Below are 57,671 nucleotides of genomic sequence, written 5' to 3'. Positions count from 1 at the left end.
TTCTCTCCCGGGCAATCGGGGCTTTCTGGAAGCTTATTGATGCGCGTGGCCTCTACACATGTGGTTGACTTCATATCGGCATGAGCCATATAAATACCTTGTCAACCAAGGAGCCGCTCCATGGCCCGCCACGCATCCACTCCCGTCACAGAACAGGAAGAGCCGAATTCCATCAGAGCCGCGTTTCTGCGACGCGCGACTTCGGCGCTCGAGCGCATTTCTGCAAACGTGCCGGCAAAGGATCTGGCCGATGCGCTTTCAGCCCCGACCGACGCCGGATCGTTGGCGCAGCTTCTCAGCCGCTCGGATATGGTGGGCGCGGCGATAAACGATCTCGATCCGCTGGTTCCGGCGTTGGCTCGCAACGTCGAGCATCGGCAAAATCTCGTCGAACGGGCCGGCGGGACGATGTCAGCCGAGGACGCCGGACGGATCCTCGGCATCAGCAGACAGGCCGTCGACAAAAGGCGGCGAGCCGGCACGCTGCTTGCCATGCGCGAAGGCAGCGACTGGCGCTATCCGCTCTGCCAGTTGGATCAAGGTGAGGTGATCGCAGGGATTTCCGATGTCGTGCGTGGTTTTGCCGCCGCCGGTCCCTGGATCGCATTGGATTTTCTGCTTGCTTCCGATACGGTTCTCGGTGGTCGGACAGCTCTGCAGGCGCTGCGCGACGGCGATCGTGAAGCAGTCCGGCGTCTGATCCGGATCGAAACCTCCGACGGCTTTGCCTGATGCCGGCAAATGCAGGCAGAGGGCCGTCGGGAGCTGCACTGCCCCCGCCCGCTTGGCTCGCCCATTCGTCATTGCCGATCGACCTCATTCCGGTCGGGCAGGTTCTCCATAGGGTCCATCGGACGCATCTCGACCCCATCTTCTTTGGACCCGGCCCCGGGATTCCCGCCACCAATCGTTTCGACAGCGCCAGCGGACGTTTCGGAATTCTCTATGTCGGGATGAGCCGCAGGGGAGCGCTTGCGGAAACGATCCTGCGCAATCCCCAGCGGTTGATGGTGTCCATGACCGAAATCACCACACGCGCCATCAGTGAACTCAGCTGTATCAGACCACTGAGGATCGTCCGCATGCACGGAACCGGCCTGCAGACCCTCGGCACTGATAATGCCATCTCCACCGGCCCCTACGGACCATGCGGCCTTTGGACCGACGCGCTTTGGGACCATGCCGACCGGCCGGATGGCCTTGCCTACCAATCGCGCCATGATACGAGCGAGATCTGCCTCGCCCTTTTCGAACGCAGCGACATGGCGTTCGACAGAAAAGGCACGCTTCCGCTCTCCGGCATCCTCAAGGAGATTGCGGCGATCCTCGAGGTCTACGGCAAGTCGCTGTCACCGGTCGGCCCCGTTTAGACGGCGAACGCGGCTGCCGTTCGACAGGCGGTGGCACGTTGTTCCCGCAGCAATGCCTTGTCAATTTTGCGATAAGTTGATTTATTTGGTCTTGTTTTCTGGCCGTTTCTGAGGCTATACGGCCGCATATACTCACGCACCGGGAATTTCTTCGTGACCAGCCTCAAATCGCTTCTGGCCGCCTGCGGCCTCTCAACCATGATCGGCCTTGCCGCAAATCCGTCTTTGGCCGCTTCGACGACCTACCCGCTGACCCTGGAAAACTGCGGCGCGCAGGTGACTTTCCAGAAGGCGCCCGAACGGGCGATCGGCCTCGGCCAGAACAGCGCTGAAATCCTGCTGCTGCTCGGCCTTCAGGACAAGATGGCCGGCACGGCCTTCTGGCCGAGCAAGGTTCTGCCGCAGCTCGCAGAAGCCAATGCCAAGGTCAAGCTTCTGACCGTCGAGATGCCGACCTTCGAATCGATCCTCGCCGAAAGTCCCGATTTCGTGGCGGCGGCTCTGCCAAGCCTGGTCGGGCCGAACAGCAAGGTCGCCAAGCGCGAGGATTTCGACAAGGTCGGCGTCGCAAGCTATCTTTCTCCCAGCACCTGCCTCAGCACCAAGGACGTCAAGGACCAGTACGGCAGCCGCGCCGAGCTGTGGAACATGGATCTCCTCTACAAGGAGATCGACGAACTCTCTGAGATTTTCGATGTCGCCGATCGCGGCCAGGCGCTGATCGCCGACTTCAAGGCGCGCGAAGCCAAGCTTCGCTCCAGCGTTTCAAAGGACGGCAAGAACCTTTCCTACGTCTTCTGGTTCTCCAGCCCCAGCCCGTCGGCCGACGCCTATCTCGGCGGCAAGAACAGCGCGTCCGGCTTCATCGCCGACCTGCTCGGCGGGCACAACGCAATATCAGCGGAAGCGGAATGGCCGACGCTCGGCTGGGAAGGCATCATCGCCTCCAATCCCGACGTCATCGTCGTCGCCAGTCTTGACCGCAACCGCTGGGAGCTCGATAAGCCGGAGGCCAAGATCAATTTCCTGAACACCGATCCGGCCGTCAGCCAGATCCCCGCCGTCAAGAACAAGGCGATCGTGATCATGGACGGCCAGGCCATGAACCCGACCGTCCGCACGGTCTACGGCGCCGAGCAGGTGGCCGGCCAGCTGAAGGCTCTCGGTCTGTTGCAGTGACCGAAGCGAGCCGTATCTTCCGGCAACTGGGAGCCGTCCTCGCGCTGCTCCTGGCCTCCTTCTGCCTCATCGCTGTCGCCATTGGCATCAGCGTCGGGATCGGCGACCTGCCGATCCCGCTCGCAACCACGTTTTCGGCCGTCACCAACCGGCTGGGATGGACCGCGGTCGAACTGAACCGCATCCACGAGACCGTCATCTGGGATTATCGTCTCAGCCGGGCGCTGGTTGCCGCCTTCTGCGGCGCGGGCCTTGCGCTGTCGGGCGCGATCATGCAGTCGCTGCTGCGCAATCCGCTTGCCGAACCCTATGTTCTCGGCATCTCGGCCGGCGCCTCCACAGGCGCCGTCGCGATCGTCATCTTAGGCGTCGGCGCCGGCGCGGTCTCGCTTTCCGCCGGCGCCTTTGCCGGCGCCTTCGCGGCCTTCTTCTTCGTCGCGCTGCTGTCAAACGGCACACGCGGCGGCGCCGATCGCACCATCCTCGCCGGTGTCGCCGCTTCGCAGCTCTTCAACGCCACGACGTCTTACATCGTCACGACGTCGGCCAACGCCCAGCAGGCCCGCGACGTCATGTTCTGGCTGCTCGGCAGCTTCGGCGGCGTGCGCTGGCCGGAATTTGCGCTGGTCTCGATCGTTGTCGGCGTCGGCCTCGTCGGCTGCCTGTTTTACGCCCGCGTGCTCGACGCCTTCGCTTTCGGCGACGAGGCGGCATCATCACTCGGCGTCAATGTCGGCCGCGCCCGGATGGCGCTCTTTGCGCTGACGGCAATGATGACGGCGACGATCGTCAGCATGGTAGGATCGATCGGCTTCGTCGGCCTTGTCGTGCCGCATGTCGCGCGCTTTGTCGTCGGGCCGCTGCATGTCCGCCTCCTGCCGGCTTGCGCCATAACAGGGGCGATCTTCATGGTGCTCGCCGACATCGCCGCGCGCGCCCTCATTCCAAACCAGATCCTGCCAATCGGCGTCGTCACCGCCCTGGTGGGCGTCCCCTTCTTCTCGATCATCCTCTACCGGTTCCAGCGCGCATCATGAGCATCAAGGCCGACAACCTCATCTGGAAGATTGGCAGGAAGACCATTCTCGACGGCGTTTCCCTGGACGCGCCGCCGGGCAAGATGCTCGGCCTGCTCGGGCCGAACGGCTCGGGCAAGACCTCGCTCCTGCGGCTTCTCGCCGGCCTGAAGCGGCCGCATTCCGGCCGCATCACGCTCGACCGGAGCGACATCGCCACTATCAGCCGCCGCTCGATCGCCCGGCGGATCGCCTTCGTCGAGCAACACGCCACCACAAATGCCAATCTGCGGGTCGTCGACGTCGTCAAGCTCGGCCGGTTCCCGCACCGGTCGATGTTTTCAGGCTGGACGAAGACCGACGACGAGGCGGTCGAAGCCGCGCTGGCGCGCGCCGGCATGGCGGAGAAACGCGACGATCGCTGGCAAAGCCTGTCGGGCGGCGAGAAGCAGCGCACCCATATCGCAAGGGCGCTCGCCCAGTCGCCCCAGGAGCTGATCCTCGACGAACCCACGAACCATCTCGATATCCAGCATCAGATCGGCCTGATGCGGCTCGTCTCCGGCCTGCCGATCACCAGCATCGTCGCCCTGCACGATCTCAATCATGCTGCCATGTTCTGCGACCAGCTGATCATCATGCAGCATGGCAGGATCGTCGCCTCCGGCGCGCCCCAGGACGTGTTGAGCGAGGATCTTCTAAGGAATGTCTTTTCCGTCGAGGCCCGCATCGAAGCCTCTCCCTATCATTCGCGCCCGCATATCCACTATCTCAGGTGACGGTGAAACTGTCACCGAGTTGACCGTTCTACGGTTGTGCCGTCAGGGCGTGGGACCCTGCAGAAAAACCGTCGACAGCGGCGGCAGCGTCAGCGACAGAGAGACGGGCCTGCCGTGGGCGGGCACCGGTTCGGTCGACACCGCGCCATTGACAAGGCCCGAGCCGCCATATTCCCGCGCATCCGTCGTCATCTTCTCGATCCACACACCGTCGCTGGGCACGCCGACCCTGTAGCCGTAACGCGGCACCGGCGTGAAATTCGACATGACCAGGATCGACGAAGCACGATCGGGTGCATAACGGAGCATCCCGAGCACGGAATTGACGGCGTCGTCGGCTGCCGCCCATTCGAAGCCCTCGGGATGAAAGTCGCCGAATTGCAATGCCGGCGCGTCCGCGTAGAGGCCGTTCAGATCCTTCACCAGCCGCTGAATCCCTACATGCTGGGGCCGGTCCAGCACATCCCAGGTCACCGACCCGTCATGGTTCCACTCGCCCGGCTGTGCGACTTCGCTCCCCATGAACAAGAGCTTCTTGCCAGGATGACCCCACATGAAGGCGAGATAGCTGCGCAGATTGGCGAATTTTTGCCATTCGTCGCCCGGCATCTTCGTCAGCAGCGAGCCCTTTCCGTAGACGACCTCGTCATGTGAAATCGGCAGAATGAAGTGTTCGGAATAGGCATAGATCATGCCGAAGGTCATCGTGCCATGGGCGTAGCTCCGGTAAATCGGATCCTTCTCGATGTAGCTCAGGCTGTCATGCATCCAGCCCATGTTCCATTTGATGTCGAACCCCAGCCCTCCCTGCTCCGGCGGCTTCGTCACGCCGGGCCAGGCCGTCGATTCCTCGGCGATCGTCATCGCGTGCGGGCAGCGCTCGTGAATGATGCTGTTCAGGTGCTTGAAGAATTCGACCGCTTCCAGATTCTCGCGGCCGCCATATTGGTTGGGGATCCATTCGCCCTCGTTGCGGCTGTAGTCGCGGTAAAGCATCGAGGCAACGGCGTCGACCCGCAAACCGTCGATATGGTAGCGCTCTAGCCATTCCAGCGCGCTGGCGATCAGGAACCCTTTCACCTCGTTGCGGCCGAGATTGTAGATCAGCGTGTTCCAGTCGCGGTGAAAGCCTTCGCGCGGATCTTCGTGCTCGTAGAGCGCGCTGCCGTCGAAGCGGGCAAGCCCCCAGACGTCTGTGGGAAAATGAGCCGGCACCCAATCGAGGATGACACCGAGCCCGGCGCCATGGCACCGGTCGATGAAATAGGCGAAATCTTCAGGCGTCCCGTATCGGCCGGTGGGCGCGAATAGCCCGAGCGGCTGATAACCCCAGGACCCGCCGAACGGATGCTCCATGATCGGCAGCAGCTCGATATGGGTAAAGCCCATGTCGCTGACATAGGGAACCAGCCGCTGGCTGAGTTCAACCCAGTCGAGCGACCTGTTGCCGTCCTTTAGATCGCGAAGCCAGGAGCCGGCGTGCACCTCATAGACCGAGAACGCGCCCTCCAGCCTGTCTTGGCGGGACCGGCCCTTCATCCAGCCGTCATCGGTCCATCGAAACGGCGTCGACGATGCGACGATGGAGGCGGTGGACGGAGCCGCCTCGCTCGCCCTCGCGACCGGATCGGCCTTCTGCGGCAAGCAGGTCCCCTCAGCATCAATGATCTCGAACTTATATCTTTCACCGGGGGCGAGGCGCGGAACGAACAGCTCCCAGACGCCCGCCGACGGTCTCAGCCGCATCGGATTGCGCCGCCCGTCCCAGGCGTTGAAGTCGCCGACAACCGAGACGCGGCGCGCATTCGGGGCCCAGACGGCGAAACGAACGCCCGATATCCCGTCGACCGCCATATCAACTGCGCCGAGCGTCCGGCTCAGACTGTAGTGGGTGCCCTCCGATATCAGATGGAGGTCGAGCTCTCCGAGCAGCAGACCGAAACTGTAGGGGTCCTCGGTGATTTGAACTGCATCCGGCCATGTGATCCGCAGCCGGTATCCCGTCCTCGAGGCCGCCACCGCCGCAAACAGGCCGGACGAGTGGGCGATGCTGAACGGCGCCACCACCCGGCCGCTCGTCGCATCGATGAGATCGACCGCTTCCGCACCGGGCAGATACACCCGCACGATCGTCATGCCGCCGCTTTGGTGGGGACCGAGGATCGAAAAGGGATCGCCATGGCGCCCCTCGATCAGGGCCCATAGCGCATCCTGTCCGATGCCCGCCAGAAGTTCCGAGCGCTCAACATTCATGCCTTGACTCCCGTCAGACGCGCTACGATTTCGGTAAGGCCGGATAGCGGGATCGGAAGCCATTTCGGCCTGTTGCGGGCTTCATAGGCGATCTCGTAGGCGGCCTTTTCGAGTAGAAAGGCATCGAGAACCCGGCGTCTTTGGTGGGGTGGCATGTCAAGCTCCTTCGATACGGAAACCGCCTGCGAATAGGCATCGAGAAAGGCCTCCTCGGCATGGCGCCCGAAGCGGGCGATCGCCTCGCGGCGGACCTCGTTGTCGTGTTCGATGACCGCGTCGTTGTCGAGCTGGGCGGTGGCCACGAGGTAGCTCAGCGATCTCAAAAGCCCGGCGACATCGCGCAGCGGGTTCGTCTTGGCGCGGCGCTCGGCCAGGTTTTTCGCGGGCTCGCCCTCGAAGTCGATGATGACGGCATCACCCTCGCTGACGAGGATCTGGCCAAGATGGAAGTCGCCATGCGTGCGTGTCATTAGCGTATGGCGGGCGCTCTGCGCCAGTGTCCCGGCGAGCTCTGCGAGTTCGGAACGACGCTCGAGAAGCGGCCTTGCGAGCAGGTCGATTGCGGGGTCGGCATTCTCGTCGCGTTCCTCGAGCTTCGACATCGCATAGGCGAGCTCCCCGGCAACGGCCTTCCTCATCGCCTCGACCTCGCTGTCGCCTGATACCACCGGGCTGAAGGCCTCGTCCCCAGTCTTCGCAGCGAGCACGACATGCAATTCGCCGAGCCTGAGACCCACCATCGCGACGAAACTGATCAGCGACCGGAAGACGTCATCGTCTGGTTGGACCGCCGGATCGTTCAGCACGAGTTCGTCGGCCCCGCGGCGCAGATTGTTCAGCATCCAGTTCCAGGCGTCGCCCTGATTGCGGATCGCGCCCTGGACGATGATCAAGGTGGAACGGCGTCCGCTGGAATCGGTATGCGCGACCTCTCCGAGCAGGGGCGCCGTGTGGTCATAGCCGGCGCGGGTGAGATAGCGCGTCATCTCGACTTCCGGATGGATGCCCGGGAAGATGTGTCTGATCAGTTTGATCATCGCTACGTCGCCGACGAGCAGCGAGCTGTTGGACTGTTCAGCCGATAGCCAATGCACCGGCAGCTCGTCTGAAATATCGAGACTGTCGAGCCGTTCTGTCCCAATGAATTCGAGCGTGCCGGCCCGGCCGGTGGTGCGCGAGCGGTCGCGAAGTCCGTGCAGAATGCCGCGCGCCATTGCCTCCACGGCAAATCCGTCTGTGAGGAAACCGACGCGTCTACCTTGGCGAATCCTCCCAAGCGCAAGCTGCTGGGCAAGCGCGGAAGGATGCGCATCGTCCCAGGCGACCGTGAGCGGCAGTTGGTAGGATTCGCTGTGGTTCGGCAGCTCGACCTCCAATTCGCCGAGGACGACGCCATCGGCGAATGGGATTGGTGTCGCGGAGATCAGTCGAGCGGCCTGAACCGCCTGGTCCTTTGCCCCGAACCATCGCCGCTTAGAGAGATAGGCGGGCAGGATTTCGCCGCTCAGAATGCGCGCATGACCCGGTTCATCCACGAGGTCGAGCAGGCTACGCCGGATGACCATCGTCAACAGATCGGGAAGCTGTTCCGGCGGTGCGGTGCGCCACGCCGGCGGGTCGGCATCAGCCATCAGCTGGAACCAGAAGAAACCGTAGGGCGGCAAGGTCAGCAGATAGGTCAACTGGCCGATCGGCGGAAACGGCGACATCCCGGTCAGTTCAATGGGCACGCGCCCCTCGAAGCTCGACAGGTCGAGTTCGACGGCCTGGGGCAGCCGCGAGAGACTTGCAACACAGAGCAGAACCTCGCCTTCATACTCCCTGAGATAGGCAAGGATCTTGCGATTTTCCGGTGAAAGGAACCGCAGCGTGCCACGCCCGAAGGCGGGATGCCTGCCGCGCAACGCCAACATTCTGCGCGTCCAGTTGAGCAGCGAATGCGCGTCCGTACTCTGCGCCTCGACGTTGACGGCCTCGAAACCGTAGAGCGGGTCGGCGACGGGCGGCAGGACGAGACGCGCCGGATCTGCCCTGGAGAAACCGCCATTGCGGTCCGGAGACCATTGCATCGGCGTCCTCACTCCATCCCGGTCGCCGAGATAGATATTGTCGCCCATGCCGATCTCGTCACCGTAATAGATCACCGGCGTTCCCGGCATCGAGAGAAGAAGCGCGTTCATCAGCTCGATCCGCCGGCGGTCGCGCTCCATCAATGGCGCCAGGCGCCGTCTGATGCCGAGATTGATGCGGGCACGTTTGTCGGATGCATAGGTCTCCCAGAGATAATCCCGCTCGGCGTCGGTCACCATTTCGAGCGTGAGCTCGTCGTGGTTGCGAAGGAAGATCGCCCATTGGCAGTTGTCTGGAATCTCCGGCGTCTGGCGCAGGATGTCGGTGATCGGAAACCGATCCTCCTTGGCGATCGCCATATACATGCGCGGCATTAGCGGGAAGTGGAAGGCCATGTGGCATTCGTCGCCCTCTCCGAAATATTCGCGCGTGTCCTCCGGCCATTGATTGGCCTCGGCAAGCAGCATCACGCCGGGATGAGTGGCATCGAGCGCGGCGCGTATGCGTTTGAGGATCGCATGGGTTTCCGGCAGGTTTTCGTTGATCGTCCCCTCGCGCTCGACGAGGTAGGGAATCGCATCGAGACGAAAACCGTCGATGCCGGTTTCCAGCCAGAAGCGCATCACCCTCAGCAACTCCTCCATGACAAGAGGGCTGTCGAAATTCAGGTCGGGTTGATGGGAATAGAAGCGGTGCCAGTAATAGGCGCCGGCCACCGCGTCCCATGTCCAGTTGGATTTTTCCGTATCGATGAAAATGATGCGCGTTTCCGGAAATTTCTGATCGGTATCCGACCAGACGTAAAAGTCGCGCTCCGGCGATCCCGCCGGCGCCTGGCGGGCGCGCTGGAACCAGGGATGCTGGTCGGAGGTGTGGTTGATGACGAGTTCGATGATGACGCGAATATTGCGCTGGTGGGCGGCGTCGACGAAGGCTCGGAAATCCTCCATCGTCCCGTAATCGGGGCTGACATTGCCATAGTCGGCGATGTCGTAGCCGTCGTCGCGGCGCGGAGAGGGAAAGAAAGGCAGGAGCCAGATGGCATTGACGCCGAGCGCTGCGATATGATCGAGCTTCTGGTGCAGGCCGGCGAAGTCGCCGACCCCGTCGCCATTGCCATCGTAGAACGACTTGATGTGCAGCTGGTAGATGATCGCATCCTTGTACCAGAGCGGCTGCGGCGCGCTATCTGCGTTCATCGTGTCCATTCATGCCTCCCTTGAGCGAATGCGCCAGATCGCATAGGGCAGGATCTCAGGATTGAGCCCGATGCTCTGCCATTTGCCGGTCCACTTGAAACGATGGCCGCCGATCAGATCTTCCGCATCCAGCGTGCCGTCGTCTCCGAGCGACCAGTGCCAGAGCGGCAGCTCGACGTCGCTTTGCTGGAAATTATGGGGGTCGAGGCTGATGGCGATCAGCAGGACGTTGTCGCGGGCGCGGCTTGCCTTCTCGAAGAACAAGATATTGTCATTTCGCGCATTCAGCAGCGTCAGCCCGAGATGCGAATGCAGCGCGGTGTTTTCGGTCCGGATGCGGTTGAGCGTCCTGATTTCGGCAATGATATTGCCCGGCCGGTCATAGTCCCAGGCCCGGATTTCGTACTTTTCGCTGTCGGCATATTCCTTGCGCTTGGCGTCCGGTCGCCCCTCGCAAAGTTCGAAACCATTATAGACGCCCCACAATCCCGAAAGAGTGGCGGCAAGTGCTGCGCGGATTAGGAAGGCCGGGCGCGGTGCGTTCTGCAGGAAATCCGGATTGATATCATGGGTGTTGACGAAGAAATGCGGGCGGAAGAATTCTTTCGGCGCGGTCTCGGTCAGCTCCCACATATATTGCTCGAGTTCCCATTTGGCATTGCGCCAGGTGAAGTAGGTATAGGACTGGGAGAAGCCGACCTTTGCCAGCCGGTACATGACCTTCGGCTTGGTGAAGGCTTCCGACAGGAAGACGACATCGGGATGACGGGCCCTGATATCGCCGATCAGCCATTCCCAGAACGGAAAGGGCTTCGTGTGCGGATTGTCGACGCGAAACAGCTTGACGCCCTGGTCCACCCAAAGCTGGACGACATCCCTGAGCTCCACCCAAAGCGAAGGCAGGGCATCTTTCGTGTAGAAATCGACGTTGACGATGTCCTCGTATTTCTTCGGCGGGTTTTCGGCATATTTGATCGTGCCGTCGGGACGCCAGTCGAACCAGCCGGGATGCTCCTTCAACCAAGGGTGATCCGGCGACGCCTGGATCGCAAGGTCGAGAGCGATCTCCAGGCCATACCGCCCTGCCGCCTCGACCAACCGGCGGAAATCCTCGAACTCGCCGAGCTCGGGATGGATGGCGTCATGGCCGCCATCCTCGGAGCCGATGGCATAGGGGCTTCCGGGGTCGCCCGGCCCGGCTTTCAGGCTGTTGTTGCGGCCTTTCCGGTTGGTCGAACCGATCGGATGAATCGGCGGGAAATAGAGCACGTCGAAACCCATGTCGCGGATCGCGGGCAGTCGCGGGATGACGTCGTCGAAGGTGCCGTGCCGGTCCGGATCGCCGCTCTGCGAACGCGGAAAGATCTGGTACCAGCTGGCAAAGGCAGCCTCCTTGCGTTCGGCATCGACGGCGCTTGCCGTCGAGCGAAGCCGAAACGGCCGCCTGTCGGCCTTGTTCATCAATTCGGATGTTCCGGCATCGAGCAGGATCGCCGTGCGCTCGGCATCGGACGCCCTTTCGAGATTGTCGCCGAGGGCCTTCAATTCGGCATTGAGCGTTGGGCCGGCATGCATCTCCGCCGAGCGGACGAGGTTTAACCCCTCCTGGAGTTCGAGCTTCAGATCCAGCCTGGCATCGTTCTTCTTCGTCAGTTCGTAGCGGAAAATCGCAAACGGGTTCTTCCATGCCTCGACGGCAAATTCATAGCGTCCGATGCGTTCCAGCAGGAATTCGGCGTGCCAGCGGTCGTTTTCGACCAATTGCATCTCCGTCTCATTCCAGTCCGCCGCATCGAGCGGCCGCCAGAGCAGGACCGCGGCGATCGGGTCGTGGCCGTCGGCGAATATATCCGCCTCGACGGTGACGATGTCGCCGACCACCCGCTTGACGGGAAAGCGCCCTTCATCGACCCGCGGCATGATGTTTTCGATGGCGAGCCGCGGTGATGCTATCGCCTGTGCGACGTCGAGGATCGGCCGGGATGTGATCGGCGCCGGCGCCTTGCCTTCGACCACCAGGGTCTCCCCTGCCCGCAGCCGCAGAGCTGTGCCGTCGGCTGCGGCGGGAAGAAAACCGGAGGCCGCTTCGCGCAGTGCGGTCACCGGAGCGGGCGCACTTTTCCGAAGGTCCCTGTTGAGCAGGATGAACCGCACATTCTCAGTGCTGCGAAGGTCTTCCGCCTCAGCCTGCAGCAGCGCTGAGACCGGTCCGTTGGCGTTGCGGATGAGCCGGAGCGACGAGGTCGGCGCATGGGGTTTCTTGCCGATCTCGGTGTTCGCAAGGCGAATTTCGGAGGAGATATCGAAGGCAAGGTCATGGCGCATCCTCCGCAAGCCCGCTCCATTCCCATGGGTCGGATCGAGCGGCGTGACTGCGCCATATTCGAAGCCCATCGGAACCATCAGGCCGCCGCCGAGTGAAGCAGCCAGCCGGAGCGCCCTTATAGCGCGCCGTTCGAGGATTTCGCGGCTTTCGGTTCCGTAGGCGATCCGCCTGGCGAAGGGCGGCTCCGGAAAAGCGACCTGCCAGCCAAGCTCCTTCTGGACGCGGTGTTCTTCGATGAACCATCTCTCATCGAAATCCCACCAGGCCATCGATGAAAAACATCCGTCGAAGCCTGTATCCTTGACCGCGGCCCTGGCGCCAAAATCAGTGCCGGGCGTCCAGGCGAGGAATTGCGCGTCCGCCTTCTCGCGCACCGCCGAAATCAGTGATCTGAAAACCGCCGGCGCAATGCGATCGATCCCGAGCGCCCGGTAGCCGGAGAGGCCGAGACCAGTCAGTCCTCGTAGCCGTTCGGTCCATTCTTCCAACAGCCGGGATTGAGACTCCGCCCCCATCGCAGTCATCGGTTCCGCCGGGTCCAATGGCGAGCGCCTCGGATCGACAGGGTGAAAGCCCGCCTTGGGATCCCGGGCCTTACCGTCGAGCATCAGGTCCATCATCAAGGCGACGCCGCTCTTGCGGGCGGCCTCCGTCAAGCGTCCCACCCCCTCCTCGACTGCGCTTCCGAGCGACAGTTGAGGATCGAGGCGGCCTAGGTCCCGGGAGGCAAAGACGCTGCGCTCCCCGCCCCGGTCGAAAAGAGGCGCCGTCAGCACACGGTCGAAACCCGTATCCGCTGCATGGTCGAAAACTTCGCGCCACGCATCGATACCCTGAAGAAGGAGTGGATTGACATAATAGATCCGGGGTGGGGTGCTCAACACACCCTGTTTTGGAGAGGATAACATCGGCCGCCGCTCGAGTTGCTTTACAGGCAAACTTCTGTTGGCGGCGGTTGTTCCACCGAAACTGCCAATTCGCGACGCGCTGGACATCGTGGGCCGCATTGAAGCGGGATCGATCGGACGCGTTTCGTTCGAGCATCAAAGGCGCTTGTTTCTGACGAGAACCCTTGAAGGCGTAACGCATTTCGGTAGTCTTCCCCTCCCCGGGAGGATGACCAATTTGGCCGCTGACGGCTCACTGCTTCGATCGACACTCCTCACCGCCGCCCTGTCGGCCTGCGCGCTGTGCCTAGCCTCCTGGAGCATCGAAACCGATCGCTCCACCGAGCACACGCATGGCCTGTTCGAAATCCGCGAGGAGGCCAGGCGCTTCATCTCACAGGAGAACGCCAAGGGGCATCAGCAGTGGGACGTGCTGGAGCCCAACCTGAAGATTCTGGTTCCCCGATGCGCGGTACCGCTCGAAACACAGTGGACGCCGAAGAGCCTTGGCCGCTCGAAACTGAGCGTGATGGTGATATGCACGGTCGCGGTGCCGAACAGCGTGATGAGACGTTGGGATGTCCATGTTCCGGCAGAGCGCAAGCCAAATCTGACGGGAAGCCCCGCCGCCCCGCACCGTTCGGAAAGAGCAGGCGCCCGAACGGGACTTGATGTATCCGAATGAATCTCTGCGATTTGCAATAAAGGCGACCAGACGTGAATCCATTGGTGGAATTGTGTTCATACCCCGACCTCGATGATCGGATCGTGATCGTCAGGGCGGGGGACGAAGTTGATGCCGTGTTCGTCCAGACCGAGAGGCTCAATGTCCTGATCGATACGCTCGGAACGCCCGAATTATGCCTGGCGGCGCTGGACCTGCTCGAGGAACAGACGAAAGCACGCCCGATGATCGTCATCAATTCGCACATGGATTGGGATCATTTCTGGGGGAATGCCGCCGTTGCGGGGCGCGCTCCGATTATCGCGCATGCCGCAGGGCTCGACCGTTTACGTGACCCTTCCGCACGCGAGGTCCTGAGGGACAAGACAAGTCAGGATTCGAGGTTTCGGAACGTCGACCTCATCGGTCCCGACATTACGTTCTCCGGCTCGATGACCCTCAATGGCGGTGATCTGACGCTGGAACTCATTCATACGCCGGGTCACACGCCCGACCATATCGCCGTATGGATTCCCGAACTTCGCATCTGCCTGGCCGTCGACGCGGTGGAGTATCCCGTTCCCGAAGTCTGGAGCAAAAGTGCTGATGATCTCCGCCTTATCCGTTCCTCGCTGGAGCGAATACGTGACCTGGATGCAAGGCTGATCATCCCTGCGCACGGCCGGACGTACTCCCCTTCGACGGTGGATGCGAACCTCGCCTATTTCCAAGCCCTGGCCGATCGTATCGGCAGTTTGAGCGAGAGCCAGCTAGCGGATCCACAACTCGGCAGCTCAATCGGCCTGCGGCTTGAAGACTTCGTCCCCATCCCCGACGGAATGCCTTCCGACGTGGTGGCGTTCTACCGGAACTGCCATGAGACAAACCTTGGCGCGACGGTTCAGGCCCATATCGAAGAGACCGGAAAATGAAACTGTTGGAGGGCGGCCGAACCGGGCAGATCTGGCGTGATGGCGATACCGTGATCAGGCCTTCCGGCGCGTGGACGCCGACGGTGCACCGGTTTTTGCGCTATCTGAGGAGCAGAGGCTTTTCGGGAGCGCCGGATCCCATTGAAATAACGGGGAACCAGGAGGTCATCAGTTATGTCGCCGGGCGCGTCTGCGAAGATTTGAGCGACCAATTTGTCGGATCGGAGCCCATGCTGCTTTCCGCAGCCAGGCTTCTGCGCGACTTTCATTCGGCATCTCAAGGATTTCTGGAATCGGATCGCGAGGTCCAGACATGGATGTTGCCGCCACAGGAGCCGCGCGAGATCGTATGCCACGGAGATTATGCGCCCTACAATGTCGCCACAGCAGGTCAGGCGGCTGTCGGCATCATCGATTTCGACGCCGCCCATCCCGCGTCGCGCCTTTGGGATTTGGCCTACTCGGTTTACCGCTGGGCGCCCCTATCCGATCCCGCCAACCCACATGTGGCATTCAACCTCGACGAACAGCTGCGGCGAGCGGAACTCTTCTGTGAGGCATATGGGGCGACGGTGGACGAACGGCTCCAGCTCCCAGAGATGATCTGCAGGCGGCTTCAGGCGCTGGTCGATTTCATGCTGGCGAACGCCTCGGCTGGAGAGGCGACATTCGCGGAGGACGTCGCCACAGGAGATGCCCGGCTCTATCTAAGCGATATCGACTATATCAGAAGCCATCGGGATCGACTGCTCGAAGCTCTGTGCTGACGCCTTCGCCAGGCTTCATATCTAGAGCCACTTCCTCCGACGGAAGAAACTGAAGAGAAACAGGCACAAGAAGGCGATAACACCAAGCACGACGAAATAGCCATATTGGAATTTCAGTTCGGGCATATCGCTGAAATTCATCCCGTAGATACCGGCGATCGCGGTGGGAACGGCCAGGATCGCCGCCCATGCGGCGAGTTGGCGGGCGATCGCCGTCTGCTCCGTCTGGCCAATCATCACGCTGGCCTCGAAGGCAAAGGCGAGAACCTCGCGTAGCGCATCGATATCTTCCTGAACCCGGCGCACGTGATCCGTCACATCGCGAAACAGCGACTGGAGCGTCGGATCCATGCCGGGAAGATCGATGTGCTCGTATCGCCGACAGACGTCTACCAGCGGCACCACGGCATTGCGGAGCCGCAGCAGCTTGCGCCGCAACAGGTAAAGGCGCTCGATGTCAGACTTTGCCAGCTGTTCGCGCAGCACCAGATCCTCGAGCTTCTCGACCTCCTCCTGCACGACCTCGATCACCGGCATATAATTGTCGACGATGAAATCAAGGATGGAATAGAGAATATAATTCTCGCCGTGGGCAAGCGCTGTCGGCGTGGCCTCGCATCGCTGCCGCACCGCGAGATACGAGGACGAGTCCCCGTGGCGAACGGAGACGACATAACCGCGACCGACGAACAAATGCGTTTCGCCGAAGATGATTTCGTCATCCTTCATGTGGGCGGTCCGGGCGACGATGAACATCGCGTCCCCATAAATCTCCAGCTTCGGGCGCTGGTGCGGCTGCGCTGCATCCTCGATCGCCAGCGGATGGAGATTGAACTCGGCCTGGACCTGGTGCAGCAGCACTTCATCCGGCTCGTGCAGGCCGATCCAGACGATGGCATTCTCCCTGCTTCGCCATTCGCCGGCCTCTTCTATCCTGATGTCGCGAATGCGTTGCCCATGCTGGTAAACGGCAGCAGCCACGACGCCGGGCCGTTCATACGGAGGCGATGTGGAACCGCCACCTGATTGCGCGGAAATACTGTCCAGATCCTTTAGCCGTTCCAAATCCTGCCGTCCTCCATTCCGCGCGGATCACAAATCCGCGGCCAGCCCCTCCGCCAGTCAGGCGCTCAGCCGATCATAATGCTATTTCGTAAAACATGCATCATCCGCGTCGGTGCGTGGTCTGACCAGGCGCCTTCGTCGTGGCCCGGCGCCGGGCGGCGTCATGTGTCCGTGGAAATATCGTCCCAATCCTGATCCATGTAGCCGGTCAGCCAGTTGAGGGCATAATGCCGTTCGTAAACCACGCCCTTGTCCAATCCGGCAGGTGGCTCCTCTCCCTTCAGCCGCGCGTTCACTGCGGCCCAATCGTAGCGGTAAATGAGATCGGCAGCGTCGAGCAGTTCTTTCTGCGGACGCAGCTTGGCACGACGCATCAGGCCGTCGGTTCCCAGTTCGCGAAGTGTGTTGGCAATGAATGGCACGTCGCAAATATGGTCGGGGCGTTCAAGATCGGAAGTGATCCCGAGCGCCCATAACATGACGTGCACGCCCTCGTAGCGCCAGGCGAAGTTGGTCCGGTCCTGATCCGAGGGATCGGGATCGTCCATGAAGACCCGTTCTTTCGGGGTGAAAAAACTTGCGGCGTCGAACTGCCGGATGAGAGCCTGACCCATTTCGTGGTCGCCGGTCTCGCCTTTCACGGCAACGATCGCTAGCGCAATCGTGCGCTGAACGACAGCCTTTGTATTTCGGCGAGTGCTCTCGCTCTCGGGCTCGATGGTCGGCAGATGATCGATGGTTGGCACGCCTTCCGACTGAAGCTGGGCGATAGACCGGGCTTTGCGTGCCCCCGCCTCGTCAGCGGGTTGCGAAACGGCTGCCTGCACCGGAAGAATCAATGCAAGAAGGGCGGAAAATATGCGCTTCATCATCTCTGGCTCCTGTCATCCGTGCCGCAGCATCGATAGGCATTTTGCTGCTTTAGCGGGAGCCGGAGCGCGAAGGCGGCAGCAGTTTTCCGGAAAACTGGTAAACGGCGTTTTTACATATGGAACAAATCGTTAAATTTTTTTGGATAAAAAAGTCCTTGGCCAATCCGATATGAAACCGGATGTTCGATGGGGGCTTTCAATGCGTCGTCCAAACATAAAATCGAGTTTGCTGTTGATTTTCAGCGGCATAGCTCTTCTTTTCGGGCTTGTCGCGTATCTCGCGGTCGACGGTCTTCGAAATACGAACGGCTCCACCGAAGAAATTGCGACCAACTGGCTACCGAGCGTGCAGGCGTCGCAGGCGATCAATCTCGCCATGGCGAATTTGCGCCTCGCCTATCGTGATCACATCATCGCGCAGTCGGATGCAGAAAAGAAGACGCGCGAAGAGGCCATTAAAGTCGCCGAGGATACAGTTGGCAAAGCGGTGGACGCCTATCTCCCGCTGGCTTCATCCGACCACGAGCGCGAACTGATCAAGACGATCAAGGAGAGCGTTGGTGGCTACATCGCCAGCAGCTCGCAACTGCTCGTCCTCTCCCGGGCCAACAAGACCGAGGAAGCCGGACAATATCTGGGTGGAGAGATGCGCTCGCATTCGGATAAGCTCAAAGAAGCAACTGCGGCCCTGGTCGAACTAAACGTCAGCGGCAGCAACAAGGCCGCCGAACTCAGCAAGGAGACCTTCGCCTCGATAGAATTCGAGCTGTTTGCCGCGATCGGCTTTGCGGGATTGCTCGTTCTCGGCGCCGTCGTCTTCGTTCTGACGGGCATCGCCAATCCGATTACCGGCATCACCGCCTCGATGCGGCGGCTGGCCGAGGGAGACACCGGTTCAGAGATTCCGTTCGCCGACCGCGCCGACGAAATCGGATCGATGGCGGGAGCGGTGGAGATCTTCCGCCAGGCCGCGATCACCAACAAGCGGATGGCAATGGAAGCCGACGAAAACCGCAACAGGGCGGAGGCCGATCGCCTTGCCGCCCAGCAGCAGGCGGAGGCTGACGCCTCGGAACGGCTGCGCATCGCTACCTCGGGTCTCGCCGCCGGTTTGAAGCGGCTGGCCGCAGGCGACCTCGCCTTCCAGCTCAGCGAGACCTTCGCCCCCGACTTCGAGGCGCTACGCCATGACTTCAACCAGTCCGTCAACCAGCTTGGCGCGACGCTGAGAGCAATATCCGACAGCATCGGCACGATCGACGAAGGCACGCGGGAAATTTCTTCCGGGGCGAGCGATCTTGCAAAGCGCACGGAGCAGCAGGCCGCCTCGCTCGAAGAGACGGCGGCCGCGCTGGAAGAGATCACGGCGAACGTGTCGAACTCCAGCAAGCGAACCGAGGAGACGCGCACGGTGGCCACGGAGGCAAATCGCAGCGCCGGGGTCTCGGCGGAAGTCGTTTCCCACGCCGAAGAGGCGATGGGACGCATCGAGACGTCGTCGCAGCAGATCTCCAACATCATCAGCGTCATCGACGAAATTGCATTCCAGACCAACCTTCTCGCATTGAATGCCGGCGTGGAAGCCGCGAGAGCCGGCGAAGCCGGCAAGGGCTTCGCCGTCGTCGCCCAGGAAGTGCGCGAACTCGCCCAGCGCTCGGCAAGTGCGGCCAAGGAAATCAAGGGCCTGATCCAGAACTCCTCGAAGGAGGTGGAAGGCGGGGTCAAGCTGGTGCGCGATACCGGCCAGGCCTTGAAGACCATCGGCGGCTTCATTACCCAGATCAATCACCATATGGATTCGATCGCCACCTCAGCGAAGGAGCAGTCCATCGGCCTCAGCGAAGTCAACGTCGCGGTCAACCGGATGGACCAGACCACGCAACAGAACGCAACCATGGTGCAACAGTCGACGGCGGCATCCGATTCGCTCGCGCAGGAAGCCCAGAAGCTTCGCGAGCTCATCGCCCAGTTCAAGCTCGACGATGTGGCCACTAGCCATTCCTCGGCCCTTCGCTCGACGGCGAGAACGATGGCGCAGCCCGCCGCTCGTTCAGCCGTGCATGCGGTTGCCGCACGCCGCTGAAACAGGCGACAGCAGAAAACCAGATATGAAAAGGCGCCCGGCAATTGCCGGGCGCTTTCATTCGATCATGCCGCGAAGGCCGGATTGCGCCTCGCGCCCATTCTCAACACGAAATAGATCGCCCCGCCGATGGCGACGCCGAAGAACCAGCCGTAGGTTCCCCACCAGTCCGGCAGGATGGTGGTGAAGGTCGGCAGGATCGATGAGAAGAGCACGCCCACCGCAAATGCGATGAAGGCATTGCCATGCCATCCGTTCTGGAACCGGAACTCGCCATTCTCATGATAGAGCGCTTCGACGTTCAGCTGGCTTCTCCGGATGAGATAGTAATCCACCATCATGATGCCGAAGATCGGCCCCATCGTCGATCCGATGAAATTGACGAAATGCGCCGCACCCGTCTCCCAGGGAGCAAACGGGTAAAGCACGAGAGCGATCAGGGCGGCGATATATCCGCCGCGTTTGAAGTTGATCTGGCGCGGGAATACATTGGCGAAGTCGAAGGCCGGCGACACGAAGTTCGCCACGACGTTGATGCCGAGCGTTGCGATCGCGAATGTCAGCGCGGCCAGCAGCGCCAGGAACCAGCTGTCGAATTTCGCCGATATTTGTTCCGGATGCAGCAGCACCTCTCCGTAGACCGTAAAGGCGGCGGTGGTCGTAACACCTGCGACCAGGCAGAACGCCAGAAGGTTGATCGGAAGCCCCCAGAGGTTGCCTTTCCTGAGAGCCTTTTCATTCGTTGCGTAGCGCGAGAAATCGCAGAAATTCAGGTAGAGAGCCGCGAAATAGGTGATCCATGTGGCGGCCACGGCGGCAAGCGCTGCAATCGAACCAGGCTCACCCGGCACGCCTGCATCCTTGGTCTTTTCGATCAGCACGTCGCGCGGGATTTCGGACCCGAAGGAGAAGGTGCCTGATTTGGCGACCAGATAGACTGCGAGCACCAGCATCATGATCCAGACGGCCGGACCGGCCCAATCCTGGAACTTGCGAACCGTTTCCATCCCACGCTGAATGATCAGTAGCTGCAGCGCCCAGACGATGACGTAGCAGATGACCTCGAGGGTCGAGTGGCCGAGGAAGTGGCTGTTCTGGTGAAAGGCGAGCAGGTTGTCGTTGCGGATCAGCAACGCGACGATGGCGCCGGATGCGGCGGCGGTCTGCGCCCCGTACCAGAAGCAGGCGACCACCGCCCGGACCAGTGCCGGAACATTCGCCCCAAACGTGCCGAAGGAGGCGCGCGCCAGGACCGGAAAGGGTACGCCGGTGCGCACGCCGGCATTGCCGACCAGGCTCATCAGAACGAAGATGACCAGAGATCCGATGCCGATGGCGATGACGAAATTGACGAAGCTGCCGCACAGCAGGAACAGGCTCGCCGCCAGATAGTAACCCCACAGGCTGTGGACGTCTGATGTCCAGACGTTAAAGATGCTGAATGCACCCCATTTACGCTCCTCGGCGGGTGCAAGATCCTCGTTGTATAACGAGGGAGACGGATTTCGTACGCTCATGAATGCCCTCCCCTATCCTTGAGGCCAAATCGACCACAGGCGGAAGTCTGCTCTTCATTTGTGCAGCTGACAATTTAATAGTCACATTGTACACATCTCTTGACGATGCCTCAGGATTAGCCATGTGCGCCTGCCTGAGACAGCAGTTCTCATCATTGCGAGCCGACAACACGTCCGGCCAGCCGAAAGGGACTTGCGACTGCTGCGCCGGCGGCATCGAAGACATAGGCGCCAACGTCGCCGGCGCTCGACCGTCTCCCGCTTTCGAAGGAGGCAAGCTGCGCGCCGAACTTGGCAAGCGATGCGTAGCGGTCGTGCCCCAGCCCGTCGGACGCCTGGATCGACGTAATGTCGATGACCCGAAGCCTTTCCTTCAAGGCAGCCTCCCTGATGACGGGATCGTCGATATCGAGACGTCCGACACGCGCCCGCTCTCCCGCTATGAAGCTCGAGGCCACCAGCGCCCGGTCGTCCTTCGAAACGAGAAGAGATATCGGGATCGGCATCCGCCCGATATCCTTCAGCTGGGACCGGAAAACATCGATGTCAATATCAGGGGCGGCCAGGATCACCGCCAGTTTATCGATGACGTCGTCACGATGCTGCAGTTTGAGCTGGCGCACGGTCTCCATGACCAGGAATCCTCCCATGCTATGTCCGAAAAGGATGATGCGTTTCACCTTTCCTGAAGCCGAGAGCGAGGTGACAAGCGAGTCGAGGTCGCTGCGCGAGGACAGCGCCGCATCGCGGTCGGCGACATAGCCTGCGACGGCGGCGGCCGATGGCCAGGAAAACAGAATCGGAGAGCCCGGAATATTGGCGTCCGCGGCGATCTGGGCGGTGCGAAACAACGCCTCTTGATAACTATAATTGTAGCCATGGACGAAGATGCCGACGGTGCCATCGGACTGCGTGGAGCGGAGCGCCTCCTCTACGAATGCGTCCTTTGGAAGCTGCTTGCGCTGGATGACGGCAAATTGGCGTTCGGGATCTGGCCTCGAGGTCGGATATGTGATCGCGGTGTCCTTCCGGTTGGGAGGGACCGAAAACGCATATTGCTCGTAGGTGAGATTGTCAGCCCATGCGCTCCCGAACCCGCCGCGCGCGGTATCGGGGTTCCTGTTTGTCGCAGCGAGCACGTTTACGCGGCTCGAGGCGGCTTCATCGGATTGAAGCGATGCATTGAGATGAACCGGCAGATGGACCGGGTTCAACACATCAGGCGACGGTCGTGTAGCGCAACCGGCAAGCATCGCCAGGCCGATCGCGACCAGCATCATCTTGGCCCCCAACGGAAACTCATTCAACCGCTGGCCCGTCATCGAGTTCTCTCCTTGGAAGCCAGGACCTGCAGCGGCCGCCGCGACGGCCGCATGCGATGGACGTCGATCACGCCTCTGCCACGACATCGGCCTGGACGACGCCTTCATCCCGCCGGATCCTGAACCACGCGACGTAGAGCGCAGGCAGGAACAGCAGGGTGAGCGCCGTTCCGACGACGATGCCGCCCATCATGGCGTAGGCCATCGGGCCCCAGAAGATCTCGCGCGAGATCGGGATCAGCGCCAGCGTGGCCGCCGCGGCCGTCAGCATGATCGGCCGCATGCGGTGTTCGGTGGCCTCGATGACGGCCTGCCAGGGCGCCATTCCCTCACTGCGCAGATGCTCGATCTGGACGACCAGAATGACGGAGTTGCGGATCAGGATGCCGATGAGCGCCAGCACGCCGAGGATCGCGACGAAGCCCATAGGAGCATTGCTCAGCAAGAGCGCCGCGACCACGCCGATCAGCGCCGTCGGCGCGACGGCGAACACCAGGAAGAGGCGGCTGAAGCTTTGCAGCTGGATCATCAGGATCGTCGCCATCGCAAACAGCATCAGCGGAGCAACCGCTGCGATCGGCCCCTGAGCCTCGGCGCTGGATTCGACCGCGCCGCCCACTTCCACCTTGTATCCCACCGGAAGGTTTTTCTGGAACTCTTCCACCTTGGGCTTCAGCTGGTCGACGATCGTGGCCGGTTGCGTCGGACCGACGACGGCTGCCTTGACCGTTATGGTGGGTTGCCTGTCGCGACGCCAGATCGTCGGCTGCTCGAGCTCGTAGCGGAAATTCGCCACGGCGGAGAGAGGCACGACCTTGCCGTTGGAGGTGGAGAGCTGCAGATTCTCAAGCGTCTGGATGGAGTCGCGCTCGGATGCCCTGGCGCGGCCGATGACGTTGACCAGGTAGATGTCGTCTCGAACCTGGGTGGCTGTCGAGCCTTCGACGATGCCGTTGAGGGCGGTGGCGATGTCTTCGGAGGATACGCCGAGCTGGCGCGCCTTGTCCTGCAGGACATCGACCTTCACCACGCGGGACGGCTCGTTCCAGTCCAGGACCAGGTTTGCCAGAAGCGGGTGTGATCCCATGACGCCGGCAAACTGCTGCGAGAGATCGCGGACCTTTTGAATATCGGGGCCGGTGACCCGGTACTGGACCGGCTTGCCCACCGGCGGACCGATGTCGAGAAGCTTGACGAAGGCGTCGGTGCCGGGGAAGGTTTTCGTCAGATAGTCCTGCAGTTCCGCCCGCACCTTGTCGCGCACGTCCAGCCCTTTCGTGACGATGATCGTCTGTCCGAACGACACGTCGGGCGTCTGCACGTCAAAGGACAAGATGAAGCGTGGCGCACCCTGGCCGACATAGGTCGTCCAATGATCGATATCCTTGTTGTCGGCCAGCATCTCCTTTTCGAACGTGGCCATCTGCTTGTTGGTTTCGGCAATCGAGCTGTTGTGGGGGAGGTTCCAGTCGATGACGAGCTCGGTTCTGTCCGAGTTCGGGAAGAACTGCTGCTGCACCAGCCCCATGCCGCCAATGGAAAGCCCGAAGACGCCGACCGTGAGGATGATGGTGACCCAGCGCCAGCGCATCGCCAGCCCCAGAAGCCAGGAGAAGACCGAGGCAAAGCGGCCCTTCTTCTCGTGATGCGATTTCATCGTCTTCGGCAGGATCGTGACGCCGAGAAGCGGCGTGAACAGCACCGCCACGACCCAGGAAACGATCAGCGAAACTGCGATGACCACGAAAAGCGTGAAGGTGAATTCACCGGCAGCACTGTTGTTGAGACCAACCGGAATGAAGCCGGCAACGGTGACGAGCGTTCCCGTCAGCATCGGGAAGGCGGTCGATGTATAAACGTGGGTGGCGGCCTTCCTCAGATCGTCGCCCGCCTCCAGACGGGCCACCATCATCTCAACGGCGATCATGGCGTCGTCGACAAGCAACCCGAGCGCGATGATGAGCGCGCCGAGCGAGATGCGCTGAAGCGAAATGCCGGAATATTCCATCACCACGAAGGTGATCGCCAGGACGAGCGGAATGGAGATCGCCACCACCATGCCGGCGCGAAGACCAAGGCTGATGAAGCTGATGATCAGGACGATGACGATCGCTTCGAACAGCGCGCGGGTAAATCCGGACACAGCTTCGTCGACCACGGCCGGCTGATCGGAAACGCGGTGGACGTCCACGCCGATCGGAAGATCAGCGACGACACGTTTCATCTGTGCGTCGAGCCCCTCGCCGAACTCCAGAAGATTGGCGCCCTGCTTCATGCCGATGGCAAGCCCGATCGCCGGCTGGCCGTCGAAGCGGAATAGCGCCGAGGGCGGATCCACGTAGCCGCGTTTGATCGTGGCGACGTCGCTCAGCGGAAAGAAGCGGTCGTTTATTCGGAGATTGATCGATCTCAGGCTGTCCTCGGAGGTGAATTGTCCGCTGACCCGCAATGCGATGCGCTCCGGCCCGGCGTCAACGAAGCCGGACTGCGTGACGGCATTCTGAGCCTGCAGGGTCTGGATGACCGACTGCTGGTCGATCCCGAGCGCTGCGATCTGGCGTGTGGAGAATTCGAGATAGATCGCCTCGTCCTGAGCGCCGACCACATCGACCTTGCCCACGTTGGGCACTGTCAGAACCTTGGAACGGGCATCTTCCACCAGATCGCGAAGCTGGCGCTGGGTAAGCCCATCGCTGGTGAAGGCGTAGATGTTTCCGAAGACGTCGCCGAAGCGATCGTTGAAGAAAGGACCGACGACCCCGGTGGGGAAATCGCCCTTGATATCGGCGATCATGTTGCGGATGCGCAGCCAGGTCGGCGCGACATCCTTTGCCTTGGTCGTCGGCAGCAGCTCGACGAAGACGGTCGTCTGGCCGGCAACAGTCTCGCTCTTCGTGTAGTCGAGCGATTCCAGTTCCTGGAGCTTTTTCTCGATCCTGTCGGTCACCTGCCGCGTCACCTCATCGGCGGAGGCGCCGGGCCACTGCGCGGTGATCACCATCGTCTTGATCGTGAAGTTCGGATCTTCCTCGCGGCCGAGTTTCACGTAGGAGAAGGCGCCTGCGAGAATGAAGACGATCATGAAGTACCAGACGAGCGAACGGTGTTCGAGCGCCCAGTCGGAAAGATTGAAGGACTTCACTGGCTGATCTCCTGGTCGATCCTGATGGCCTGGCCATCTTCAAGTTTATGCACGCCTGCCACGACTACCCTTTCTCCGGGGGCGAGCCCTTCGGTGACGCGAACGGTGCCGCCGTCTTCGACGTCGCCGTCGATCTTCACGCGGCGGAGCGATACCTTCCTGGCGGGCGCATCGACGATCCAGACGCTCGGGCCGTCGCTGCCGGCAAGGATTGCCGAGGAAGGCAGCACGATCTCAGGATCTGCAGCGATGGTTGCAGAAGCAGTGACGACCGAGCCGAGTCTGAAGGCTTCAGGCGGATCAGCGAGCACGATCTTGGTTCTGCTCGTGCGGGTGGCGGTCTCCGCCTCCGGGGCAATCTCTCGCACGACTCCCGACGTGCGGATCGTCGGGGCGAGCTGCAGCGTCACTTCGAAGGGCGCGCCGATTTTCAGTTTCTGGGCGGCGGCCTGGGGCACGTCGACCACAGCGTCACGCTTGTCCGGCCGGGCGATGGTCACGACCGTTTGGCCGGCCGACACCACCTGGCCGACCTCGGCCGAGGTCGCCGTCACAACGCCATCGAATTCCGCCCGAAGCTGCGCATAGCCGAGCTGCTCCCTGGCCTTGTCGAGATTGGCCTGCGCCTTGGCGACGGCGGCTGCGGCGGTTCGCCTTGCCTGCTCGGCCTCCTCGAGCGAGGCTTCGGTGCCGGAGCGCGACTCCAGCAGCGCGCGCTGGCGCTGCTCCGTCGTCACCGCGTTTCTGAGCTGGGCGTCGCTATTTTCCACGTCCGACTGCGCGTTGCGCACGGCAAGCTCCAGCGCCAGCGGATCGATCGCGGCAACGACATCATCCTTCTTGACGAGATCTCCGACATTGACGTTGCGGGCGATCATCCGTCCGAGAATCCGGAAGCCGAGTTCGGTCTCGATCGTCGGCTCGATCGTACCGGTCAGGCCTAGGCTCGTAGCGGCCGTCTGCTTGACTGTCATCGACAGCACGGGACGGGGCGCTTCGTCCTTGCTTTCCTCCTGCGGTGCGCAAGAGGAGATCAGGGCCGTGCCCACCATCAGTGCGACTATGTTGAAACGAATACTCACTTGGAAGCTTCCTTGACATAAGACACGATTTCACCCGCCCTGAGGAACTTGGTCCCGTCGGTCACCACGACATCTCCTTCCGACACGCCCGACTTCACGATGAAGCTGCCGGTCTCGTAGCCGGCGACATCCACTGCCCTTGCCGAAACCGCAGAGGATGCGGGATCGACGATCCAGACGGCAGGCTTGCCGCCCTTGGACGTCATGGCCGACCAGGGAAGCTGGATGACGTCCTGCGAGACGTAATTGAACCTTCCGACGACGGGAGCGCCGAGAGGGATCGGAGCGTCGCTCGATATCGCGACCTTGACCTTGATGGTTCCGGTGGAGGAATCGATCGTCGGCGAAATCTCGCGAACCTTCGCCGCGATCTTCTGCGTTGGGTTCGACAGAAGGGTCACGGTCCCGTCGGCGTCGATCGGGCGCAGGAACGCGCTTTCGACCACCTCAAAGACGGCATCCCGGTCGCCGTCATGGGCAAGGGTGAAGACGACCTGGGCGGCCTGCGCCACCTGCCCGACCTCGGCGTTGCGCGCGGTGATCACCCCGTCGGCATCCGCCTTCAGCTCCGTATAAGACAGGGTATCCTGGGCGGTTTCGAAAAGCGCCTGCGCCGACTTCGTCGATGCCTGCGCGGTCAGAAGTGCCTCCTGCGCCTGGTCGAGTGCCGCACGCGTCGTCACCTGCGTTCGAAACAGGCTCTGCTGGCGGTCGTATGCGAGCTGCGCCTGGGTCTGTTGCGCCTCAGCCGACTGAAGATTGGCTGCCGCCACATCCAGGTCAGCCTTCTGCTCTTCCGGATCGATGCGCGCGAGGAGTTGCCCCGCCTTCACGGACTGCCCGACCTCCACCAGCCGCTCGATGATCTTGCCGCTGACGCGGAAGGACAGATCGGTCTGGACACGAGCGCGGACATCTCCGGTGATTGCGCCACCTTGGACCAACGGCTCAGGCTTGGCGACGACAACGCCGACCTGCCGTGGGGTTGGCTCAGTCGGTCCGCGCTCATCGCTGCATGATCCGAGACCGATGGCGCATACGATCGCTGTGGCGACCAGAATGGTTCTCATAGTTGACCTCTTGCTCTCAACGGCAGCTCCTATATAATTGACTGACGCATTAGTCAATGAAACTTTGTGCCGCAGGAACGCGGGCGTGCGCAATACGGGAGGCGAGGCAAATGGCAGCTCAGAATCAGAAGAAGATCACGCGCGCGGAACAGAAAGCGCTGCGGCCCATCCAGATCCTGGATGCCGCCTTCGAGGAGTTCGTGAGAAGCGGTTTCACCGGCACGCGCGTCGAAGACATCGCCGACAGGGTCGGCGTCACCAAGGGTACGGTGTACGTCTACTTCGAGACAAAGGAGAAGCTTTTCGAAGCCATGATCAACCACTTCTCCGTGCCGTTTCAGGAGTTGCTGGGGATCACCGCAAGCCTCAGCGGCAGCGCCACCGACCGGCTGCTTTCCATTCTCGGCCTGCTGTACGACCAAATCGCCGAGGATCGCACGACTCGCGAGCTGACGCGCCTCGTCATTGCCGAAGGACACCGGTTCCCCGACCTGATCGACCGCCACCACGATCAGTTCATTGAGCCGATCATCGCCAAGGTCGACGCTCTCATTCTGGAGGGTGTGGCGTCAGGGGAGTTTCGCGAAATTCCGGTGGAATTCTCCGAAATCGTGGTCGCGCCCATCCTGACGACAACAGTTCTGCGGCTGATATTCGACGACCGCCGCGTGCTCACTCCCAATAAGGAGGCCTTCCTGCGGGCCTATTTCGACCTGTTGCTCAACGGCCTGCTTGCCAAGAACTGATCGCCGAATGACGAAAAATACCGCGCAAGGCACGTAGCTTTTCTCAAGTTTTTATGTAAAAACATCGAGTTAGCCATGCCTTCGAAGGTATGACCTCAATTCGTGACGGAAAAAGTGGAACGCAAAGTCAATCTCAAGGATGTCGCGCGCGATGCTGACGTATCGCTGAGCACGGCCTCGCACGCACTCAACGGAACCGCACCGCTGACAATCGAGGTGCGCGAGAGGGTTCTGGATTCGGCAAAACGCCTGGGTTACCTCGACCGCCGGAGGAAGAAGGCAACGATCGCGACCTTACGCGTCCTGCTTCTCGCCATTCCCGACGATGCCGCGCCGGAGAGCGACCTCAACCTGGTGAGCTGGACGATCCTCAACGGCCTTCGCAGGGAGTGCGAGCGCCGCGGCATCAGGATCGTGCCCTTTGTCAGCACCGGCCGTCGCATCGACGGCGCCCAGGTCAGGCAGATCGCCCTCTCCGAGCGCGCCGACGGCATCGTGGTTCTGAACGATGATCAGCCGGAACTCATCCGTAGCCTCGCCTCCCCTGATATGCCCGTCGTCATCGTCAACGGCGAAGACCCGGCCATGCTGGTCGATACGGTCACCCCCGAAAACCGCTTCGGGGCAAGGCTCGGCATCGAGCACCTGCTCGCACTCGGGCATCGCCGCATCCTGCACCTGACTTGGAAGGGCCGCACAACGATCCAGCGCCGATATGACGGCTTTACCGACGCCTATTTCGCCGCCCAGCTTCCCGTACCCGACGACATGATCGTCGAGGCCGAGGGATATGAGCCCAGGCACGGCGAGGCTGCCATCAACACGCTGCTCGACCGCGATCCCACGATGAAAGGGGCGACCGCCGTCTTCTGCGCCGCCGACAACCTGGCGCTTGGCTGCCTGAAGGCATTGGCCGATCGCGACATACGCGTGCCCGAAGCGATCTCCGTCCTGGGCTTCGATGACATCGTCCCCGGCGAATTCAGCCGCCCACCGCTTTCGACAGTCAGCGTTCCCACCGACAGGCTCGGCGCTGCCGCCCTGGCGCTCATCGAACAGCGGCTGATCGCCAACGATCCGCAGCGGCCGGCCCATCGCCTGGAACTCGGATGCCATCTCGTCCTGCGCGGCAGCATCGCGCCGCCGCGCTAGATGTTTGGGTGCCGGGGATTGTGCTCAACTCCCCGGCATTTGCCTGAACAAATTTGGAGCGGTTCAGACGAATAGGTGTGAACTTCACTGCCCAGCAAGGGTGCATGTCACTCAACAATGGACGACCGCTTGAGAGCCATGCCCAAAACAAAGACCGAAGCGCGCCGCATGAAACAAGTTCAATGCGACGCGCTCCAGCCGGGAGGAAGAGGCGATATGGGTTCTTTCGGCGGTTGCGAAGAGATCTTTCTCCCCGCCTCGCCGTTCATTTCATGCCTGTTCCGGCGATGCCCGTGGTGATGTACTTCTGCAGGAACAGGAAGACGACGGTGACAGGCAGCAGGCTGAGGAACGTCATCGCCAGGATATAGTGCCACTGCACCGAGAACTCGCCCTGAAACGCGTTCAAACCGACCTGCAGCGTGAAATTCTCGCGGCTGTTGAGGACGATGAGCGGCCAGAGGAAATCGTTCCACCGCCAGAGCACCGAAAAGATCGCCAGCACCGCGAGAGCCGGTGCCGTCAGCGGCAGGATGATGCGCCAGAAGATGCAGAATTCGCTCGCCGCATCGACGCGCGCCGCCTCTATCAGCTCGTCGGGTATGGTCAGCATATATTGCCGCAGCAGGAAGACGGCGGTCGGAGAGGCGACTGTCGGCAGGATGACGCCCCAGAGATTGTCGGCAAGCCCGACCCCGACGATGACGAGATAGGCCGGCACCATGACGACGGCGAGCGGGATCATCAAAGTCGAAATGATGATGACGAAGACCGTCGTATCACCGGCAAATTTGTATTTCGACAGGGCGAAGGCCGCCATGGCGTTGACGATCAGCGTCAGGAGCGTTGCGACGAAGGTGACGAACACCGAATTCTTGAGGAAGGTCAGGAAGTTGAAGCGCGTCAGCGGATCGGTGTAATTTTGCGTGGCGACCGTCAGCTTCTGCACCGGCGTCATCCCCTTGACGTCGACGCTGACGGGTGGTCCCGGATTTGCAGGGTCGACCATCTGGGCTTTGAGGCCGATGCGGCGGACCATGGCCATTTCACGCTGCTGGCCGTCGACGGTAACCTGCCAGAGGCTGAGCGGTTTGTCGAAGCCGGGCACGGTCTGTTCGACGGCGGCCCGGGGAAGCAGCGTCGGCGGAAACCGGGTGATCTCGGCGGCCGGCTTCAGCGAGGAGAGGCCTGCCCAGAGGACCGGAAGCAACACCACGAAGGTTCCGCCGATCAGCCAGACCCATGACAATATGTCGGTTATATCGATGCGTCCGGCCCGGCGTGTGCGCGTGAAAAAGCTGATCGGGTTCATCTCAGGACTCCATTCGCTTGCCGATGCGCAGCTGTATGAGGGTGAGAACCAGAAGCACCAGCCCCATGAGAACCGATGCCGCGGATGCAAGGCCAAAGAGGCGAAGATCGCTGCCGAACGCCATCTGGTAGATATATTGGACGATGAAGCTGTTGGCCGTGCCAGGCCCCCCGCCATTGGTCAAAACCCAGGCTTCGTCGAAGATCTGGACGGATTTGATCATCAACAGAATGAACACGACCAGCAGGTTCGGCGCCAGCAGGGGAAGCGTGATCCTAAAAAGCGTGCGGCGTGGCGAGGCGGCATCGATGGAAGCAGCCTCGTAGAGCTCCTTCGGAATGGCCTGGAGGCCGGCGAGGAGGATGAGGGTATAAAAGCCCATGTGAAACCAGACCGATACCACGACGACAAAGAAGCGCGACCAGCCGACGTCGAGCAGGAAGATTTCAGGGGGAACGCCGATCATCTGGAAGAAGGCGTTCAGCAGCCCGTTGCGATCGAGGAACCATTTCCAGATGAGGCCGATGACGACGGGAGACAGCAAGACGGGATAGAAGAACATCGCCCTGAAAAAACCACGCGCGACGATCGCCCGATTGAGGATCAGCGCCGTGATCAGCGCCACCAGCAATGTGGCGACAACATTGCACGCCACGAACCAGAGCGTGTTCCACACGGCCGTCCAGAACAGCGATTCCTGGCAGGTTCCCGGCTGCAGATAATTGCCGCAGGAAAGCAGCGTGCGGAAATTGTCCAAGCCGACGAAGGGGCGCTCCGACACGAAAAGATTGGTGCCGCCGGTGAAGGCGTAACCAATCGCGATCGCGATCGGAAGGAACGTGAAGATGGCGAACAGAACGAGGTTCGGCGCCAGGAACAGCCATGGCATGCGCTTGCGGCCGAAGATGCGCTCGATCGCATTCATCGGGGCTTCGACCACCCTCATCGCCGCTTCGCCTGCCTGGGACAGCAATGCACCTGCCTTGAGCGCCGCCATGTTCAGCGCCTCCCCTGTCCGGGCCGCCGGGCAAAAGCCAGGCCGCTTTCGGGATCGAACAGATGAACCCGCCCCGGGGCGGCGTCGATCAGGATATGATCCCCAGGCGCCGGCGCGAAATGCCCGGCCTCATGAATGATGATCTGCTCGTCCTGTCCTGCAAGGTTGCCGTAGACATAGGTCTCGGTGCCGAGGCCCTCGTGATACTGGACGATGAACGGCAGGCCTTGCTCGCTGGAGCGTGAAAAATGCGCGGGCCGGATGCCGGCGAGAACGGCCTGGCCGACCGCAATACCGGCAGGATCGACGTCGCTGACGATCTTGCCGCCATTGCCGACATCGATGGCGACGCCGCTTTCGTCGATGCCTGATACCTTGCCCTTGATGATGTTCATGCGCGGCGAGCCAAGGAAACCTGCGACGAAGAGATTGCGCGGGCTATCGAACAGATCAAGCGGTGCTCCGACCTGCTCGACCCGCCCGGCGCGCAGCACGACGATCTTGTCGGCCATCGTCATCGCCTCGACCTGGTCATGCGTGACATAGATCATCGTCGTCTTGATGTCGCGGTGGAGCTTGGTGATCTCGGCCCGGGTCTGGACGCGCAGCGCCGCGTCGAGATTGGACAGCGGCTCGTCGAAGAGGAAAATATCCGGTTCGCGCACGATGGCCCGGCCGATCGCCACGCGCTGGCGCTGGCCGCCCGAAAGCTGCTTCGGGCGTCGGTCCAGATAGGGTTCGATCGCCAGCATCCTGGCAGCTTCGGCAATCCGCGCCTCGATCTCGGCGCGTTTGAACTTCAGGTTCTCCAGGCCGAAAGCGAGATTCTTGCGAACGCTCATATGCGGATAGAGCGCGTAGGACTGGAAGACCATTGCAATCTTGCGCTCGGCCGGTGAGAGCGCGCTGACGTCGCGCGCCCCGATCGCGATTGCGCCCGACGTCACCTCTTCGAGGCCGGCGATGACGCGCAGCAAGGTCGACTTGCCGCATCCCGACGGACCGACGAAGACGACGAACTCGCCGTCCTTGATATCGAGTTCGACATCATGCAGGACTTTGACCGAACCGTACGACTTGTTGACGTTGGAAAGTTTCAGTTCTGCCATGCCCCACTCCCATCAGGTGCCGCCGTTTCGAAGACGGCGTCGTTTTTGTTCCAGCCTTGCGGCAGCGGTGTCGGCCTTGTGATCCGCACCTCGTTCATCAAGACCCCGGTGACCCCCGCCACGTAGACGGCCGGCATTCCTCCCGGATAGTGCTCAAGACCGATCACCCGGCCGTCCGACCCGCGGGTCCAGGCATTGGCGCGGCCGCCGCCATCGGCTTTCGGGGAAAGGTCCGCGTTTGTCGGACGCAGGTCGTAGGACCGCGCGGTGCCGAGCTGCCCTGGCTGCTGGTCCAAGGCGATGCGTGCCAGCGATGCGTTGCCGATGCCGGCCGACGAGGTCGAAATGACTGTGATCGCCCCCTCCATCCGCCCGGTTATGTCCTCGACGACGAGATTTTCGATGGCGCCCGCCGTGCGTTCCGTGACACGGTCGACAACATTGACGGTCAGCGCCTCCCCCGAGCCCCAGAAACCATCGGGGGTCTCGCGGCACTCTACCGCAATTCTCGAAAACCTGACGTTGGATATCCGGCCGCCGTCGCGCGAAAAGACGCCGAGCGCCCTGTTGGAGGATGAGACGCTGCAATCCTCGAACACGACGTTGGTGACGTCGCCATGCGTTTCGGTGCCGATCTTCAGCGCGCAGCTGAGGCTCTGGACGGAGCAGCGACGGACGAGAATGTTTTCACATCGCCCGATGGCGATACGATCAGGACCGATGCTCGTCTTCAGGCATATGCCGTCGTCGGCCGTCGATATCCGGCAGTCCTCGATGACGGCGCCGCGGCAGGCATCCAGAACGATGCCGTCGGTATTGGGAAGGCGGCGGTCATTGTCGATGGTCACGTTCCTGACGGCGACATCGGTGCAGTTGACGAAGTGCAACGTCCACATCGGCGAGCGGCTGATATGGATGGAGCTGATCTCGACCTCGTCGCAGCCTTCGAACACTACAACGCGGGGCCGAAATTCGGCCGGGATGAAGGTTCCGACGGTCTCGTCGTCCCCCACAATGAAGCTATCGCAACCGGCTTCGATGCGACCCGCCCCGGTCAGGCTGATCCGCCGCGCATCCTTGGCGACGATCATGCCGCGATCCGACTTTTCGGCAATCACCGAAACACTCGTATGCGTGTAGGCGGCATAATCCGGAACGGGACGGAGGATCGCGCCGGCGGCCAGATGAAGGTCGACGCCGGATTTGAGCTGGAGCCCGCGGCAGACATGGATACCGGCCGTGAGCTCCACGCGTCCGCCGCCCGAAGCCGACAAGCCGTCGATGGCCGCCTGCAGGCGGACCGTATCGTCGCCCTTCGCCGGCTCGATCGCGACAAGAGACACCGAGCTCATTGGCGCTCGCCGTTCTCGAGAAAGACTTCCGTCAGGAGCAGCATGGTCAGCGCCTGGCCATAAGGCGTCGGCACGTTGGGGATGCGCCTGTAGAAATCGAGGTCATGGCCCATCGGCGTGCCGTCCGACACGCCGTGGACGACGCCTTCTTCGTCGATCTGCGCCAACACCGCCGCAAGCGCGCGCTCCGCATAGGCCCTGTCGTCTTTGTCGAGAATGCCGGCATCGATGGCCCGCAATATGCCATAGGCAATGCCCGCCGTGGCCGAGGTTTCCAACGGCGAAGACGGATCGTCCAGAAGCGTGGTGAACATGCCATCCGGCCGCTGGTATGCTTTCAAGGAGCGCACTTGGCTGACGAGGACGTTCGACAGAAAACGCCGGTCCTTCTCGCCGAGCGTCGGAACGAGATCGAAGAGCTCGGGGATGGCGACCGTGATCCAGGCGTTGCCGCGCGCCCAGAACGCATTGGCGAAATTGTGCCGCCCGTTGAAGGTCCAGCCATGATACCAGAGCCCGCTGACCGGATCGGAAAGGTAACGGGTGTGGATCACGAACTGATAGACGGCCTCGTCGATCCATTCACTGCGTTCGCAGAGCACGCCGGCCCGGGCGAGAAACAGGCAGGCCATGAACAGCGTATCGTCCCACAATTCGCCGTCGTTGAGGCGCTCCTTGACGACGTGTTGAAAGCCGCCGTCCTCGGTCTTGGGCAGTTCCTTGACGAGCCATTCCGCCCAGTCCTCGACGAGAGCGCGAAAATCCGGACGGTCGACATGCTGGACGAGGATCGCTAGCGGCAGCATCGGCGCCGTGCTGTTGATCTGGCGCGGCGGCAGCCCGCGTTCGATCTGTCCGGCATACCAGGCGACCAGTTCCTGCAGCGCTTTCTGATCATTGGTGGAAATGGCGCGCCGCAGGAAGCCGTAGAGACCGACGCCGACTTCCCAGTCCCATTCGTCGAACTGGATTCCGGAGGCGGAATTTCCCGTCACGAGACCTTCCTTGATGCCCCTGAGCCGGCTGAAAGCCGTTGCCACGCGATCGATCGTCGTCAGGAGCGCGGCGTTATCGACAGATGTTGTGTTCATGCTGGAGACCTATGTTTCAAGAGTAGAAGGGTCCGTCAGTGCCGGCGCCGGAGGCAGCACTGTCGTGTGTGAGGATCGGGTGCGGCTGATCGTGGGTGAAGGGCCTCGCCTCGCCGCCGATCGAAAGACCGTCGGCATAGGACAGGCAGATCGCCGGGCCACCCGGCGGCGTCAGGGAGAGGCGCCGAAGCCCGGGATCGAAGGAAACCGTCGTCCGGCACAGGCGTTCGGTGAATGCCTTGAAAGCGTCGCCATCGCCGCATCCGACGATACCAGCCCAGCCGCAAAGCGGTCCGTGGGAGCGTGCCTCGCGGCCGGCGGTCGGGCCGTCGGTGATCAGCTCCAGCCCGTTCGACGCCCAGAGGGCGGAAAATCCCCTGCCCGATCGCGCGATGAGCCACTTGTCTTCGATGATGAGATCGTCCAGGCCGTCGCGGCCGATATAGGCGTGCGTCCATGCATGGCGTGCGTCGCTTGTGTCCTCGACCAGCAGAGCGACGTCGCGATGCTGGGCAACGCGCGGCAGGATGCCGTTGCCGGCCCAATAGGATGGCCTTTGATTGCCCCAGGGATCGTCCTCGCCGGGATGATTGACCCACAACCTTGCCATCGGGTGGCCGGCCAGCCGGATGTCGAGGACATGCTGCTGGTGCCCCTTCAGGCCGGTCTTGTGATCGACGACGGTCGAAAGCTGCGCCGCTTCGTTCTTGAACAGCACGAGTTTTCCGCTCTCGAGGCCCTGGCTATAGCGCGCCTCGACGCATCTTCCCGGCGCAAGCGCTGCAAGCTCGGCCAGATCGGCGGGCGGCTCGTAGCCGCCGGCGCAGAACATGGTCAATGCCGCAACGCCGTTGTTCAGCCAGCCGGTTCCAAAGGCGACCTGGGCGAAGGGCGCAAGCTCGGTCAGCGGGCCGGCACGCAGCTCCTTGTCGTAAGCGCGCCCCTGCGATCCGGCCGGAACACCTGCGAGCGTATGCAGGGCGATCATGCGGAAGATGAGATCGATCTGGGCGCGGGCGCGCGCTGACATCGCCATCTCGGCCCAGCGCTCCAGTGCCAGCAGGCCAATGAAGTCGATCGGGTAATAGGCCGCCGAGTTCCACTCCGCCAATCCATGGGCTTCGACGCTGTCGAACCAGCGCCCGAGCCGCTCGCCGGCGATTTCCGCCTGCTGCCGCCCCGTCCGGCCCGAGGCTGAAAACACCTCGTCGGGCAGAAGAAGTCCCGCCAGCAGCTGGCTCGTGTGAAAGCAGAGCACATGGTTCTCACTCCAGAACCACATCGCGTCGTTGCCCGGCTCGTCGACCCAGTAACGATAGGAGCGAACGGAATGCCGAATGCGAGCGACCACGGCATCGGGCATCCGGTCGGCATAGGCGCCGAGCAGCCACAAGAGCGGCACCATGATGAAATCCGAGCAATCCTCCCGCGCATCGATGGAGGCGAGCGTCGCGTCGATGATGCGGTCGAAGCTTTCCAGGTCGTGGTGACCGGTTTCCATCATCGCAATGAGGCGCCCGACGCGGTTTGCGCCGAAGCGGGCGCTGTATTCCAGCGCCTGCCGCTTGCGGGCGGCGAGCGATGCCTCTGATGGCAACGGTGAAATGCTGCTCATGAAGGCAGCATCGATGACGCGGGTGACCGAGCCCGTGCCGGAGCCGATCGTCATGTGGACGCCGTGATAACCGTCCGCAATGTTCCAGACATCGTCGGCCGTGAGGCTGCTCTGATGGGCGCGCAGCGTCAATCGGGAGTGCGCGAGAACGGGCCGTTCGTGACCATGGCCGATGACCTTGATCTCGACAGGCAAGTCGCGTTCGGGCGCGGTGCCGAATATGATCTCCAGCGGTTGACTGACGAAGACGTCGCGGGCCGGGCGGACGCCACGGGCAAGGGCCTCCAGCTCGCGGACCTCATTCTGATCCAGCGATACGGGCAACAATACGCAGAGCGGCTCCTCGTCCAGCATCTCGAGCTCGAAAAACCACGTCGTGTCGCGCTCGGCCAGGTCTTCGGTGTGAACGAGAATCTGGTTGTCGCCAGTTTCAAGGGACAGGCTTATGTCGGTCGCGCTCTCGACATTGCGCTTGAAGGGTTCGAAGCGCACCGCCTCCTGCCCGTTGACCCATATGCGAACGCCGCCGCAGGTCTTCAGTCTGAGATTGAGCGTTCGCGCAGTCTCCGTCCTGAACGTGCCCTTCAGCCATCGCCTGAGATGCGTCGGCACATGCCAGAAGCCGGTGAACTCGACGCGGCGGTTCGAGCCGGGAAGATTGAGGCTTTCGGTCGGCCAGGAGGTGTCGCGCGAGAGCGGCCGCCCCACCATGGTGGACCAGAAGGCCTTGCGGCAGGGCAGGTCGCCGACATCGACGAAACCGTTGATGAAACGATAGTTCACGCGGTCTTCGGCCGGCGCGGGCTCGCCGGGAAAATAGCTGGCGATGAGGCCGGAAACGGCCCATGCCGTGATCGTTTGCCCCGCAGCCACGCTGTATGCTGGCGCCATAGCGTCCGGCTGCTTGATACATTCCGTTTTCACAGACCGCCTCCTCCGCAATCCTATGAAAATATTTTCATTAGGTTTTTGTGCGCGCTATTTTTGCAAATTGCTCAAAAACATCGCTATTGCCGCAGAAAATAGCTTGACGGAACGAATGTCAAGTATATGAAATTGATTTATCGATGGCCGAGGCCGCGATTGATGAAAATGTTTTCATGGGAGGATGAAAATGAAAACCTATCTTTCAGGTGCCCTCGCAGTGGCGCTGGCTACCGCTTCTTTCGCATGGTCCGGCGCGGCCATGGCGGAAACCAAGACAATCACCTTTCTGTTCACCGACGACGACCAGGCTTACGTCGAGCGGATGGAAGCGCTCAGCAAGGAATTCGAGACGGCGCATCCAGACATCAAGGTCAATTTCGTCTCTTCGGGCTATGATGCGGTCGCCAAGCAGCTGCCGGTACAGCTTGCCGTCGGCGAAGGCCCTGACATCGCCAAGATCACTGACTGGCAGCTTGCCCCCTATTACCTCGACATGCGTCCCTACATGAAGGACCCGGATGGCTTCGCCAAGCTGCACGGCGACAGCCTGAACACACTTCGCTTCCCCGGCGTCAACGATCCGCAGTCGATCAACGGCTATATCGCGTCGCAGACCTTCAACCTGCCTTTCGTCAACAAGACGCTGTTCGAACAGGCCGGCGAACCGCTTCCGAAGCCCACCGCCACGCTGAAGGACATCGTCGAAGCTTCGGCGCGTGTTGCCAAGGCGACCGGTGCCCAGATCCCCTTCACGATGGATCGCTCGGGCCATCGCTTCTCCGGCGCGGCATTCTCCTACGGCTCGAACTACGTCAAGGACGGCAAGTTCTTCTTCCCCGACGATGCCGCCAAGCGCTATGTCACGGATCTCTACGGCTGGACGAAGGACGGCTCCTTCCCGAAGGAAATGTGGGGTGCTGCCGGCGGAACCCAGTACAAGAACATGGGTGACGAGTTCGTCAACGGCAACGTCGTGACCTATCTCGCCGGCAACTGGATGGTCAATCCGTTCCAGAAGAAGATCGGCGACGCCTTCGACTGGACGGCGATCAGCGCGCCGTGCGGCGATGCCGGCTGCTATGCGATGCCGGGTGGCACCGCGATCGTCGGCTTCAAGCGCACCAAGTCTCCGGAGGCCGTTGCCGCGTTCATCGAATTCCTTGGCTCTGAAAAGGTCCAGCGTGAAATCGCTGAAAACTACGTCATCCTGACGGGCGCCGACATCAAGGACCCGCAATACAAGCTCGAGAGCAAGAATGCCAAGGAGGCGATGGCCGTCTTCCTCGGAAGCCGCAATAGCGTGCCGCAGGCAGCCCGGGACCTGGAACGTCTCAAGGGATCCTCCGCCATCTATCAGCTCATCGTTCAGAGGATGAGCCAGCTGATCGTCGGCGAACTCTCCCTCGACGAGACCTTCAAGGCTATGAGTGCCGACGTCGACAAGGTCAACGAGGCGCTCGCCGCCAAGTAACCGGTCACGCGTTGTCCCGCACAATGCGCGCATGCAGCAGCCACGGCCTCGCAACAGGGCCGTGGCTTTTTCGTTTCGTGCATGGCGCCTCCGCTGGCGAAGGCGTCGTGACATCCGGTTCGGGAGAGGCTATAGGCGTTGTCAGCCTTCGCCGGCTCGCGGGCGCCATGGTCAACTCACACATGCCGGCAACCCGGTTACGTCCGGCGACCCAGCGACTGTCTACCTTATAGAGGTGCATTTCCATGCCGATGGGCTCCGAGCATCCGCTGCGAAGGGAACTTCACAACGAGCTCCACGCGCGGCCGTCGCTTTACTTCGATGGCGACACGGATGTGTGGCACGTCGCTATCGTCGGAGAAAATGCCCCTCCTCAGATACCGAATTCCCTGCCGGGACTGGAGGATGTCTCCACGACCCGCGAGGGCAACCACGGCATCGGCCGCATCGGCGACGGCCGGCTGAAGTGGGAGGCGCATACCGAGTTCCTCACCCTGACCTTCGTCGTTCCCGCGTCGGCCGAACCCGGCAGCAATCCGCCTGAAGCCTTTCAGGCCTGCTGCCGCCAGATCGACGGGAAGATCATCGCGGCCGTTCGGGTGCTGGTGCGGGACGAGAAGGACGGGCAGCGTCCGGAAAAACCGAGGCTCGACTATGTCGCCTCTCAGGTCGGCGGCGGCGATGCGGAAGTGCATTCGAACTTCCGGCTGACCGACAGCGGTTTCGTCGAATTTCTGTTCTTCAACCGCAACCTCAATGCCTATCGCACCGGCCGCATGGTCAGGCGTTTCCTGGAGATCGAGACATATCGGATGATGGCGCTGCTGGCATTGCCGATGGCGCGCGAGACGGTGTCGAAGCTCTCCATCTTCGACCGGCGCCTCGACCTGCTGATCGCGCATATGCAGAGTGCGATCAAGGTCGACAAGGCGCTGCTTTCCGAGGTGACCAGGCTCTCTTCGGACGTTCTCAACTTCTCGGCCCTCGCCCGCCACCGCTTCGGCGCGACGAAAGCCTATGCCGAGATCGTGGCGAGCAGAGTGTCGGAGCTTCGTGAGGAACGCGTCGAGCAGCGCCAGAGGCTCGGCACCTTTATCGATCGGCGGTTTCAACCAGCCGTTCGCTCGGTCGAAGCCGCTGAACGCCGCCTCGACGAACTGGCCGAACGCGTCAGCCTGGCTGGAGACCTCCTTAGAACCACCGTGCAGGTTCAGCTCGAAGATCAGAACGCGTCGCTGCTGACGTCGATGGAAGAACGGGCGCGCATCCAGGTTCATATCCAGCAGGCGGTCGAAGGCTTCTCCGTCATCGCCATCACCTATTACACCGTCGGCCTGGCGAAGATCTGCCTCGAAAGTATTTCCGAACTGGGTGTCGATCCGCACATGGCGAAGCTCGCCGTTCTCGGCGCCATCCCGCTCGTGCTCTTTGCCGTCTGGACGGCGGTTCGTCATGTTCGCAAGAGCATTGCCGGCCACTCCGCCGGTCCGGCATCCGGAAGCCACTGAAGCGACGCCAGACATTCGCTCACCGCCGCCCTTTCGAGGCGACGGCGTTTTCTTGCCTGTATCGGCAGAACGTCAGGATGCCATTGCGTAGTGGCGATGCTCCGACGCCCGGCCGCTGCCCGTCCTGAACCGCCGCAGCAGCTCGGCGAGGCTTTCGGTTTCATGTGTCAGGCTCTGGGCGGCCGCCGTGGTCTCTTCGACCATTGCGGCGTTCTGCTGCGTCACCTTGTCCATCTGGTCGCCGGCTGCCGAGACCTCGCGCAGGCTCGTCGCCTGCTCGCGGGCGGCAACGGCGATCTCGGCCACGGTCGCATTCATGGCGGTGACCTGCTCGACAATCTGTTCGAGCGAGAGGCCGGATTCACCCACCAGCTGGACGCCGGTCTTGACCTGCGCCGAGGAGGTGGAGATCAGCTGCTTGATCTCCCTTGCCGCGTTGGCGGAGCGCTGGGCGAGCTCGCGGACTTCCTGTGCGACGACGGCAAAGCCCTTGCCTGCCTCGCCGGCGCGCGCCGCTTCCACCCCGGCGTTCAGCGCCAGCAGGTTGGTCTGGAAGGCGATCTCGTCGATGACGCTGATGATGTTGCCGATCTTCGACGACGAATTTTGAATTTCCGTCATCGCGTCGATGGCGCGGGCAACGATCTCGCCGCCCTTTTCGGCATTGGTGCGGGCGGTTGCCACGACTCCCTGGGCGCGGCTCGCACCCTCCGCCGTTCCGTTGACGCCGCGGGTCACGTCACCCAGCGCCGCGACGGTCTCCTCCAGCGAGGCTGCCTGCTGCTCGGTGCGGCGGGCGAGATCGTTGGACGCCGTGGAGATTTCCGCAAGGCCGGACCGGATGGTGGCGACCGCGCGAATGACCGAGTCGACCGCCTCTTCGAGGCTCGCGACCGAATTGTTGAAATGATCCCGGATCCTGACATAGCGATGGTCGACTTCGCCGACGCGGACAGTGAGGTCACCCTTGGAAAGCGCGTCCAGCCCGACGGAAATCTGGCGGAAGGCATGCTCCATCACCTGCGCATCGCTGAGCCGCTCGGCCTCCTGGCGGAGCCGCTCTTCCTCGGCGGCCAGGCGGGCGCGTTCGGCATTGGCTTCCGCGATCAGCTTGGCGCGCCCCGTTTCCTGGAAAACCTTCAGCGAACGCGCCATGGCCCCCAGTTCGTGGCGGTGCTCAACGCCCGTTATCACGATCCCTTCCTCGCCGCGGGCAAGCTGCTCCATGGACTGCGCCATGTTACGGACCGCAGAGGAAATCAGGCGGCCGACGAAATAGGAAAGGACGAGACCGATCACGATCAGCAGCCCGCTGATGACCAGCGTCGTGCTGGTCGCAGAGGCAACCGTTGCGTCCACCGAACCGTCCAGCGTCTTCTGCGCGCCCGTGACGGTGGCCTGCAGGTCCTTGAAGCCGCCTGATATTTTCGGAGCGAGCACGCTGAGCTGCGTCTGGCGAATATTGCCGGAGGCCTGCAAGACGTCCTTCATGTCGCCGAGACGGGCGGTGTAGTTCTGCATGAGCTGGCCGGCGCCCATCAGGCGCTTCTTCTGCAGTTCGTTCTTCGCGGCCTTGGCGGCGGCTTCGTTGAGCGTGACCGCTTCGGCGAGTGCCGCCTGCGCGGTGTCATAGGCCGCAAAATCGTTGGAATGCACGAAGCGCTCGGAGAAATAGAGGCTGCGGTTCAAAGCCTCCAGCGTCGCCGCCGTCATCTGCAACAGGGCCACATCGTTCTGGCGCCAGGCGCTGCGCACGACGTCGTTGAGCGCGATGCTGGTCCAGGGGCCGAATTCGGTGACCTTGGAAATCAAGGCGTCACGCCTGGCCTGAAGGGAGACGATCTGTTCGAAAGCCTTGCCGTAGGCGGCAATGTCTTGGCGGATCGCCGCAAGGCCGGACTGCAGGTCCTTGTTGCCGGCAAAACGCGGGTCGTCGGCGTCGAACGCTTTCACACCGGCGCGGAAGCGGTCGACGACATCCTGCGTCGGCGTGGAGCGGAAGGCTTCCGCCGACATCTGAATCTCGTTCAGCTGGTCGCTGTAGTCCGAGATGGCGAGACTTTGACCAGCCGTGGCGCGATAGGACGCGAAGATCGAGGCGAGCCCGTTCATGCCCGAGATCGCGCTAACCGTGAGCAGGCTCATCAACAGGATCAGCGGCACGAAGCCGGAGGTGATCTGCGCGCGAATGCCGAATTTATTCCAGATATGCAACATCATAGTCCTCTTATGCTCACTGGCTCTTCGGCAGATAGGTGGCAATGTTCTCAGGTGTGACGAGTTCGAAGGGAACGTTGTTTTCGCGCGGCACCTTCTCTTTGCGGATCAGCTTGACGGCGGCATCGACAGCGGCAGCGCCCTGCCCGACGGCGCTCTGGAGAATGGTGACGTCGAGATCGCCGGCCACCATCGCGGCGAGCGCGTCGTCGGTCGCATCGACGCCGGCGACGACGACATCCTTCATCGGCATGCCGGCTTTCTTCATGGCCCGGATCGCGCCGAGCGCCATCTCGTCATTATTGGCGATGACCGCATCGAACTTGACGCCGGCCGACAACCATTCCTGCATCTGCTGGTCGGCATAATCGCGCGACCAATAGGCGGCCTGCCGCTCGACGATCTGAAGGCCCTTGCAATCCGGCGTGGCGATGACGTCGGAGATGTCCTGGGTGCGGGCGCGGGCCGCCGCGTGGAAGGGTTCGCCCATCAGCACGACGACGCGGCCTTTGCCTTTGAGGAGCGCGCAGACCTGCTTGGTCTCCAGCGTTCCGGACTCCTTCTCGTTGGAGGCGACCACCACCTGATTGTCCGGCAGGTCCAACAGGTTGGAAGGAACGTTGTTGATATAGATCAGCGGAATGCCGGCATCTGCCGCCATCTTGGTCATTTGCGGCCCGAGGTCGCCATCGGAGACCGCAAGGATGATCGCGTCGACCTTGTCGGCAATGAGCTTCTGCACCTGCTGCTTCTGGACTTCGTTGTCGCCCTTGGCATTCTCGGTGACGAGCTTGAGGCCGGATATCGTCTGCCCATGCGAGACGACGCCGTTGAGAAGCACCGTTCTGAATTTGTCGAGATCGGACATCGAAACCCCGATCGTCTGGGCATGGGCAGCAGAGATCGATATCGCCAAGGCGATGGATGCAAGCGTGGCCGTTTTCATGAATTCCCCTGCACAATTCGGATATGAAATGCGTTATTTCAAATTTTGGTTAAATTTTACTTTTCGGCCGGAAGCAAAAGTTAAGCGCGATGATATGTTTGCGACGGCACGAGCGCCTTCTTGGGCGGCAACCGAGCGGACTTGAAGGGCATCACAACAAACTTGATGCGATGCGCTTAAATCTTTGTTTTTTAACTATTAGCGTCCACCAAAGCCGGAGCTGACGGTGATACCCTTGTAGATCACCCTCTGCAGCACGATGGCCAGGACGACGCCCGGCAGCATGGAGATCGTCGCACCCGCCATGATGTAGTTCCACGCGGTGCCTTGCTGTGTCTGGAACAGGGTGAGCCCGAGCGGCAGCGTGGCTTTTTCAACGCCGCTGGTGGCGATCAGCGGCCAGAGGAAGCTCTTCCACTGCGCGATGAAGGTGAACAGCGACAAGAGGCCGATGGCCGGCATGGCAAGTGGAACGATGACCGTGACCAGGATGCGCAGGCGCGAAGCCCCGTCCATCATCGCCGCCTCGTCGAGATCCTTGGGAATGCCGAGGATGAACTGTCGCAGCAGAAAGGTGCCGAAGGAGCTGAAGGCGACCGGCAGGATCATGCCGTGATAGGTGTTGATCCAGCCGAACTTGCTGACGATGAGAAACAGCGGGATGACCAGCATCACCTGCGGGATCATCAGCGTACTGAGATAGGTGAGCAGCAACCCCTCCCGGCCGGGAAACTTTAGCCGGGCAAAAGCGTAGGCAGACAGGCAGGATACCGCAATCACGATCGCCGTGACGCCGCAGGCGACCACGAAGGAATTCAACAGGAAGGTTCCGAACGGCAGGGAAACCAGGGCTTCGACGAATGTTCCCCAACGATACTCCTCGGGGAAGATGCGGACCGGCACGGCCATCACCTCGGCATTGGAGCGCACCGCGTTCGACACCATCCAGAAGAAGGGGAAGAGGAAAAGCAGCGCGATCAGCGAAAGTGCCGTGTAGCTGACGAAGGCGCCGACGCGCCGCAATATGCGGTGACGATGCTGGGACACGGAATGCGGATGCCGTGAGGTCGGATCAATCGTCATAATGCACCCATTTGCGCTGCATGTGGAATTGCAGGATGGTGAGCGCCATGATCATGACGAACATCACCCAGGCCAATGCGGAGGCATAGCCCATCTGGAAGTTGGTGAAGCCCTTCTGGTAGATGGCGAAACCGAGCGTGGCCGTCGCCGAGCCCGGGCCGCCGCGCGTCATCGCGAATATCTCGTCGAAGACCTGCAGCGAGGTGATCGCCGTCATCACGGTGCCAAAGAAGATGGTCGGCGATATGAGCGGCAGGCGGATGCGCCAGAAGCGCTGCCAGGCATTGGCACCGTCGATCGTCGCCGCCTCGAGGTAATGCTTCGGCACGAGGTCGAGCGCGGCGTTGAACATCACAACGTTGTAGCCGACATTCGCCCACAGGGTGACGAGCACGACCGCCTGCATGGCCCAGCTCGAGCTCAACAGGAAATTCGGCAGACCGAGGCCGAGCGCGCGGATGATGCTGTCGGCCAGCCCGTCCGGCGTGAAGATCAGCAGCCATACCACCGATGCGGCGATGGTGGGCGTGAAGGTCGGCAGGAAGAAGATCACCCGGAAGATCGCCTTGCCGCGCTTCAGGCTCGATATCCAGACCGCGAGCGTCAGCGAGACGATTATATTCAGCGCCAGATACTCGACGGCGAAGAACAGCGTGTTGCTCAATACGGTGTAGAAGGCCGGATCGACAGTGAAGAGCCTGATATAATTCTGAAAGCCGACGAAGGATGGCGTCGAGATCAGCTGCCAATTGGTAAAGCTGAGCGCCAGCGACGCCAGGATCGGCAGCGCCATGAAGACCATGAAGCCGAGGAAGCTCGGCAGCAGGAACAGCATGGCTGTCTGCGTCTCCGGCTTCAGGAAGCGCCGTGGCTGACCGGGCTGCAAGGGAACTGCGGCAACAGCGCTTTGCGACATGTCTTCCTCCATGCGCGGCAGGACCTGCCGCAGCGCGAGCTGGCGCATGACCCGAAAATCGGAATCGATTTTCCGATAGGATCATGCGCAGATTTCAAAGCGACCGCGCGTCCTGTCGGACGCGCTGGCTCTATTGCTGTACAAGGCTCTGGATAGACTCCATCGTCTGCTTGGCATCGGCGCTGCCGGCGAAAGCCGGCGGGAAATACTGGTTGAACAGGTTTTCCACCGCCGCCCAGTTGTTGGTGATCACGTAGGGCACGGAGTGCGCCAGGGAATAGTCGATGGCCTCGCCGCCATTGGTGATGTCCTTGGCCGCCACCTTGTACCAGGCGGATTGCGACGCCGTGCGCGCCGGCAGGGCACGGCCCTGCTCGGCGAGATAGGATAAGGCTTCAGGGCTGGTCAGCACCTGGATCGCCTTCCAGGCAGCATCCTTGTTCTTGCTCGTCGTGGCGATGCCGAAACCGGAGCCTGCGGTGACGGCGGAAAGTTCGCCCTCATCGCGCGGCAGGGTGGTGAGGCCGATCTTGAACTTGGCCTGATCCTTCATGCCGATGATCGACCAGGGGCCGTCGATATACATGGCGACATTGCCCGAATTGAACCGCCCCTGGATGACATCACCGGGATCTGCGCCACCCGAGGGAACCAACGGCGCGATCTTATCCTTGGCGGCGAAACCGACCACTCTCTCGGCGGCGGCAACTGCACTCGCACTGGTCAAGTCAAGCTCGCCGGCATCGTTGACGTATTTATCGCCCCAGGCCGCGGCCAGGACCGAATAGTTGGTCGGGGTGATACCGAAGCCATACTTGCCGTCCTTCGTCAGCTTCTTGGCGGCATCGGTGAACTCGGCAAGCGTCCAGCCCGGCTTCGGCAGCGGAACGCCGGCGGCTTCGAGCGCGTCCTGGTTATAATAGATGACCCACGGACCGACATCGTAGGGCAGGCCGTAAAGCTGCTTTTCGACGGACATGCCGCCAATGATCGAGGGGGTAAAGGCGCCGACGTCGAATTTGTCAGCCTCGATCCGGTCATTCAGGGGCTCGAGCAGCGAATAGAAGTTCGGCATGCGCAGCGACTGCATGGAAACGATGTCGGCGAGTTGGCCCGATGCCGCCAGCACCGGCAGCCTCGTCCAATAATCGACCCAGCCCGTCGTCGTCAGCGTTACCTTGATGTCGGGATACTTGGCGGTCACCATCTCTGCCAGGTGTTGCCAGCTCTTGGTGTCGGTTTCGGAGCCGGTCCACATCTGCCAGGTCAGGTTGACCTGTTCGGCCGATGCGGCAGTGGCAAAAAGACTGCTGCCGATAGCGGCAAGCAAAAGCGTTTTCTGCAGAACCTTCATGGGTTTCTCCTCCCTCCATGAACGCAAAGGACACGCGAGTGCGATCGAGCTCACGCCTTCAGGACGATCTCGATCACCGGCACGGTAACGTCCGGGCGCCGGACCGGCAGTTCGAGCGTGATCATGCCTTCCGGCACCGTCACGCCGATATTGGAATCCACATCCTTGGTATGGCTCAGCCAGTGCACCTCGCTGGCGTCCTGCAGGAACTGCGCATAGGCGATCCTGTCGGCGAGACCTTCGATGTGGATGTGGCGGTAAGGCCAGTTGTAAACATGCAGATAAAGGCGGTTACCGCGCTGGGTATAACGGCAGCCAGCCGGCACCGGATAGCGGGAGGGCCCTGCCCCATAGATGGAACGTCCGTTGACGGCCATCCAGTTCTGATAGACCTCGAGCGCGCTGATGGCGCGCGCATCGAGCGTGCCCCGGCCGGTCGGGCCGACATTCATCAGCAGGTTGCCGCCGAGCGCGACGGAATCGATCAGCAACTGGATGATCTGTTCCGGGCTCTTCCAGGTATCTTCGTCGCGGTGATAACCCCAGGAGCCGCTGAAGGTGTGGCAGGCTTCCCAGAGTACCCCCTGGCTGGCGATGGCGGGGGCCACGCGCGGCGTATATTGCTCCGGCGTCGTGACGTCAGGCAGGTTGCCGGGCGGCAGGTCGAGGCGGTTGTTGACAATGATCTCAGGCTGCAGCTCGCGCACCAGATCAACCAGGCGCTCGCTCTCCCAGTCGGCGCGCCCCTTGCCGGGCAGGCCGCGATATTCGCGCCCGGGATAGCTGAAATCGAACCAGATGATGTCGATGCGGCCGAAGCCGGTCAGAAGCTCGCGCACCTGTTCGCGCATATAGGCAGCGTAGTTGGCTATGTTTCTGCCAGCGTTCAGCGCCTTGGCGTCGGGATGGTTGCGTAGCGGATGGTGAACGTCGATCGGGAAATCGGGATGGTGCCAGTCAAGCAGCGAATAGTAGAAGCCGATCTTCAGCCCTTCGGCGCGGAAGGCGTCGACCAGCGGCGTCAGCAGATCTTTGCCACAGGGCGTGTTCGTCGCCTTGCAGTCCGTCACCTTGCTGTCCCAGAGGCAGAAACCCTCGTGGTGCTTGGTCGTCACCACGACATATTTCATGCCGGCAAGACGTGCCCGCCGCGCCCACTCCTTGGGATCGTAGAGATCGGGATCGAAATTGTCGAAATAGCGCTGGTAGTGGTCGTCGGTCAGCTCTTCGCGGTTCTTCAACCACTCGTGCCGGGCTCCCAAGGCATAGAGGCCCCAATGGATGAACATGCCCAGGCGATCCTGGCTGAACCAGGCGTGTTTGCCCGCCCCTCCCGATGCCGGATTTTCCGGCTGGCGTTCCGAACTCATGACAGGTTTCTCCTCCCTGTTTTCCGGCTGAACGTCATATCGAACCGGTTCGGTAAATGATCATCTCGCCTGATCCTATATCTGTCAAGCCGAAATTCGCGATCACAAGATCAGAAAAGCAAACCCTGCAAAACAGGCGATTTGAAGCATGCATGTTGCGCCGACCAATAAAATCGGACATAACAAGACATTAGAACCGGTTCGATCGTTATGACCACCATACGAGATGTCGCGCGCCTTGCGGGGGTTTCAATCTCGACCGTCTCGCTGGCGCTCAATAGCCCGAAGCGGGTCGGCGCCGAGACCCTTGACCGCATCCAGCAGGCGATAAAATCGACCGGTTACCGCATCGACCCGGTGGCCCAGACGCTGGCGCGCGGACGCAGTTCGCTGATCGGTTTCGTTTCGGCCAATCTCGGAAACATGTTCTTCGGCGACATCCGGCGAGAGATCGAGCACCAGGCGCTCGACCACGGCTATTTCGTCCTCATCGCCGACTCCTCCGGCAGGGCCGATCTCGAACGGGCGCTGCTGGAGCGGCTGGAGGCGCAGAAGATCGCCGGCATTGCGCTGGCGGCAAATGGGCGGGGCGAGGAGTACGCCACATTCCTGCGCGACTTCAAAACTCCGATCGTGATGTTCGACCAGAAAGTGGAGGGCGCCGAGCGCGATTTTGTCGGCTCCGACAATCCGCTGACCACCACCATCCTGACGGAACATCTGCTGCAGCTCGGCCACAGGCGCATCGGCTTCATCTCCGGGCCGAGCGGCCTGCACACTGCCGACGAGCGCCTGAAGGGCTTCATGAACACGATGGCCGGCGCCGGTGTGGACATCGATCCTTCGCTGGTGGCCGAAGGCGGCTACACCAGGACCGGCGGCCATGCACAGGCGATGCGGCTCTTGACCCGCCGCGACCGGCCGACCGCCATCATCGGCGCCAACAATATGACAGGCCTCGCAGCACTTCAGGTGATGCAGGAGATGGGTTTCCGCTGCCCTGACGACGTGTCGCTAGCGATGGTCGACGACGTGCCCTGGAGCAATGTCATCACGCCCCGCATCACCATGGTGGTGCAGGATGCGCAGAAGCTCGGGGAATTGGCGGCGCAGCGTCTGCTGGCTAGAATAGCAAGCCCGGAGGGCGCCGCCGCACCGCCGCAGGATTTCATCCTGACGCCGAGATTCGTGCGCGGGGAATCGACCAGGCGGCTGTGAGTGCTTCCACCGGTCCTCACGCATATGCGAAAGCCGCGTCGAGAGATGTAAGCGCAGTGCCGGATTTTCACTGGCCGGCCGTTATGCATTGAAAGTCGGAAAAATTTGTCATACATGTGTGATGAATTGTGAATTTCGCAATGCCGCGTTTGAACGGCATGCGGATCAAAGCCGATGCGGGGGCGTGCGTGGCTATGCAGATGAAGGATCGCAGCAAAGGCTCCGGGTCGCTGGTCTCACAGGTCGGCGAAAGCCTCCGGCAAGCCATATTGAGCGGCCAGTATTCGGCCGGCGACAAGCTTCCGAGTGAGCATGAACTGACCGAAACGCACAGCGTCAGCCGCACCGTCGTGCGCGAGGCCGTGGCCGCGCTTCGCTCCGACGGGCTTGTCGAGGTGCGTCAGGGAGCGGGTATCTTCGTCCTCGGCGCCGATCCGGTTCTCTCCGCTGGGAAAGCCGACAAGGCCCGCGTTGTTTCCGATCTGGAAGTGCTCGAGATCAGAACGCCTGTCGAAATCGAAGCCGCCGGTCTTGCGGCCTTGCGCCGCTCGCCCGCGCAGGAGGAGGCGATTTTCGAATGCCACCGGAAAATCCTCCTGTGCATCGAGAGCGATCACTCCATTCGCGAGGCGGATCTGGAACTCCATGCCGCCATCGCCGAAGCCACGAACAATCCGCTCTTCCGGCAGTTCCTGGAGTCCCAGGGCTCGGCGATCATCCCGCAGTCGCGGCTGGTCCCTGAAACAAGGACAGCCGAGCAGACCGCCTACCGAAAGCTGATACACAGGGAGCACGAAGCGATCGTCATCGCCATCTCCGACAGGGACGATCAGGCTGCCCGCAACGCCATGCGTGAGCACCTGGTCGGCAGCCAGGCAAGGTACCGCAACCTGCTGAAGGATCTGCGAAGCTTTACGAGCTGATAGTTGATCCCGGAACTGTCTGGAAGCGTCCGCAGCGATTGGCGCGAATTGTCCGCTATTTGTCCGGTGCGCGCATTTTCTCGTACCATCAAATTGCCGAATATGGCTTCATGATCAACCGCCATGGAGCAAAAAATGTCCGGCCATGATACTGTCCTTCTCGTTATCGACGCCCAAGAGTCTTTCAGACAACGCGATTACTGGGATGAAAACCTCGCTTCCGCCTACATCGATCGTCAGCAGGCTCTGATCGACGGCGCGGAAGCCGATGGAATACCCATCATCCAGATCTTCCATGTCGATGAAAACGGGCCGTTTTCGGAAGCATCCGGATTCGTCAGCACACTCGCCCCGCTCAGGATCACTCCCAAGGCGACGTTCAGGAAGGGGCGCCACAGCGCCCTGGTCGGTTCCGGTCTCGACGTGTGGCTGACCGAGAACGGCGTCCGTCGTATCCTCGTCTCCGGCATTCGCACGGAACAGTGCTGCGAGACCACCACCCGCCACGCCTCCGATCTCGGCTATCAGGTCGACTATGTCGGCGAAGCGACCCTGACCTTCCCGATGACCGACGCAACGGGACGCACTTGGAGCGCAAGGGAAATCCGGGACCGGACCGAACTGGTCCTCTCAGGCCGTTTCGCTCGGATCGCGACTGTCGAACAGGCATTGGCGGGGCGCGAAAAGTCACTCGCCGCATGACGGACGCCGCGCAGCCCTTCGATATCCCGGTCTTCGTCGTCGTGCCGCCGCGCGTGCTGCTGCTCGACGTCGCCGGCCCGATCGAAGTGCTGCGCAAGGCGAACCTCGAACAGCGCACAGTCCGCTTTACCGTCACCTATATCGGCCCATCAGCGACGGTCGGCAGTTCGATCGGTCTTGCCGTTACGGGTGTCGTCGCATTGCCGGAACGCTTGCCCGATAGCGCGCTTGTCGTCATTGCCGGCAGCGCCGACGCCCCGATGGCAAACAGTCGTCCGTGGGACAAACAGGAACGCGCTGACCAGGCAGCCATTATCGCATGGCTGAAGCGCGCCATCCGTCCGGGAATTCGACTGGCTTCGATCTGCTCGGGCGCATTGCTCGCTGCCGAGGCCGGAATGCTCGACGGTCGCGAATGCACCACCCATCACGGCTGTATGGAAGATCTGATCAGGCTCGCGCCCACCGCGCGCGTCCGGGACAACCGGCTCTATGTCGAGGACGGAGACCGCCTCACGAGTGCCGGCATCACCGCCGGCATAGACCTGATGTTGCATATCGTCGCCGAAGCGGCGGGGCATGCCTGCGCGCTTGCGGTGGCGCGATATCTTGTCGTCTATCTCAGGCGCGGCGGCTCGGATCCGCAGCTTTCGCCCTGGCTTGAAGGTCGCAACCATATTCACCCGGTCATTCACCGTGCACAGGATGCGGTGGTCGCCAACCCCACTCAGGACTGGTCGGTGGCCTCCCTCGCCCGCCTCAGCGGCGCCAGCCCGCGCAACCTTTCACGGCTGTTCAACGAGCAGACGGGCATGAGCGTTACGGATTTCGTCAACCGCATGCGCGTGGCTCTTGCCCGCGAGATGCTCTCTGGTTCGCGGCTGGACATGGAGGTCGTCGCGATGCGCGCCGGCTTCGGCTCGGCGCGGCAGCTCCGCCGCGCCTGGAACCGTTTGAATGACGGCCCGCCGAGCGCGGCGCGGGCAAGGCTGCCCGCAGGTTCATAGGCTGCTCACCACCGGTCACCAGATCGCGATGACGGTCGCGGACATATTCTCTCCCAATTTTCACGTTGAAGCGCTTGCCACGACGGGGGATGCATGGATGGAATTCCACGGGCTGCTTACCCATCCGTGACTGAAAGCTAGTTGAAAGCTTCGACGTCATAGGAAGGGGCAGCATCGTGGAGGAGACACGGTCAAAGTGGCGAGACGACGATGCTAGCAAACCACAGGAGGAGATTTCCATGCGTTCTTCACGCAGCCTTTTTCACACCGTCGCTTTTTCGACGCTTCTCGCCGCAGCATCTTTGGCTACCAGCGCCGCACATGCGGCCGATAAGATCACCATCATGGTCGGCGGTTATGAGAAGCAGATCTATCTGCCCGCCAAGCTTACCGAATCGCTGGGATACTTCAAGGACGAGGGTCTCGACGTCGAACTGCTGAATGAAGCTGCCGGCGTCGATGCCGAAAACCAGCTTCTGGCCGGCGCCGTCCAGGGCGTGGTCGGCTTCTACGACCATTGTGTGGACCTGCAGGCCAAAGGCAAATTCGTCGAATCCATCGTCCAGTTCAGCCAGGCGCCGGGCGAAGTAGAGATGGTTTCGAGCAAGCACCCTGACATCAAGTCGCCGGCCGACTTCAAGGGCAAGAGCCTCGGCGTCACTGGTCTCGGCTCGTCCACGAACTTCCTGACCCTCTTCATGGCCTCGAAGGCCGGCCTGAAACCCGGTGATGTCGTCACGGTTCCAGTCGGCGCCGGCGGCACCTTCATCGCCGCCATGCAACAGGACCAGATCCAGGCCGGCATGACGACAGAGCCGACGATCTCGCGCATGATCAAGACCGGCGAGGCGAGCGTGCTCGTCGACATGCGCACGGTCCAGTCGACCCGTAAGGCGCTTGGTGGCACCTATCCGGCCGCCTCGCTCTACATGGAAGCCTCCTGGGTCGATGCACACAAGGAAGAAGCGCAGAAGCTCGCCAACGCCTTCGTCAAGACGCTGCGCTACATCAACACGCATTCAGCTGCCGAGATCGCGGACAAGATGCCGAAAGACTTCTACGTCGGCGACAAGGACGGTTACATCAAGGCTCTCGACGACGGCAAGGGCATGTTCACATCGGATGGCGTCATGCCGGAAGACGGTCCGAAGACCGTGCTTGCCGTGCTCTCGGAGTTCTCCAAGAACGTCAAGGGCAAGCAGATCGACCTTTCCAACTTCCGGCCCCAACCGGAAGCGACCTCCCGATCGATCCATGGGCATTGCGTGCACGCGCCCAAAGCACGCCTCAGGTATCATCATGCAATATGACAAGAACCAGATCCCGGCGATCGAGCTGATCAACGTCAGCCGCCGCTTCGTCTCGCCGACCGGCAAGTCCCTTACGGCCTTGCGCGATTTCAACATGACGGTCGCCCGCGGAGAGTTCGTCGCCGTCGTCGGCCCTACCGGCTGCGGTAAATCGACGACGCTCAATCTTGTGACGGGTCTCGCATGCCCGAGCGCCGGTGAAGTCCGGCTGATGGGCGGGCCGATCACCGGCATTGACCCGCGTGTCGGCTTCGCGTTCCAGACCGACGCACTCTTTCCCTGGAAGAACGTGATCGACAACGTCATGGCCGGCCCGCTGTTTCGGGGCAAGTCGCGCACTGAAGCGGAAAAGAGCGCACGCGACTGGCTGGCCCGCGTCGGCCTTTCGAAATTTCTCCATCACTATCCCCACCAGCTTTCTGGCGGTATGCGCAAGCGCGTCTCCCTGGCCCAGACATTCATCAACGAGCCGGAAATCCTGCTGATGGACGAGCCGTTTTCGGCTCTCGACGTGCAGACCCGCACGGTCATGCATGAAGAGCTCTTGAAACTGTGGGCGGAGCGCAAGGCCTCGGTGGTGTTCGTGACCCACGACCTCGAAGAGGCTGTCGCCCTTGCCGACAAGGTCTACGTCCTGACCGCCGGCCCTGCGACGGTAAAGTCGGTCTACACGATCGATCTCCCCCGCCCGCGCGTCGTATCGGAAATCCGCTACGAGCAGAGCTTCATCGACTACTGCAAGACGATCTGGGAGGACCTGCGCGAAGAGGTCGAGACCAGCTACCGCCGCGCAAGCGAAGCGGCCTGAGGGAGGATATCATGGCACACACCACACTTGAGGCCGGTTCGGCCACCATGTTTCGGCCGGGCACGTCGGACACGGAAATCGAGGCATCGGCGCTGAAGGCGATGCGCCGGCGCAAGACGCTGGTGCGCTTCTGGCAGATCGCCATCCTGGTCTTCGTGATCGGCATGTGGGAGCTGTCTTCCAACATGCAATGGATCGATCCGTTCTTCTATTCGAGCCCAAGCGGCGTCGTTCAGCGCCTCTACGAATGGGCAACCGAGGGCACCACGGAGGGTTCGCTCTGGTATAATCTTTGGGTGACGATGGAGGAGGCCCTGATCGGCTTCTTCGCGGGTTCGATCACCGGCGTCTTCGTCGGCATTGGTCTTGGCCGCAACCGCTTCCTGTCGGACATTTTCTCCGTCTACATCAAGGCGATCAACTCGATACCGCGCGTCGTTCTCGCCCCCATCTTCATCATGATCATGGGTCTCGGCCTGCCCTCCAAGGTTGCTCTCGCCTTCATCATGGTCTTCTTCGTGGTGTTTGCAAACGCCTTCCAGGGCGTGCGCGAGGCCGATCGCAATATGATCGCCAACGCGCGTATCCTCGGCGCCTCGGACTGGCAGGTCACCCGCACCGTGGTCATCCCATCGGCCATGAGCTGGATCTTCGCCAGTTTGCACGTGTCCTTCGGTTTCGCGATCATCGGCGCAATCGTCGGCGAATTCGTCGGCGCCCGCTTCGGTATCGGCCAGCTCATCTCGATCGCCAAGGGTACGTTCGACGCCGCCGGCATGTTCGCGGCAATCCTCCTCGTCATGGTCGTCACGCTTTTTGCCGAATACATCATGACATTGATCGAGAACCGCCTTGCGAAATGGCGTCCGCAGCAGCACCTCGATACCCAGTGATCAAATCGACCTCCTCCCAAGGCAGATCGACCAGAAGGCCGGGCGCGATGCCCGGCCTTCTTTGATGCACTTAGGTCTAAGCGAGCGGCAGCCGCACCGTCACGACGAGCCCACCGCCTTCCGCGTCATCGAGCGAGACTGAACCTCCAGCGCCTTCGACGACCTCCCGAACGATCGCAAGCCCCAGACCACTCCCCTCGGCTTCGGTCCCCATGATCCGGTAGAAGCGTTCGAAAACCTGTTCGCGCTCCCCGCTCGGAATACCCGGCCCGTTGTCCTCGACGGTCACGACGGCGTTGCCGTCCGCCTGCCCGACGGCGACGGTCACCCGTCCGTTCGGGCGGGTATAGCGGATCGCATTGTCTATGAGGTTGACCAACATCTCGCGCAACATCGTCGCGTCGCCGTCGACAATGACCGGGCGGACGGCTTCCAGGCCGACGTCGATGTTGCGCTTGAGCGCCTCTTCAGCATGCGCTTCCAGGATCTCGCGGGCAGCCTTCGTAAGGTCGGTCGCATCGCTCCGGGGGCGCCGGCTTCCGGGCTCGGCCCGCGATAAGGTGAGGAGCTGGCTGGCAAGACGCGAAATCTGTTTCGTGCTGGTGCGAAGGGCGAAAAGCGCCTCGTCGCGGCGAGCAGCATCGGCTTCGCGGGCCGCCACGCTCGCCTGCGTCGAAATCAGCGCCAGGGGGGTTCGCAGTTGATGCGCCGCATTCGATACGAACCGTCGCTGCGCGGCCATCTGGTTCTGGACGCGCTCCATGTAGTCGTTCAGGGCGTGAACGAGCGGCTGCAGCTCGCTCTGCACCATCTCCGGCGGCAGCGGATCGAGACGGTTGCGCCCGCGCTGGCGCAGGGCGTCCCGCAGCCTCAGCGCAGGAGCCAGGCCACGCTGCAGGCCGAGGATGGTCACCAGGCTTGCGACGAAGACGAGCACGAACTGCTTCGAAAAATCTGAGAGCCACAATTGCCTTCGCATCGCATACTGGCTGTTATGCGTAACGGCGACGGTCACGGAGATCGCGCCGTCATCGGGAAGGCCGACGACAGGATGGTCGAGCATCATGACGCGAACATCGGCACCGTGGAACGTGCGATCCTCACCGGTGCGCTGGACGGCCGGCAACGGCAGGTCGGGAAAGCCGCTGACCAGACTGCCCCATGCGGTAATCACCTGATAAGATACACGGTCGCCGAAGCCCGTATCAAACATCTCCAGCGCGGAAGGCGGCACGTCCACCTGAACATTGCCGCCCTCGTCGACACGGACGGCTTCGGCAATGACGCGCGCCGACGCCAGAAGTGTTCGATCCGTCACCAGCTTTGCTGTGGCGTCAGCCGTCCAGAAGCTGTCGTAAAGATTGAAACCGATCGCGCCGAACAGGGTCAGCAGCACCCAGCAGAGCAACTGCACCCTCAGGCTCTGGCTGAGCCGCGCGATCGTCGCGCCCACCTTGGTGACGAGGCTACTGGACATGTCTGAGGAGATAGCCAAGCCCGCGCAACGTGGCAATCTGAACCGAACTGCCCTCGAGCTTCTTTCGCAGCCTGTGGACGTAGATTTCGATGGCGCTCGGATCCGCCTCGTCGTCGAAACCGAACACGCTTTCGGAAAGGGCGGCTTTCGAGACGGTGTTGCCAAGCTTCATGACGAGTTGCTCAAGCACGGCATATTCACGCGGCGTCAGTTGCAGCGGCTCGCCTGCGACGAAAAACTGCCGCGTCCCGCCGGAGAAGCGCAGGTTGCCGACGGTAATCTCGGATGATGCCCGGTCCTGGCCGCGGCGGACCACCGCACGAATCCTCGCTTCGAGCTCGGCGATTTCGAAGGGTTTGGCGAGATAGTCGTCGGCGCCGCTGTCAAGCCCTGCAACACGGCCGTCCAGGCTCGCATTCGCGGTCAAGATGATGACCGGCAGCTTGTTTCCGGACTGCCGCAATCGCTTCAACAGCGTCAATCCGTCAAGCTTGGGCAGCGCCAGGTCGAGGATCATCGCCGAATACTCCGCCACCTTGAGCATATGCTCCGCGTCCTCGCCGTCATGGGCA

Annotated in this window: 44 protein-coding genes (1 of these 44 cut by a window edge); 20 read left to right on the top strand and 24 right to left on the bottom strand. The window is 61.8% G+C overall.

All coding sequences use genetic code 11. The features are described from left to right. The first annotated feature begins 120 nt into the window (after nt 1–120). The 5 genes from AC1D2N_RS18480 (at nt 121) to AC1D2N_RS18460 (ending at nt 4,344) form a co-directional block, all read left to right on the top strand. Nucleotides 121–732, top strand: a complete 612-nt coding sequence (locus AC1D2N_RS18480; protein WP_130729595.1) for a helix-turn-helix domain-containing protein — start codon at nt 121–123, stop codon at nt 730–732. Then, entirely contained in the window at nt 732–1,370 is a 639-nt protein-coding gene (locus AC1D2N_RS18475) for an RES family NAD+ phosphorylase (RefSeq protein WP_130729594.1), read from the top strand. Before AC1D2N_RS18480 ends, AC1D2N_RS18475 begins: the two co-directional genes overlap by 1 nt. A gap of 153 nt (nt 1,371–1,523) precedes the next feature. Next, the gene (locus tag AC1D2N_RS18470) at nt 1,524–2,549 is read left to right on the top strand and encodes an ABC transporter substrate-binding protein (RefSeq protein WP_130729593.1); all 1,026 of its coding nucleotides are present in this window, start codon (nt 1,524–1,526) and stop codon (nt 2,547–2,549) included. Then, the gene (locus AC1D2N_RS18465; protein ID WP_130729592.1) at nt 2,546–3,586 is read left to right on the top strand and encodes a FecCD family ABC transporter permease; all 1,041 of its coding nucleotides are present in this window, start codon (nt 2,546–2,548) and stop codon (nt 3,584–3,586) included. Before AC1D2N_RS18470 ends, AC1D2N_RS18465 begins: the two co-directional genes overlap by 4 nt. Then, nucleotides 3,583–4,344, top strand: a complete 762-nt coding sequence (locus tag AC1D2N_RS18460) for an ABC transporter ATP-binding protein (RefSeq protein WP_113542760.1) — start codon at nt 3,583–3,585, stop codon at nt 4,342–4,344. Before AC1D2N_RS18465 ends, AC1D2N_RS18460 begins: the two co-directional genes overlap by 4 nt. A 42-nt stretch (nt 4,345–4,386) precedes the next feature. Here the strand turns inward: AC1D2N_RS18460 and glgB are convergent, their stop codons facing one another. From glgB to AC1D2N_RS18445, 3 genes are read right to left on the bottom strand one after another with little or no spacing between them, the layout of a single operon-like run. Further along, the gene (glgB, locus tag AC1D2N_RS18455) at nt 4,387–6,597 is read right to left on the bottom strand and encodes a 1,4-alpha-glucan branching protein GlgB (RefSeq protein WP_130729591.1); all 2,211 of its coding nucleotides are present in this window, start codon (nt 6,595–6,597) and stop codon (nt 4,387–4,389) included. Then, nucleotides 6,594–9,875, bottom strand: a complete 3,282-nt coding sequence (gene treS / locus AC1D2N_RS18450; RefSeq protein WP_130729590.1) for a maltose alpha-D-glucosyltransferase — start codon at nt 9,873–9,875, stop codon at nt 6,594–6,596. Before treS ends, glgB begins: the two co-directional genes overlap by 4 nt. Continuing rightward, nucleotides 9,876–13,100: an alpha-1,4-glucan--maltose-1-phosphate maltosyltransferase gene (locus AC1D2N_RS18445; protein ID WP_477981727.1), complete on the bottom strand. Its 3,225-nt coding sequence runs from the start codon at nt 13,098–13,100 to the stop codon at nt 9,876–9,878. It lies immediately after the preceding gene. A 235-nt stretch (nt 13,101–13,335) separates the two neighbouring features. Here AC1D2N_RS18445 and AC1D2N_RS18440 point away from each other — a divergent pair, with 235 nt between their 5' ends. From AC1D2N_RS18440 to AC1D2N_RS18430, 3 genes are read left to right on the top strand one after another with little or no spacing between them, the layout of a single operon-like run. Continuing rightward, complete coding sequence (locus tag AC1D2N_RS18440) at nt 13,336–13,764, top strand: hypothetical protein (protein WP_130748237.1); 429 nt, start codon at nt 13,336–13,338, stop codon at nt 13,762–13,764. 32 nt (nt 13,765–13,796) lie between these two features. Next, the gene (locus AC1D2N_RS18435) at nt 13,797–14,675 is read left to right on the top strand and encodes an MBL fold metallo-hydrolase (RefSeq protein WP_130748208.1); all 879 of its coding nucleotides are present in this window, start codon (nt 13,797–13,799) and stop codon (nt 14,673–14,675) included. Continuing rightward, the gene (locus AC1D2N_RS18430; RefSeq protein WP_130748207.1) at nt 14,672–15,442 is read left to right on the top strand and encodes a phosphotransferase; all 771 of its coding nucleotides are present in this window, start codon (nt 14,672–14,674) and stop codon (nt 15,440–15,442) included. Before AC1D2N_RS18435 ends, AC1D2N_RS18430 begins: the two co-directional genes overlap by 4 nt. A gap of 21 nt (nt 15,443–15,463) precedes the next feature. Here AC1D2N_RS18430 and AC1D2N_RS18425 read toward each other — a convergent pair whose 3' ends face one another. Both AC1D2N_RS18425 and AC1D2N_RS18420 read right to left on the bottom strand, forming a co-directional pair. Next, nucleotides 15,464–16,507: a magnesium and cobalt transport protein CorA gene (locus AC1D2N_RS18425; protein ID WP_018245900.1), complete on the bottom strand. Its 1,044-nt coding sequence runs from the start codon at nt 16,505–16,507 to the stop codon at nt 15,464–15,466. A gap of 161 nt (nt 16,508–16,668) precedes the next feature. Then, a complete protein-coding gene (locus tag AC1D2N_RS18420) occupies nt 16,669–17,379 on the bottom strand; it encodes a DUF4272 domain-containing protein (protein WP_130729588.1) in 711 nt (236 codons plus the stop codon). A 199-nt stretch (nt 17,380–17,578) separates the two neighbouring features. Between AC1D2N_RS18420 and AC1D2N_RS18415 the strand changes: the two genes are divergently transcribed. Beyond that, entirely contained in the window at nt 17,579–19,462 is a 1,884-nt protein-coding gene (locus AC1D2N_RS18415; RefSeq protein WP_130748206.1) for a HAMP domain-containing methyl-accepting chemotaxis protein, read from the top strand. A 65-nt stretch (nt 19,463–19,527) separates the two neighbouring features. Here AC1D2N_RS18415 and AC1D2N_RS18410 read toward each other — a convergent pair whose 3' ends face one another. From AC1D2N_RS18410 to AC1D2N_RS18390, 5 genes are all read right to left on the bottom strand, one after another. After that, on the bottom strand, nt 19,528–20,979 hold the full coding sequence (locus tag AC1D2N_RS18410; protein ID WP_047620729.1) for an NCS1 family nucleobase:cation symporter-1: 1,452 nt from the start codon (nt 20,977–20,979) through the stop codon (nt 19,528–19,530). A gap of 152 nt (nt 20,980–21,131) precedes the next feature. Beyond that, nucleotides 21,132–22,301 carry an alpha/beta hydrolase gene (locus AC1D2N_RS18405; RefSeq protein ID WP_018245904.1) on the bottom strand — a complete coding sequence of 390 codons (1,170 nt, stop codon included), beginning with the start codon at nt 22,299–22,301 and terminating at the stop codon, nt 21,132–21,134. 67 nt (nt 22,302–22,368) lie between these two features. Then, on the bottom strand, nt 22,369–25,443 hold the full coding sequence (locus tag AC1D2N_RS18400) for an efflux RND transporter permease subunit (protein WP_130748205.1): 3,075 nt from the start codon (nt 25,441–25,443) through the stop codon (nt 22,369–22,371). Then, entirely contained in the window at nt 25,440–26,525 is a 1,086-nt protein-coding gene (locus tag AC1D2N_RS18395; protein WP_130748204.1) for an efflux RND transporter periplasmic adaptor subunit, read from the bottom strand. Before AC1D2N_RS18395 ends, AC1D2N_RS18400 begins: the two co-directional genes overlap by 4 nt. After that, nucleotides 26,522–27,595, bottom strand: coding sequence for an efflux RND transporter periplasmic adaptor subunit (locus tag AC1D2N_RS18390; RefSeq protein ID WP_130748203.1), 1,074 nt, complete (start codon nt 27,593–27,595; stop codon nt 26,522–26,524). The genes AC1D2N_RS18395 and AC1D2N_RS18390 overlap by 4 nt, the downstream gene beginning before the upstream one ends. Nucleotides 27,596–27,705: 110 nt before the next feature. On the opposite strand from AC1D2N_RS18390, the gene AC1D2N_RS18385 reads away from it, so the two are divergent. Together AC1D2N_RS18385 and AC1D2N_RS18380 are read left to right on the top strand one after the other, a co-directional pair. Next, on the top strand, nt 27,706–28,341 hold the full coding sequence (locus AC1D2N_RS18385) for a TetR/AcrR family transcriptional regulator (protein WP_130729586.1): 636 nt from the start codon (nt 27,706–27,708) through the stop codon (nt 28,339–28,341). 102 nt (nt 28,342–28,443) lie between these two features. Next, the gene (locus tag AC1D2N_RS18380) at nt 28,444–29,493 is read left to right on the top strand and encodes a LacI family DNA-binding transcriptional regulator (RefSeq protein WP_245484580.1); all 1,050 of its coding nucleotides are present in this window, start codon (nt 28,444–28,446) and stop codon (nt 29,491–29,493) included. 265 nt (nt 29,494–29,758) lie between these two features. Here the strand turns inward: AC1D2N_RS18380 and AC1D2N_RS18375 are convergent, their stop codons facing one another. The 6 genes from AC1D2N_RS18375 to AC1D2N_RS18350 are packed head-to-tail and all read right to left on the bottom strand — an operon-like array spanning nt 29,759 to nt 37,893. Next, the gene (locus AC1D2N_RS18375; RefSeq protein WP_003562795.1) at nt 29,759–30,805 is read right to left on the bottom strand and encodes a carbohydrate ABC transporter permease; all 1,047 of its coding nucleotides are present in this window, start codon (nt 30,803–30,805) and stop codon (nt 29,759–29,761) included. 1 nt (nt 30,806) lies between these two features. Then, nucleotides 30,807–31,802, bottom strand: coding sequence for a carbohydrate ABC transporter permease (locus AC1D2N_RS18370; protein ID WP_112907214.1), 996 nt, complete (start codon nt 31,800–31,802; stop codon nt 30,807–30,809). Nucleotides 31,803–31,804: 2 nt separating this feature from the next. Further along, nucleotides 31,805–32,911 (bottom strand): ABC transporter ATP-binding protein, encoded by a 1,107-nt coding sequence (locus AC1D2N_RS18365; RefSeq protein ID WP_130729584.1) that lies wholly within the window; start codon nt 32,909–32,911, stop codon nt 31,805–31,807. Beyond that, nucleotides 32,899–34,263, bottom strand: a complete 1,365-nt coding sequence (gene pglB, locus AC1D2N_RS18360; RefSeq protein ID WP_130729583.1) for a polygalacturonase PglB — start codon at nt 34,261–34,263, stop codon at nt 32,899–32,901. Before pglB ends, AC1D2N_RS18365 begins: the two co-directional genes overlap by 13 nt. Then, nucleotides 34,260–35,354, bottom strand: a complete 1,095-nt coding sequence (gene bglB, locus AC1D2N_RS18355) for a beta-galactosidase BglB (RefSeq protein WP_017991433.1) — start codon at nt 35,352–35,354, stop codon at nt 34,260–34,262. Before bglB ends, pglB begins: the two co-directional genes overlap by 4 nt. 16 nt (nt 35,355–35,370) lie before the next feature. Further along, entirely contained in the window at nt 35,371–37,893 is a 2,523-nt protein-coding gene (locus tag AC1D2N_RS18350; RefSeq protein WP_130729582.1) for a hypothetical protein, read from the bottom strand. A 190-nt stretch (nt 37,894–38,083) separates the two neighbouring features. Here AC1D2N_RS18350 and AC1D2N_RS18345 point away from each other — a divergent pair, with 190 nt between their 5' ends. Both AC1D2N_RS18345 and AC1D2N_RS18340 read left to right on the top strand, forming a co-directional pair. Next, nucleotides 38,084–39,367, top strand: a complete 1,284-nt coding sequence (locus tag AC1D2N_RS18345) for an ABC transporter substrate-binding protein (RefSeq protein WP_032994176.1) — start codon at nt 38,084–38,086, stop codon at nt 39,365–39,367. Nucleotides 39,368–39,612: 245 nt separating this feature from the next. Then, nucleotides 39,613–40,875 (top strand): DUF3422 domain-containing protein, encoded by a 1,263-nt coding sequence (locus AC1D2N_RS18340; RefSeq protein ID WP_131705606.1) that lies wholly within the window; start codon nt 39,613–39,615, stop codon nt 40,873–40,875. 72 nt (nt 40,876–40,947) lie between these two features. Here AC1D2N_RS18340 and AC1D2N_RS18335 read toward each other — a convergent pair whose 3' ends face one another. The 6 genes from AC1D2N_RS18335 to AC1D2N_RS18310 form a co-directional block, all read right to left on the bottom strand. Then, a complete protein-coding gene (locus AC1D2N_RS18335) occupies nt 40,948–43,092 on the bottom strand; it encodes a methyl-accepting chemotaxis protein (protein ID WP_026230470.1) in 2,145 nt (714 codons plus the stop codon). Between the two features lie 16 nt (nt 43,093–43,108). Then, nucleotides 43,109–44,038, bottom strand: a complete 930-nt coding sequence (locus AC1D2N_RS18330; protein WP_018245918.1) for a substrate-binding domain-containing protein — start codon at nt 44,036–44,038, stop codon at nt 43,109–43,111. A gap of 198 nt (nt 44,039–44,236) precedes the next feature. Next, on the bottom strand, nt 44,237–45,121 hold the full coding sequence (locus AC1D2N_RS18325; RefSeq protein WP_018245919.1) for a carbohydrate ABC transporter permease: 885 nt from the start codon (nt 45,119–45,121) through the stop codon (nt 44,237–44,239). Further along, a complete protein-coding gene (locus AC1D2N_RS18320; protein WP_018245920.1) occupies nt 45,111–46,085 on the bottom strand; it encodes a carbohydrate ABC transporter permease in 975 nt (324 codons plus the stop codon). Before AC1D2N_RS18320 ends, AC1D2N_RS18325 begins: the two co-directional genes overlap by 11 nt. An 82-nt stretch (nt 46,086–46,167) precedes the next feature. After that, nucleotides 46,168–47,391 carry an ABC transporter substrate-binding protein gene (locus AC1D2N_RS18315; protein ID WP_131705605.1) on the bottom strand — a complete coding sequence of 408 codons (1,224 nt, stop codon included), beginning with the start codon at nt 47,389–47,391 and terminating at the stop codon, nt 46,168–46,170. Nucleotides 47,392–47,441: 50 nt separating this feature from the next. After that, the gene (locus AC1D2N_RS18310; protein WP_130748201.1) at nt 47,442–48,761 is read right to left on the bottom strand and encodes an alpha-L-fucosidase; all 1,320 of its coding nucleotides are present in this window, start codon (nt 48,759–48,761) and stop codon (nt 47,442–47,444) included. Between the two features lie 210 nt (nt 48,762–48,971). Here AC1D2N_RS18310 and AC1D2N_RS18305 point away from each other — a divergent pair, with 210 nt between their 5' ends. From AC1D2N_RS18305 to AC1D2N_RS18275, 7 genes are all read left to right on the top strand, one after another. Then, entirely contained in the window at nt 48,972–49,979 is a 1,008-nt protein-coding gene (locus AC1D2N_RS18305; RefSeq protein ID WP_130748200.1) for a LacI family DNA-binding transcriptional regulator, read from the top strand. A 140-nt stretch (nt 49,980–50,119) separates the two neighbouring features. Further along, nucleotides 50,120–50,902 carry a FadR/GntR family transcriptional regulator gene (locus AC1D2N_RS18300; protein ID WP_020493439.1) on the top strand — a complete coding sequence of 261 codons (783 nt, stop codon included), beginning with the start codon at nt 50,120–50,122 and terminating at the stop codon, nt 50,900–50,902. Nucleotides 50,903–51,025: 123 nt separating this feature from the next. Further along, nucleotides 51,026–51,604: an isochorismatase family protein gene (locus AC1D2N_RS18295; protein WP_018245925.1), complete on the top strand. Its 579-nt coding sequence runs from the start codon at nt 51,026–51,028 to the stop codon at nt 51,602–51,604. Next, nucleotides 51,601–52,611: a GlxA family transcriptional regulator gene (locus AC1D2N_RS18290; RefSeq protein WP_130748199.1), complete on the top strand. Its 1,011-nt coding sequence runs from the start codon at nt 51,601–51,603 to the stop codon at nt 52,609–52,611. The genes AC1D2N_RS18295 and AC1D2N_RS18290 overlap by 4 nt, the downstream gene beginning before the upstream one ends. A gap of 239 nt (nt 52,612–52,850) precedes the next feature. Then, the gene (locus AC1D2N_RS18285) at nt 52,851–53,921 is read left to right on the top strand and encodes an ABC transporter substrate-binding protein (RefSeq protein ID WP_477981717.1); all 1,071 of its coding nucleotides are present in this window, start codon (nt 52,851–52,853) and stop codon (nt 53,919–53,921) included. Then, nucleotides 53,911–54,729 (top strand): ABC transporter ATP-binding protein, encoded by an 819-nt coding sequence (locus tag AC1D2N_RS18280; protein WP_130729577.1) that lies wholly within the window; start codon nt 53,911–53,913, stop codon nt 54,727–54,729. Before AC1D2N_RS18285 ends, AC1D2N_RS18280 begins: the two co-directional genes overlap by 11 nt. Nucleotides 54,730–54,740: 11 nt before the next feature. After that, nucleotides 54,741–55,622, top strand: a complete 882-nt coding sequence (locus AC1D2N_RS18275; protein ID WP_003549874.1) for an ABC transporter permease — start codon at nt 54,741–54,743, stop codon at nt 55,620–55,622. A 76-nt stretch (nt 55,623–55,698) separates the two neighbouring features. Here AC1D2N_RS18275 and AC1D2N_RS18270 read toward each other — a convergent pair whose 3' ends face one another. Further along, nucleotides 55,699–57,099, bottom strand: coding sequence for a sensor histidine kinase (locus AC1D2N_RS18270; protein WP_018245929.1), 1,401 nt, complete (start codon nt 57,097–57,099; stop codon nt 55,699–55,701). Then, nucleotides 57,089–57,671: the 3' portion of a response regulator gene (locus AC1D2N_RS18265; protein WP_018245930.1), read on the bottom strand. It continues 86 nt past the right edge of the window; 583 of the gene's 669 nt are visible here — the last part of the coding sequence; the start codon falls outside the window, past its right edge; its stop codon occupies nt 57,089–57,091. The genes AC1D2N_RS18270 and AC1D2N_RS18265 overlap by 11 nt, the downstream gene beginning before the upstream one ends.

Source organism: Rhizobium sp. P1_B8, from assembly GCF_056406515.1.
The sequence above is the reverse complement of the archived record's forward strand: the minus strand, read 5'-3'. Positions and strand labels throughout refer to the sequence as shown.

What these genes read in the sequence shown, in the direction of transcription:
- AC1D2N_RS18305 (WP_130748200.1), top strand. Translation starts at nt 48,972, where the DNA reads ATGACCACCATACGAGATGTCGCGCGCCTTGCGGGGGTTTCAATCTCG.
- AC1D2N_RS18335 (WP_026230470.1), bottom strand. Translation starts at nt 43,092, where the DNA reads ATGTTGCATATCTGGAATAAATTCGGCATTCGCGCGCAGATCACCTCC.
- AC1D2N_RS18330 (WP_018245918.1), bottom strand. Translation starts at nt 44,038, where the DNA reads ATGAAAACGGCCACGCTTGCATCCATCGCCTTGGCGATATCGATCTCT.
- AC1D2N_RS18475 (WP_130729594.1), top strand. Translation starts at nt 732, where the DNA reads ATGCCGGCAAATGCAGGCAGAGGGCCGTCGGGAGCTGCACTGCCCCCG.
- AC1D2N_RS18410 (WP_047620729.1), bottom strand. Translation starts at nt 20,979, where the DNA reads ATGAGCGTACGAAATCCGTCTCCCTCGTTATACAACGAGGATCTTGCA.
- AC1D2N_RS18430 (WP_130748207.1), top strand. Translation starts at nt 14,672, where the DNA reads ATGAAACTGTTGGAGGGCGGCCGAACCGGGCAGATCTGGCGTGATGGC.
- treS (WP_130729590.1), bottom strand. Translation starts at nt 9,875, where the DNA reads ATGGACACGATGAACGCAGATAGCGCGCCGCAGCCGCTCTGGTACAAG.
- AC1D2N_RS18385 (WP_130729586.1), top strand. Translation starts at nt 27,706, where the DNA reads ATGGCAGCTCAGAATCAGAAGAAGATCACGCGCGCGGAACAGAAAGCG.
- AC1D2N_RS18285 (WP_477981717.1), top strand. Translation starts at nt 52,851, where the DNA reads ATGCGTTCTTCACGCAGCCTTTTTCACACCGTCGCTTTTTCGACGCTT.
- glgB (WP_130729591.1), bottom strand. Translation starts at nt 6,597, where the DNA reads ATGAATGTTGAGCGCTCGGAACTTCTGGCGGGCATCGGACAGGATGCG.
- AC1D2N_RS18445 (WP_477981727.1), bottom strand. Translation starts at nt 13,100, where the DNA reads ATGTTATCCTCTCCAAAACAGGGTGTGTTGAGCACCCCACCCCGGATC.
- AC1D2N_RS18390 (WP_130748203.1), bottom strand. Translation starts at nt 27,595, where the DNA reads ATGAGAACCATTCTGGTCGCCACAGCGATCGTATGCGCCATCGGTCTC.
- bglB (WP_017991433.1), bottom strand. Translation starts at nt 35,354, where the DNA reads ATGAACACAACATCTGTCGATAACGCCGCGCTCCTGACGACGATCGAT.
- AC1D2N_RS18405 (WP_018245904.1), bottom strand. Translation starts at nt 22,301, where the DNA reads ATGACGGGCCAGCGGTTGAATGAGTTTCCGTTGGGGGCCAAGATGATG.
- AC1D2N_RS18275 (WP_003549874.1), top strand. Translation starts at nt 54,741, where the DNA reads ATGGCACACACCACACTTGAGGCCGGTTCGGCCACCATGTTTCGGCCG.
- AC1D2N_RS18310 (WP_130748201.1), bottom strand. Translation starts at nt 48,761, where the DNA reads ATGAGTTCGGAACGCCAGCCGGAAAATCCGGCATCGGGAGGGGCGGGC.
- AC1D2N_RS18315 (WP_131705605.1), bottom strand. Translation starts at nt 47,391, where the DNA reads ATGAAGGTTCTGCAGAAAACGCTTTTGCTTGCCGCTATCGGCAGCAGT.
- AC1D2N_RS18415 (WP_130748206.1), top strand. Translation starts at nt 17,579, where the DNA reads ATGCGTCGTCCAAACATAAAATCGAGTTTGCTGTTGATTTTCAGCGGC.
- AC1D2N_RS18375 (WP_003562795.1), bottom strand. Translation starts at nt 30,805, where the DNA reads ATGAACCCGATCAGCTTTTTCACGCGCACACGCCGGGCCGGACGCATC.
- AC1D2N_RS18340 (WP_131705606.1), top strand. Translation starts at nt 39,613, where the DNA reads ATGCCGATGGGCTCCGAGCATCCGCTGCGAAGGGAACTTCACAACGAG.
- AC1D2N_RS18345 (WP_032994176.1), top strand. Translation starts at nt 38,084, where the DNA reads ATGAAAACCTATCTTTCAGGTGCCCTCGCAGTGGCGCTGGCTACCGCT.
- AC1D2N_RS18365 (WP_130729584.1), bottom strand. Translation starts at nt 32,911, where the DNA reads ATGGCAGAACTGAAACTTTCCAACGTCAACAAGTCGTACGGTTCGGTC.
- AC1D2N_RS18420 (WP_130729588.1), bottom strand. Translation starts at nt 17,379, where the DNA reads ATGATGAAGCGCATATTTTCCGCCCTTCTTGCATTGATTCTTCCGGTG.
- AC1D2N_RS18295 (WP_018245925.1), top strand. Translation starts at nt 51,026, where the DNA reads ATGGAGCAAAAAATGTCCGGCCATGATACTGTCCTTCTCGTTATCGAC.
- AC1D2N_RS18290 (WP_130748199.1), top strand. Translation starts at nt 51,601, where the DNA reads ATGACGGACGCCGCGCAGCCCTTCGATATCCCGGTCTTCGTCGTCGTG.
- pglB (WP_130729583.1), bottom strand. Translation starts at nt 34,263, where the DNA reads ATGAGCTCGGTGTCTCTTGTCGCGATCGAGCCGGCGAAGGGCGACGAT.
- AC1D2N_RS18480 (WP_130729595.1), top strand. Translation starts at nt 121, where the DNA reads ATGGCCCGCCACGCATCCACTCCCGTCACAGAACAGGAAGAGCCGAAT.
- AC1D2N_RS18320 (WP_018245920.1), bottom strand. Translation starts at nt 46,085, where the DNA reads ATGCGCCAGCTCGCGCTGCGGCAGGTCCTGCCGCGCATGGAGGAAGAC.
- AC1D2N_RS18460 (WP_113542760.1), top strand. Translation starts at nt 3,583, where the DNA reads ATGAGCATCAAGGCCGACAACCTCATCTGGAAGATTGGCAGGAAGACC.
- AC1D2N_RS18300 (WP_020493439.1), top strand. Translation starts at nt 50,120, where the DNA reads ATGCCGCGTTTGAACGGCATGCGGATCAAAGCCGATGCGGGGGCGTGC.
- AC1D2N_RS18270 (WP_018245929.1), bottom strand. Translation starts at nt 57,099, where the DNA reads ATGTCCAGTAGCCTCGTCACCAAGGTGGGCGCGACGATCGCGCGGCTC.
- AC1D2N_RS18370 (WP_112907214.1), bottom strand. Translation starts at nt 31,802, where the DNA reads ATGGCGGCGCTCAAGGCAGGTGCATTGCTGTCCCAGGCAGGCGAAGCG.
- AC1D2N_RS18280 (WP_130729577.1), top strand. Translation starts at nt 53,911, where the DNA reads ATGCAATATGACAAGAACCAGATCCCGGCGATCGAGCTGATCAACGTC.
- AC1D2N_RS18325 (WP_018245919.1), bottom strand. Translation starts at nt 45,121, where the DNA reads ATGACGATTGATCCGACCTCACGGCATCCGCATTCCGTGTCCCAGCAT.